This window comes from Pseudomonas sp. NPDC087615 (assembly GCF_044743445.1).
GTDB lineage: Bacteria > Pseudomonadota > Gammaproteobacteria > Pseudomonadales > Pseudomonadaceae > Aquipseudomonas > Aquipseudomonas baetica_A.
The window spans coordinates 1-57,671 of sequence record NZ_JBIUWM010000033.1 but is presented as its reverse complement, the minus strand read 5'-3'; the positions used below and the strand labels follow the sequence as shown (position 1 = coordinate 57,671).

At 59.4% G+C, this 57,671-nt stretch carries 40 protein-coding genes and 2 pseudogenes; 8 read left to right on the top strand and 34 right to left on the bottom strand.

Features of this window, described 5'->3' with window-relative positions:
- Positions 1–70: 70 nt before the first annotated feature.
- The gene (locus ACIOU6_RS17355) at positions 71–817 is read left to right on the top strand and encodes an SDR family oxidoreductase (protein ID WP_221734072.1); all 747 of its coding nucleotides are present in this window, start codon (positions 71–73) and stop codon (positions 815–817) included.
- A 77-nt stretch (positions 818–894) separates the two neighbouring features.
- On the opposite strand, the gene mapR is transcribed toward ACIOU6_RS17355, so the two are convergent.
- The 4 genes from mapR to ACIOU6_RS17335 all read right to left on the bottom strand — a co-directional run bounded on the left by mapR (position 895) and on the right by ACIOU6_RS17335 (position 4,629).
- Complete coding sequence (mapR, locus tag ACIOU6_RS17350; protein WP_401138203.1) at positions 895–2,304, bottom strand: GntR family transcriptional regulator MpaR; 1,410 nt, start codon at positions 2,302–2,304, stop codon at positions 895–897.
- 134 nt (positions 2,305–2,438) lie between these two features.
- Complete coding sequence (gene ccoG / locus ACIOU6_RS17345) at positions 2,439–3,872, bottom strand: cytochrome c oxidase accessory protein CcoG (RefSeq protein ID WP_401138201.1); 1,434 nt, start codon at positions 3,870–3,872, stop codon at positions 2,439–2,441.
- Between the two features lie 195 nt (positions 3,873–4,067).
- Entirely contained in the window at positions 4,068–4,301 is a 234-nt protein-coding gene (locus ACIOU6_RS17340) for a DUF3203 family protein (protein WP_221734069.1), read from the bottom strand.
- A 160-nt stretch (positions 4,302–4,461) separates the two neighbouring features.
- Positions 4,462–4,629: a hypothetical protein gene (locus tag ACIOU6_RS17335; protein WP_221734068.1), complete on the bottom strand. Its 168-nt coding sequence runs from the start codon at positions 4,627–4,629 to the stop codon at positions 4,462–4,464.
- A 217-nt stretch (positions 4,630–4,846) separates the two neighbouring features.
- On the opposite strand from ACIOU6_RS17335, the gene ACIOU6_RS17330 reads away from it, so the two are divergent.
- The 3 genes from ACIOU6_RS17330 to glgB all read left to right on the top strand — a co-directional run bounded on the left by ACIOU6_RS17330 (position 4,847) and on the right by glgB (position 12,579).
- Positions 4,847–6,844: an alpha-1,4-glucan--maltose-1-phosphate maltosyltransferase gene (locus ACIOU6_RS17330; RefSeq protein WP_401138197.1), complete on the top strand. Its 1,998-nt coding sequence runs from the start codon at positions 4,847–4,849 to the stop codon at positions 6,842–6,844.
- A 159-nt stretch (positions 6,845–7,003) separates the two neighbouring features.
- Entirely contained in the window at positions 7,004–10,345 is a 3,342-nt protein-coding gene (gene treS, locus ACIOU6_RS17325) for a maltose alpha-D-glucosyltransferase (protein WP_401138195.1), read from the top strand.
- 2 nt (positions 10,346–10,347) lie between these two features.
- A complete protein-coding gene (glgB, locus tag ACIOU6_RS17320) occupies positions 10,348–12,579 on the top strand; it encodes a 1,4-alpha-glucan branching protein GlgB (RefSeq protein WP_401138193.1) in 2,232 nt (743 codons plus the stop codon).
- A gap of 117 nt (positions 12,580–12,696) precedes the next feature.
- On the opposite strand, the gene ACIOU6_RS17315 is transcribed toward glgB, so the two are convergent.
- The 20 genes and pseudogenes from ACIOU6_RS17315 to ACIOU6_RS17220 form a co-directional block, all read right to left on the bottom strand.
- On the bottom strand, positions 12,697–13,767 hold the full coding sequence (locus ACIOU6_RS17315; RefSeq protein WP_401138190.1) for an autotransporter outer membrane beta-barrel domain-containing protein: 1,071 nt from the start codon (positions 13,765–13,767) through the stop codon (positions 12,697–12,699).
- A 322-nt stretch (positions 13,768–14,089) separates the two neighbouring features.
- Positions 14,090–16,600, bottom strand: coding sequence for an autotransporter outer membrane beta-barrel domain-containing protein (locus ACIOU6_RS17310; RefSeq protein WP_401138188.1), 2,511 nt, complete (start codon positions 16,598–16,600; stop codon positions 14,090–14,092).
- A gap of 195 nt (positions 16,601–16,795) precedes the next feature.
- A complete protein-coding gene (locus ACIOU6_RS17305) occupies positions 16,796–17,578 on the bottom strand; it encodes an endonuclease/exonuclease/phosphatase family protein (protein ID WP_401138185.1) in 783 nt (260 codons plus the stop codon).
- 136 nt (positions 17,579–17,714) lie between these two features.
- On the bottom strand, positions 17,715–18,473 hold the full coding sequence (locus tag ACIOU6_RS17300) for a PIG-L deacetylase family protein (RefSeq protein WP_401138183.1): 759 nt from the start codon (positions 18,471–18,473) through the stop codon (positions 17,715–17,717).
- 187 nt (positions 18,474–18,660) lie between these two features.
- Positions 18,661–19,317, bottom strand: coding sequence for a glycosyltransferase (locus ACIOU6_RS17295; RefSeq protein ID WP_401138180.1), 657 nt, complete (start codon positions 19,315–19,317; stop codon positions 18,661–18,663).
- The gene (locus ACIOU6_RS17290; RefSeq protein WP_401138177.1) at positions 19,314–19,913 is read right to left on the bottom strand and encodes an SAM-dependent methyltransferase; all 600 of its coding nucleotides are present in this window, start codon (positions 19,911–19,913) and stop codon (positions 19,314–19,316) included. The genes ACIOU6_RS17295 and ACIOU6_RS17290 overlap by 4 nt, the downstream gene beginning before the upstream one ends.
- Positions 19,910–20,668, bottom strand: coding sequence for a PIG-L deacetylase family protein (locus ACIOU6_RS17285; RefSeq protein ID WP_401138174.1), 759 nt, complete (start codon positions 20,666–20,668; stop codon positions 19,910–19,912). Before ACIOU6_RS17285 ends, ACIOU6_RS17290 begins: the two co-directional genes overlap by 4 nt.
- The gene (locus ACIOU6_RS17280) at positions 20,665–21,663 is read right to left on the bottom strand and encodes an acyl-CoA dehydrogenase (RefSeq protein ID WP_401138171.1); all 999 of its coding nucleotides are present in this window, start codon (positions 21,661–21,663) and stop codon (positions 20,665–20,667) included. The genes ACIOU6_RS17285 and ACIOU6_RS17280 overlap by 4 nt, the downstream gene beginning before the upstream one ends.
- Before the next feature lies 1 nt (position 21,664).
- Positions 21,665–23,824, bottom strand: coding sequence for a glycogen debranching protein GlgX (glgX, locus tag ACIOU6_RS17275; RefSeq protein WP_401138168.1), 2,160 nt, complete (start codon positions 23,822–23,824; stop codon positions 21,665–21,667).
- Positions 23,825–23,951: 127 nt separating this feature from the next.
- Positions 23,952–24,266, bottom strand: coding sequence for a DUF2934 domain-containing protein (locus ACIOU6_RS17270; RefSeq protein WP_221731614.1), 315 nt, complete (start codon positions 24,264–24,266; stop codon positions 23,952–23,954).
- Between the two features lie 27 nt (positions 24,267–24,293).
- Positions 24,294–27,062, bottom strand: a complete 2,769-nt coding sequence (locus ACIOU6_RS17265; RefSeq protein ID WP_401138165.1) for a malto-oligosyltrehalose synthase — start codon at positions 27,060–27,062, stop codon at positions 24,294–24,296.
- A complete protein-coding gene (gene malQ, locus ACIOU6_RS17260; protein ID WP_221731616.1) occupies positions 27,059–29,137 on the bottom strand; it encodes a 4-alpha-glucanotransferase in 2,079 nt (692 codons plus the stop codon). The genes ACIOU6_RS17265 and malQ overlap by 4 nt, the downstream gene beginning before the upstream one ends.
- Positions 29,134–30,936 (bottom strand): malto-oligosyltrehalose trehalohydrolase, encoded by a 1,803-nt coding sequence (treZ, locus tag ACIOU6_RS17255; RefSeq protein ID WP_401138162.1) that lies wholly within the window; start codon positions 30,934–30,936, stop codon positions 29,134–29,136. Before treZ ends, malQ begins: the two co-directional genes overlap by 4 nt.
- 16 nt (positions 30,937–30,952) lie before the next feature.
- Complete coding sequence (glgA, locus tag ACIOU6_RS17250; protein ID WP_221731618.1) at positions 30,953–32,539, bottom strand: glycogen synthase GlgA; 1,587 nt, start codon at positions 32,537–32,539, stop codon at positions 30,953–30,955.
- Positions 32,540–33,128: 589 nt separating this feature from the next.
- On the bottom strand, positions 33,129–34,082 hold the full coding sequence (locus ACIOU6_RS17245) for a D-2-hydroxyacid dehydrogenase family protein (RefSeq protein WP_401138159.1): 954 nt from the start codon (positions 34,080–34,082) through the stop codon (positions 33,129–33,131).
- Between the two features lie 13 nt (positions 34,083–34,095).
- On the bottom strand, positions 34,096–35,139 hold the full coding sequence (locus tag ACIOU6_RS17240) for an alpha/beta fold hydrolase (RefSeq protein WP_401138157.1): 1,044 nt from the start codon (positions 35,137–35,139) through the stop codon (positions 34,096–34,098).
- 87 nt (positions 35,140–35,226) lie between these two features.
- Positions 35,227–35,661 (bottom strand): YqaA family protein, encoded by a 435-nt coding sequence (locus ACIOU6_RS17235; RefSeq protein WP_401138154.1) that lies wholly within the window; start codon positions 35,659–35,661, stop codon positions 35,227–35,229.
- Positions 35,661–36,107: a DUF411 domain-containing protein gene (locus ACIOU6_RS17230; protein WP_221731622.1), complete on the bottom strand. Its 447-nt coding sequence runs from the start codon at positions 36,105–36,107 to the stop codon at positions 35,661–35,663. The genes ACIOU6_RS17235 and ACIOU6_RS17230 overlap by 1 nt, the downstream gene beginning before the upstream one ends.
- A 231-nt stretch (positions 36,108–36,338) precedes the next feature.
- A pseudogene (locus tag ACIOU6_RS17225) lies at positions 36,339–36,866 on the bottom strand (methyl-accepting chemotaxis protein); the annotation flags it as partial.
- 333 nt (positions 36,867–37,199) lie between these two features.
- Positions 37,200–38,276 (bottom strand): annotated as a pseudogene (locus ACIOU6_RS17220) (cache and HAMP domain-containing protein); the annotation flags it as partial.
- Positions 38,277–38,714: 438 nt separating this feature from the next.
- On the opposite strand from ACIOU6_RS17220, the gene ACIOU6_RS17215 reads away from it, so the two are divergent.
- On the top strand, positions 38,715–39,248 hold the full coding sequence (locus tag ACIOU6_RS17215) for a hypothetical protein (protein WP_221731624.1): 534 nt from the start codon (positions 38,715–38,717) through the stop codon (positions 39,246–39,248).
- A gap of 45 nt (positions 39,249–39,293) precedes the next feature.
- Here the strand turns inward: ACIOU6_RS17215 and ACIOU6_RS17210 are convergent, their stop codons facing one another.
- From ACIOU6_RS17210 to ACIOU6_RS17185, 6 genes are all read right to left on the bottom strand, one after another.
- Positions 39,294–40,217: a GNAT family N-acetyltransferase gene (locus ACIOU6_RS17210; protein WP_221731625.1), complete on the bottom strand. Its 924-nt coding sequence runs from the start codon at positions 40,215–40,217 to the stop codon at positions 39,294–39,296.
- On the bottom strand, positions 40,195–41,505 hold the full coding sequence (locus ACIOU6_RS17205; RefSeq protein ID WP_401138150.1) for a phenylacetate--CoA ligase family protein: 1,311 nt from the start codon (positions 41,503–41,505) through the stop codon (positions 40,195–40,197). Before ACIOU6_RS17205 ends, ACIOU6_RS17210 begins: the two co-directional genes overlap by 23 nt.
- A 43-nt stretch (positions 41,506–41,548) precedes the next feature.
- Entirely contained in the window at positions 41,549–43,954 is a 2,406-nt protein-coding gene (locus ACIOU6_RS17200; protein WP_401138148.1) for an aldehyde dehydrogenase family protein, read from the bottom strand.
- Between the two features lies 1 nt (position 43,955).
- The gene (locus tag ACIOU6_RS17195; protein WP_401138146.1) at positions 43,956–45,086 is read right to left on the bottom strand and encodes an acyl-protein synthase; all 1,131 of its coding nucleotides are present in this window, start codon (positions 45,084–45,086) and stop codon (positions 43,956–43,958) included.
- A gap of 10 nt (positions 45,087–45,096) precedes the next feature.
- On the bottom strand, positions 45,097–46,344 hold the full coding sequence (locus ACIOU6_RS17190) for an MFS transporter (protein ID WP_221731629.1): 1,248 nt from the start codon (positions 46,342–46,344) through the stop codon (positions 45,097–45,099).
- 261 nt (positions 46,345–46,605) lie between these two features.
- Positions 46,606–46,746, bottom strand: coding sequence for a hypothetical protein (locus ACIOU6_RS17185; protein WP_221731630.1), 141 nt, complete (start codon positions 46,744–46,746; stop codon positions 46,606–46,608).
- 157 nt (positions 46,747–46,903) lie between these two features.
- Here ACIOU6_RS17185 and ACIOU6_RS17180 point away from each other — a divergent pair, with 157 nt between their 5' ends.
- Positions 46,904–47,092: a hypothetical protein gene (locus ACIOU6_RS17180; protein ID WP_221731631.1), complete on the top strand. Its 189-nt coding sequence runs from the start codon at positions 46,904–46,906 to the stop codon at positions 47,090–47,092.
- A gap of 18 nt (positions 47,093–47,110) precedes the next feature.
- On the opposite strand, the gene ACIOU6_RS17175 is transcribed toward ACIOU6_RS17180, so the two are convergent.
- Positions 47,111–47,488 carry a fe2+ zn2+ uptake regulation protein gene (locus tag ACIOU6_RS17175; RefSeq protein WP_221731632.1) on the bottom strand — a complete coding sequence of 126 codons (378 nt, stop codon included), beginning with the start codon at positions 47,486–47,488 and terminating at the stop codon, positions 47,111–47,113.
- Between the two features lie 301 nt (positions 47,489–47,789).
- Between ACIOU6_RS17175 and ACIOU6_RS17170 the strand changes: the two genes are divergently transcribed.
- Complete coding sequence (locus ACIOU6_RS17170; RefSeq protein WP_401138141.1) at positions 47,790–50,135, top strand: acylase; 2,346 nt, start codon at positions 47,790–47,792, stop codon at positions 50,133–50,135.
- Between the two features lie 53 nt (positions 50,136–50,188).
- Here the strand turns inward: ACIOU6_RS17170 and ACIOU6_RS17165 are convergent, their stop codons facing one another.
- Complete coding sequence (locus ACIOU6_RS17165; protein WP_401138139.1) at positions 50,189–51,190, bottom strand: FecR family protein; 1,002 nt, start codon at positions 51,188–51,190, stop codon at positions 50,189–50,191.
- A gap of 190 nt (positions 51,191–51,380) precedes the next feature.
- The gene (locus ACIOU6_RS17160) at positions 51,381–56,234 is read right to left on the bottom strand and encodes a dermonecrotic toxin domain-containing protein (RefSeq protein WP_401138136.1); all 4,854 of its coding nucleotides are present in this window, start codon (positions 56,232–56,234) and stop codon (positions 51,381–51,383) included.
- A 214-nt stretch (positions 56,235–56,448) separates the two neighbouring features.
- On the opposite strand from ACIOU6_RS17160, the gene ACIOU6_RS17155 reads away from it, so the two are divergent.
- Positions 56,449–57,489, top strand: a complete 1,041-nt coding sequence (locus ACIOU6_RS17155) for an Ldh family oxidoreductase (protein ID WP_401138133.1) — start codon at positions 56,449–56,451, stop codon at positions 57,487–57,489.
- Between the two features lie 41 nt (positions 57,490–57,530).
- On the opposite strand, the gene ACIOU6_RS17150 is transcribed toward ACIOU6_RS17155, so the two are convergent.
- The coding region (locus ACIOU6_RS17150; protein WP_401138219.1) for an integrase core domain-containing protein at positions 57,531–57,671 on the bottom strand (141 nt) is incomplete at its 5' end.

Genomic DNA, 57,671 nt, shown 5'->3' with positions numbered 1-57,671 from the left:
CATGCAAAACCTGCCAATGGCGGTTATTCTTCTCCCCGACTGTTACGTGTGAATGAGGGGAAAGGCCAGCATGGATAAAGTCATTGTGATCACCGGTGGCGGGCGCGGGATTGGCGCCGCTACGGCTTTGTTGGCTGCCGAGAAGGGCTATCGGATCTGCATCAACTACCAGTCAGACGAACAGGCCGCGCAAAGCGTGCTGGAGCAAGTCAGAGCGCTTGGCGCAACAGCCATCGCAGTACGCGCCGACGTCAGCATTGAAGACGAAGTGGTCGCGCTGTTTCATCGGGTCGATACCGAACTGGGACGGGTCACCGCACTGGTGAACAATGCCGGCACCGTCGGGCATAAATCGCGGGTCGACGAGATGTCCGAATTCCGCATTCTCAAAACCATGAAAACCAATGTCCTGGCGCCGATCCTCTGTGCCAAGCACGCGATCCTGCGCATGTCGCCCAAACACGGCGGGCAGGGCGGCAGTATCGTCAACGTGTCGTCGGTCGCATCGCGCCTGGGGTCGCCTAATGAATACGTGGATTACGCCGCGTCCAAAGGCGCGCTTGACTCGTTCACCATCGGTTTGTCCAAGGAAGTGGCGGGCGAGGGGATTCGGGTCAACGCGGTGCGTCCGGGCTTCATCTACACCGATTTCCATGCGCTGAGCGGCGATCCGGACCGGGTCAGCAAGCTTGAGTCGGCTATCCCGATGGCCCGAGGCGGGCGGCCGGACGAAGTGGCGGAGGCAATTGTCTGGTTGCTGTCGGACAAAGCTTCTTATGCCACCGGGACCTTTGTTGATCTCGGCGGCGGGCGTTGAATTCAGAAATTCAAGCGTCAGGTCTGGCCCCATCGCTGGCGAACCTGCGATGGGGCCCGTTCGATCAACATAAAACCTCAGAACGACCGCACAATCCGCCCCAACGTCTCCATCGCCTTCTCCGAGTGCTCAGTCCACGGGCTGCCGTAATTCAAGCGAATGCAGTTCCGGAACCGCTGGGTCGGTGAAAAAATCGGCCCTGGCGCGATGCTGATGCCTTGCGCCAGCGCCATCTGAAACAACTTCAACGAATCCATCTGCGGTGGCAATTCCAGCCATAGGAAATAACCGCCGGCCGGCTGGCTGACCCGTGTTTGTGCCGGGAAATAACGGGCAATCGCCGCGAGCATCGCACTTTGCTGTTCCTCCAGTGCATACCGCAGTTTGCGCAGATGCCGGTCGTAGCCGCCATGTTGAAGATAGTCGGCAATCGCTGCCTGCGCCGGCATCGAGGCGCACAGTGACGTCATCAGTTTCAGTCGTTCGATCTTTTGCGCGTAGCGTCCGGCGGCGACCCAGCCGATGCGGTAGCCGGGGGCCAGGCTTTTGGCGAACGAACCGCAATGCATCACCAACCCTTCGGTGTCGAAGGCCTTGGCCGGTTTCGGCGCTTGTTGGCCGTAATAAAGTTCGGCGTAGACGTCGTCCTCGATCAGCGGCACTTGATGGCGGCGCAGCAGTTCGACCAGTTCCTGTTTCTTCGCTTCGGGCATGGTCGCGCCCATCGGGTTCTGGAAACTGGTCATGCACCAGCAGGCTTTGATCGGGTGGCGTTCGAGGGTCTGCGCAAGTACACCGAGGTCGATGCCGTCACGCGGATGCACGGGGATTTCCACGGCTTTGAGTTTCAGGCGCTCCAGCACTTGCAGGCTGGCATAAAACGCCGGGGCTTCGATGGCCACCAGATCACCCGGTTCGGTGACAGCTTGCAGGCACAGGTTCAGCGCTTCGAGGGCGCCGTTGGTGATCAGCAGTTCTTCCATCGGCAGCATCAACCCGCCGACCATATAGCGCAGGGCGATCTGCCGACGCAGTTGCGGGTTGCCCGGTGACATGTCGGTGACGACCATGCGCGGGTCCATCTCCCGCGCCGCACTGGCCAGGGAACGCGACAGGCGTTGCAGCGGGAACAACGTCGGGCTGGGGAACGCTGAGCCGAAGGGGACGGTGCTAGGGTCCTTGATCGAGTCCAGCACCGAGAACACCAGTTCGCTGACGTCGACCTCGGTGGAATCGTTGACGTGGCTGCTGATCACCGGCTCCGAGAACGGACTCGGCGCGTGGGTATTGACGAAGTAGCCGGAACGCGGGCGGGCGCGGATCAGACCACGGCGTTCGAGCAGGTAATAGGCTTGAAACACAGTGGACGGGCTGACGCCGTAAGTCTGGCTGGCGTAGCGCACCGAAGGCACGCGCTGACCGGGGCCAAGGACGCCGGAGCGGATCAGTTCAGCGATGTCGTCGGCGAATTTTTCGTAGCGTTTCATCTTGGGTCCGGATTGATTTCATTCTGGAAGACCGCGTTGCCTACATTGGCGAGCAAGCCCGCCCCCCACAGAGGAATGCATTCCAAATGTGGGGGCGGGCTTGCTCGCCAATGGCCGCGCCGCAGTTTAAGGGATCAGCGATTCATCGGCGCCACAAACCTGCTCTTCGACACGCTGTAAACCTCAGGTTCATCGCGGTCGGCAATCTTGAAACTCAGGGTCTGTGAACTGCTGCTCGGGCGTTCCGTGGTCATGGCCACCGACACTGGCACATCGACAATCTCGCCGGGGGCCAGGCTCAGTTCGGTCTTGCCTTGCAGTCGGAAACCGTCGCCGTCGACCAGGCTCAAGTTGTAGTCCTGGCGCTGTTGGGTCTTGTTGATGACTTTGAGGGTATAGATGTTCTCGATCTGGCCCAGACCGTTTTCGCGGAACAGGCCGCGATCCTTGGTCACGTCCAGCGACACCATCGGCCGCTCGACCAGCGCCAGGGCCAGCGCCCCGATCATCAGCAGCAGCACGAGGGTGTAGCCGATCAGCCTTGGCCGCAGCAGGTGGGTCTTGCCACCCTGCAATTCGCGCTCGGAACTGTAACGGATCAAACCGCGTGGGTAGTTCATTTTGTCCATGATCGAATCACAGGCGTCGATACACGCCGCGCAACCGATGCATTCCATCTGTAAACCGTCGCGAATGTCGATGCCGGTCGGGCAGACCTGCACGCACAACTGGCAGTCGATGCAATCGCCCAGCCCGGCCTCGGCCGGTTTCACGTCGCGTTTGCGCGGGCCACGGTTCTCACCACGGGCCACGTCGTAGGAAATGGCCAGGGTGTCCTTGTCGAACATCACGCTCTGGAACCGCGCATAAGGGCACATGTGCATGCACACCGCCTCGCGCAGCCAGCCGGCATTGATGTAGGTGGCCGCCGTGAAAAACAACACCCAGAACAGACTGACGCCGCCGATTTGCAGGGTCAGTAGCTCCTCGGCCAACGGCCGGATCGGGGTGAAGTAGCCGACGAAGGTCAGGCCGGTCATCACGCTGATCGCTAGCCACAACGTGTGCTTGGCGGCGCGGCGGGCGAGTTTGTTCAACCCCCACGGCGCGGCTTGCAATTTGATCCGCTGGTTACGTTCGCCTTCGGTGATCTTCTCGCACCACATGAAGATCCAGGTCCACGAGCTTTGCGGGCAGGTGTAACCGCACCAGACGCGCCCGGCAAACACCGTGATGGCGAACAGGCCGAACGCGGCAATGATCAGCAGAGCAGACAGCAGGATGAAATCCTGCGGCCAAAAAGTTGCGCCAAAGATGTGGAACTTACTTTCGGAAAGGTCCCAGAGAACGGCCTGACGCCCGCCCCAGTTCAGCCACACGGTGCCGAAAAACAGCAAAAACAAGAACCCCGCGCCACTCATGCGCAGGGTTCGAAACAGGCCGGTAAAGCTGCGGGTGTGAATCTGGTTATCGCTGGACGCGTTCTTCGCCTTCATTGGGCGACCCGGCACACTTTTTATGTGGGGTGGTTCAACTTCTACGGTTCGGACGGGGATTTGTTCGCTCATGGTCGTTCGCTCATCAGCCTCCATCAGGCCGATGCACTATGAGCGCCGATCTGTTTGCATAACAGGCTCAGCTATTTCAATAAAAAGCGTATCAGATGGCGTTTGTCGGCCTGCCTGCGACAACTTGAAGCAGCCCGTAGGCACAGGCGCAAACCCCTATCTCAGGCGTTTGCGCGCTGTGTTGATCAAGGTCAGTCAAATCACCGAATCACCCTCGTCAGCCTTCAAATGCTTACGCCCATCCTTGGCGCCTGCAACGGTCAATGCGTCGGCTTCTGCTTCGGTGATGTAAATGCGCTGGCCTTCGATCTCCACGGCCGACATGGCTTTCTCGCTGTCGGTGATCACGGTCAAGTCGCCGCACAGGCGGATTTCTTCGCCGTTTTCAGTGCTGAAAAAACAGGTCTGGTTTTCGATTCGAACGGGCATGGGACGGTCCTTTTTCAGAGGTGACTGAAAGGCTAGGGGGCAGGCTTTGCTGGTCGTTCTGTGCAACCGATTAATGGTCGCCTGCTCATGGCGGCGGTCTTCAACGTGATGCCACGCATCGCAAAACCCTTTGATAGGGATCACCGATGACGGACCGTCATCAATCAGGCGCAACAATCACCGGCGGCATGGTCGTTGGCGGTTCTTCCTTGGCCGGTGGCGTGGTGCCCGGCGGCTCCTGCTCGGGAATCGGCTGGGGCTCGGTCTCGGGCAAAGTGGGTTTGTCAATGTTCGGATCAGGCGTTTCGGCCGGAATCGGGATACTCATCTGATGACCTCCGTGTGGCACATGGCGTGAGAAGTGCTTAAGTGGATTGACCACCTCGCAGCGAATTCGATCCGCTTTTTTGTGCAGGCAAATCCCTGTGAACTTTTCCCGGCGCCGGTCGCTCGGAACTTAAGTGCGTTCATGTTGGGGCAGGTGCCTCGTTGTGAACACTGATCCGGCACAAGAGCGTCCTTGGGGCGTTAAGGAGAGATGCTCGATGACTGCTGAAAAACCTTCTGAACTGAACTACAACCCGCACATGCCGCTGTCGCAAGCTTTGCTGCTGCCGCGCATCGTCATTGAAAACACCATGCCGACCCTCGATGGCGGTCAGTTTGCCGTCAAATCCATTGTCGGGCGCGATGTGGTGGTCACCAGCAAGGTATTCGCCGACGGTCACGACAAGTTGGCGGTGCGCATTCGCTGGCGCGAGGAAGGCAAAGAGACGTGGCAAAGCGAGGTCATGTCGGAGCTGGGCAACAACGGCTGGCAAGGCAGCTTCCGCCCGGAAGATCAGGGCCGTTATCTGTATTGCATCGAAGCGTGGATCGACCATTTCGCCAGTTTTCAGTATGAATTAGAGAAGAAGCACAACGCGGCGGTGCCGGTCTCGCTTGAGCTGCAAGAAGGCCGCAGCATGGTGCAACAGGCTGCCGAACGCAGTGAAGGTGCGCTCAGCGAACAACTCGCGGCGCTGCACCATGAACTGTCCGGCCTGCTCGAAACCGAGCAGGTGGCGCTGTTTCTGCACTCACGCAGTGCGCATTTGATGACCCAGGCCGATCACCGCGCCTATTTAAGCGTGAGCGCCGAATTTCCCATGGATGTCGAGCGCGAACTGGCCGAGTTTGCCAGTTGGTATGAGTTGTTTCCGCGCTCGATCACCGATGACCCCAACCGTCATGGCACCTTTAATGACGTGCACGCGCGGTTGCCGATGATTCAGGACATGGGCTTCGACGTCCTGTATTTCACGCCGATCCATCCGATCGGTCGCGCCCATCGCAAGGGCCGCAACAATTCCCTGAGCGCTGGGCCGCAGGATCCTGGCAGTCCTTACGCGATTGGCAGCGAAGAGGGGGGGCACGAGGCCATTCACTCGCAACTCGGCACCCGCGAAGACTTCCGTCGGCTGGTGGTGGCTGCCGCCGATCATGGGCTGGAGATCGCCCTCGACTTCGCCATCCAGTGCTCCCAGGATCACCCGTGGCTCAAACAGCATCCGGGCTGGTTCAACTGGCGGCCGGACGGCTCGATCAAATACGCGGAAAACCCGCCAAAGAAATATCAAGACATTGTCAACGTTGATTTTTACGCGCCCGACGCGATACCGAGTCTCTGGGTTGAGCTGCGTGACATCATCGTCGGTTGGGTCGAGGAGGGCGTGAAGATCTTCCGTGTCGACAACCCGCACACCAAGCCGCTGCCGTTCTGGCAATGGCTGATTGCCGATGTGCGAGCGCAGCATCCGGAGGTGATCTTCCTCGCGGAAGCGTTCACCACGCCGGCGATGATGGCGCGATTGGGCAAGGTCGGTTACACCCAGAGCTACACCTATTTCACTTGGCGCAACACCAAGGCGGAACTGGCGGCTTACTTCACCGAACTCAATGAATCGCCGTGGCGCGAATGTTACCGGCCGAACTTTTTCGTCAACACGCCGGACATCAACCCAGCGTTCCTGCATGACTCGGGGCGTCCAGGGTTCTTGATTCGTGCCGCGCTGGCGACCATGGGCTCGGGCCTTTGGGGCATGTATTCGGGGTACGAGCTGTGTGAAGCGGCGCCGGTGCCGGGCAAAGAGGAGTATCTGGATTCGGAGAAATACGAGATCCGCGTCCGCGATTTCAACGCCCCCGGCAACATTATTGCCGAGATCGCCCAGCTCAACCGCATCCGCCGGCAAAACCCGGCGTTGCACACCCACCTGGGCCTGAAGGTCTACAACGCCTGGAACGACAACATCCTGTATTTCGGCAAACGCAGCGCTGACGGCCGCAACTTCATTCTGGTAGCGGTCAGCCTTGACCCGCACAACGTGCAGGAAGCGAATTTCGAGCTGCCGTTGTGGGAAATGGGCCTGCCTGATGATGCCACCACCCATGGCGAGGACTTGATGAACGGGCATCGTTGGGATTGGCACGGCAAATATCAGTTCATGCGCTTAGACCCGGCTTACCAGCCGTTCGGCATTTGGCGGATTACTGCTTCATAAGGCTCGCAATGATTCAAATGTGGGAGCTGGCTTGCCAGCGATTGAGGTCTGTCTGCTTGCATCTTCATTGCTGAACCACCGCTATCGCTGGCAAGCCAGCTCCCACAGTGACCGTATTTCTTCAGTTAAGACATCTTCAGAATTTTTCAGGAGTTTCACATGGCGAAGAAACCCAAGGCTGCCACCTTTATCAAAGATCCGCTCTGGTACAAGGATGCGGTGATTTATCAAGTTCACGTCAAATCATTTTTCGACTCCAACAATGACGGTATCGGCGACTTTCCCGGCCTGATCGCCAAACTCGATTACATCGCCGAGCTCGGCGTCAATACCATCTGGCTGTTGCCGTTCTATCCATCGCCGCGTCGCGATGACGGCTACGACATCGCCGAATACCGTGGCGTGCACAGCGATTACGGGACCATGGCCGACGCCAAACGCTTTATCGCCGAGGCGCACAAACGTGGTTTGCGGGTGATCACCGAGCTGGTCATCAACCACACCTCCGACCAGCACCCGTGGTTTCAACGGGCGCGCAAAGCCAAACCGGGCTCGGCCGCACGTGACTTTTACGTGTGGTCGGATGACGACCAGAAATACGACGGCACGCGGATCATCTTTCTCGACACCGAAAAGTCCAACTGGACCTGGGATCCGGTCGCCGGCCAATACTTCTGGCACCGTTTTTATTCCCATCAGCCGGATTTGAACTTCGATAATCCGCAAGTGATGAAGGCCGTGCTGTCGGTGATGCGTTACTGGCTGGACATGGGCATCGACGGTCTGCGCCTCGACGCGATCCCGTACTTGATCGAACGCGACGGCACCAACAACGAAAACCTTCCGGAAACCCACGACGTCCTCAAGCAGATCCGTGCCGAGATCGATGCCAATTACCCCGACCGCATGTTGCTGGCCGAAGCCAACCAATGGCCGGAAGACACCCAGTTGTATTTTGGCGATACCGACGCGCACGGCTTGAATGGCGACGAATGCCACATGGCCTTTCACTTCCCGCTGATGCCGCGCATGTACATGGCGCTGGCTCAGGAAGATCGCTTCCCGATCACCGATATTTTGCGCCAAACCCCGGAAATCCCTGCCAACTGCCAATGGGCGATTTTCCTGCGCAACCACGATGAGCTGACGCTGGAGATGGTCACCGACAAGGAGCGCGATTACCTGTGGAACTACTACGCCGCTGATCGCCGGGCGCGGATCAACCTCGGCATTCGTCGGCGTCTGGCGCCGTTGATGGAGCGTGATCGCCGCCGGGTCGAGTTGCTCAACAGCCTGCTGCTGTCGATGCCGGGCACGCCGACCCTGTATTACGGCGATGAAATTGGCATGGGCGACAACATCTATCTTGGCGACCGCGACGGTGTGCGAACGCCCATGCAGTGGTCCATCGACCGCAACGGCGGATTCTCCCGCGCCGACCCGGCTAGCCTGGTGTTGCCGCCGATCATGGACCCGCAATACGGCTATCTGTCGGTCAACGTCGAAACCCAGGCCGGCGACCCGCATTCGTTGCTCAACTGGACGCGGCGCATGCTCGCCGTACGCAAGCAATCCAAAGCGTTTGGCCGTGGCACGTTGAAAATGCTCTCGCCGAGCAACCGACGGATTCTGGCTTATACCCGCGAGTTCACCGACGCCGATGGCAAACACGAAATCATTCTCTGCGTGGCCAACGTGTCGCGCAGCGCCCAAGCGGCGGAGCTCGATCTGTCGGCCTACGTCGGCATGGTCCCGGTGGAGATGCTCGGCGGTAACGCCTTCCCACCCATCGGTCAGTTGAATTTCCTCCTGACCTTGGCACCGTACGGTTTCTACTGGTTCGCCCTCGCGGCGGAAAACCAGATGCCGAGCTGGCATGTGGAACCGGCGCAGAGCCTGCCGGACTTCACCACCCTGGTGCTGAAAAAACGCATGGAGGAACTGCTCGAGGCGCCAGCCCGCGCGACCCTGGAGCAAGGCATTCTGCCGAGCTGGCTGCAAAACCGCCGTTGGTTCGCCGGCAAGGATGCTGCCATCGACAAGGTGCATCTGGCCTACGGCGTGCGGTTCGGCGACGCCGAGCATCCGGTGCTGCTCAGCGAGATCGAAGTCACCAGCGGCGGCCAGACCCACCGTTATCAACTGCCGTTTGGCTTTATCTCAGAGGATCAGGTCGGCGCGGCGCTGCCTCAGCAACTGGCATTGGCCCGCGTGCGTCGGGTGCGTCAGGTCGGTTTGATTACAGACGCATTCAGTCTCGAAGCGTTTATCCGCGCCGTATTGCAGGGCATGCAGAACAACGCAGTGCTCGAATCGGCTGATGGCGAAATCCGCTTCGCCCCGACACCGCTGTTGGAAACACTGGCGCTGGGCAGTGAATCCGAGGTGCGTTATCTGTCGGCCGAGCAATCGAACAGTTCGGTGGTCATCGGCAACAGCGTAGTCCTTAAGCTGATCCGCAAAGTCGCTTCTGGCGTACACCCGGAACTGGAGATGAGCGCTTACCTGACCGCTGCCGGATTTGCCAATATCTCCCCGCTGCTGGGTTCGGTGATCCGCCGCGATGCGAAGGGCGAAGACAATCTGTTGATGATCGCCCAAGGCTATCTGAGCAATCAGGGCGATGCGTGGGAATGGACGCAAAACAACCTCGAACGGGCATTACGCGATGAGCTGGCCGATGCCATGTCCGAGCAGGAACAGCATTACAACGCCTTGGGTGAGTTGAAGGATTTTGCCGGGATGCTCGGTCAGCGCCTGGGCGAAATGCATCAGGTGCTGGCGGCGCCGACCGACAATCCCGACTTTGCACCGCAAATCAGTACGGCCAAGGACATGCAGGCCACCGGTAAGGACGTCGCCGCTCAGGTCGAACAGGCTCTGAAACTGCTCAAGCAGCATCAGGGCGAACTCAGCGCGGCGGATCAGAAGCTGGTTAAACGACTGATCGACGAGAAAAAAACCATCCTTGCCCATGTGCAGGATCTGGCGAAAAAAGCTGTCGGCGGTTTGCGGATCCGTGTCCACGGTGACCTGCATTTGGGTCAGGTGCTGGTGATCAAGGGCGATGCCTTTCTGATCGATTTCGAGGGCGAACCTGCACGGCCATTGAGCGAACGTCGCGGCAAACACAGCCCGTACAAGGATGTCAGTGGTGTGCTGCGTTCTTTCGATTACGCGGCAGCCATGACCATCAACGTGCACAACGTCGACCACAGCCCCGAATCCGAAGCATCACGTCATCGTGTGGCGGATCGCTATTTGCAGGAGGCGCGAGAGGCATTTGTTCAGGCATATCGCCGGGCGGCAGCTAGTCTTGATCATGCTTGGCAAGATCCTGAAGGCGCCGACGCCGCATTGGCGTTGTTCGGCCTGGAGAAGGCGGCCTATGAAGTGGCCTATGAAGCCGAAAATCGCCCCGCGTGGCTGCCCGTGCCGTTGCACGGTTTGTATGGGTTATTGACGGGGCTTAAACCCTTTTCCGATCTTGGTGGAGAGTAGTCATGAGTTTCTCGAACAAGGAACAGGGTCAAGTCAAAGAAGCATTGCTGCCCACGGCGAAGGATATCGACGCCTTGGTCCGTGCTGAGCATCACGATCCGTTTTCCATTCTTGGCCCGCACGGCGATGGCGCCGGCGGACAATTCATTCGGGCTTTTCTGCCCGGCGCGTTGAATGTTTCGGTGCTGGACAAAGAGACCGGGCAAGAGCGCGGCGCGCTTGAGCAGACTGAAACGCCGGGGCTGTTTGTTGGCCACTTCGATCAGACACGGCCGTATCAATTGCGTACCCGTTGGGCCGGTGGCGAGCAGGTGGCGGAAGACCCTTACAGCTTCGGTCAGTTGCTGGGCGAGATGGATTTGTATCTGTTTGCCGAAGGCAATCACCGCGACCTCAGTTCGTGCCTCGGCGCGCAACTGACCACCGTGGATGGCGTTGAAGGCGTGCGGTTTGCCGTGTGGGCACCGAATGCCCAACGGGTCTCGGTGGTGGGTGACTTCAACGTCTGGGATGGGCGCCGGCACCCGATGCGCCTGCGTCATCCGTCCGGGGTATGGGAGTTATTCATCCCGCGCCTGCAAGCGGGGGAGTTGTACAAATACGAAATTCTTGGCGCTCACGGGATTCTGCCGCTCAAGGCTGACCCGATGGCGCTGGCCACCAGCCTGCCGCCGGACACCGCATCGAAAGTCGCTGCGCCGCTGCAAGTCGACTGGCAGGATCACGACTGGATGAGCGGCCGTCGCGAGCGGCAGCAACATTCGGCGCCGCTGTCTATTTATGAACTGCACGCCGGTTCCTGGCAGTGTGAGTTGGATGATCTGGGTGAAGTGGCGCGCCAGTACACCTGGCCGGAATTGGCAGAGCGATTGATTCCGTATGTGAAGGAACTGGGTTTCACCCACATTGAGTTGATGCCGATCATGGAGCACCCGTTCGGTGGTTCCTGGGGTTATCAGTTGTTGTCGCAATTTGCGCCGAGTGCCCGTTACGGCACGCCGGAGCAATTCGCCGAGTTCATCAACGCCTGCCACCAAGCGGATATCGGCGTGATTCTCGATTGGGTACCGGCGCATTTCCCCACTGATACCCACGGCCTGGCGCAATTCGACGGCACCGCGCTGTACGAGTACGGCAATCCGCTGGAGGGTTTCCATCAGGATTGGGACACGTTGATCTACAACCTCGGGCGCACCGAAGTACACGGTTACATGCTGGCGTCGGCGCTGCATTGGTTGAAGCATTTCCACATCGATGGCCTGCGAGTCGATGCGGTGGCTTCGATGCTCTATCGCGACTATTCGCGCAAGGCTGGCGAATGGGTACCGAACCGGCATGGCGGGCGTGAAAACCTCGAAGCCATCGACTTTCTGCGGCACTTGAACGACGTGGTCGACCTGGAGGCCCCGGGTGCACTGGTAATCGCCGAGGAATCCACGGCGTGGCCGGGCGTCAGTCAGAGCACGCAGCAGGGCGGTCTGGGCTTTGCCTACAAATGGAACATGGGCTGGATGCACGATTCGCTGCATTACATTCAGCAGGACCCGGTGTACCGCGCCCATCACCACAATGAGTTGAGTTTCGGCCTGGTCTACGCCTGGTCCGAGCGTTTCATTCTGCCGATCTCCCACGATGAAGTGGTCCACGGCAAACACTCGTTGATCGACAAGATGCCCGGCGATCGCTGGCAGAAATTCGCCAACCTGCGGGCTTATCTGAGTTTCATGTGGACCCATCCTGGCAAGAAGTTGCTGTTCATGGGCTGCGAGTTCGGTCAGTGGCGCGAGTGGAATCACGACCAACAGCTTGATTGGTATCTGTTGCAGTATTCCGAGCACAAAGGCGTGCAGAAACTGGTGGGCGACCTCAACCGTCTCTATCGCGAAGAGCCAGCATTGCACGATCAGGATGACGCGCCGCAGGGTTTCCAGTGGTTGATTGGCGACGATGCGATCAACAGCGTTTATGCCTGGCTGCGTTGGAGCAAGGACGGTAAGCCCGTGCTGGTGGTGGCCAACTTCACCCCCGTGCCGCGTCATTCCTATCGTGTGGGTGTGCCGTTCGCCGGGCGTTGGAGCGAGTTGCTCAACAGCGACGCTGATACCTATGCCGGTTCCAACTATGGCAACGGTGGCGGGGCGTTTACCGAAGAAGTACCGAGCCATGGCCAGGCGTTGTCGCTGGAGCTGAATTTGCCGCCGCTGGCGGTGTTGATCCTCAAGCCTGAGGGTTGAGCCCACACCGAGTCGCTGCCTTCGCGAGCAAGCCCGCTCCCACAGAGGAATGCATTCCAGATGTGGGAGCGGGCTTGCTCGCGAAGGTGTCAGCTCAGACGCCGGGAAACCGAAGCCTCACCAACGCATCCGTACGCCGAGACTGCCAATCAAGCCATTCAAATCATTGTCATCGACATCACTGCTGTAATCGGCACTCACATACAGGCTCACCGCCGGCGTCACCCGAGCCACCAGCCCCAGTCCCAACTCGACGGTCGATGATTTGCGGCTGCTGCTGATCTTGTCGACCTTATCCAGAGTCACCGTGCTGCCGGTATAGACCGTGTGCCAGAGATTGGTGCGCAGGTACGGCTCGACCGGCAGACCACTCAAGTCATAGCTACCTTTCAAGCGTGCTCCGACGCGGCCACTCCAGGCTGAGAGGTCTTTGGATGTTGCGTGGCCTGAGCCAGCGTTGGGGGTGTCGAGGGTGATGCGCTGATTGACCAATTGCGCCTGGGGTTCGATCACCCAGTTTTCACTCAAACCAATCGGGAAACCGCCTTCGACCGAGAACGTCATGGCGCTGCCTTCTGTGGCCTGCCGCGCACCTCGTTCATCGCGGCTGAATCCGCTGACTCGTCCACCGCTGGCCGACAAGTCGACGTGCCATCCCCGCGCACCGATCAGGCTGTAATAGGCGCCCAGGCGCTGGCCTTGCAGGTTGAGGGTGTCGGTGGTCGGGTCGGCCAGGGCGCGGCTGATGATTTGCCCGTTGCCATTGGCTTGAATCTGGTTCGGGCCGCCCATCAGGCCGATTTTCTGCGTAGGGCCGCCGCCGCTTTGCAGAATCAGTACGGCGGGGCCCTTCCAGTCAGAGCCTCCGGGCATCGCGAAACCCGAAGACAACACATCGGTTTGCGCCTTTCGGGCACTTTGTCCGTAGAGCAGGTCCCAAGCGCCTGGCGCGAGTTCTTCGGTGATCAGCCTCGCAATTTGCCGATCAGATAGGGGATTGAACCGTTGCCGGTCCGGGGTGATGACCGTCGCAGGCAATGTGATGACGGGTACGTTCTCTCGATACCACGGTGTCGCTTCATCCGCCGCAGGGGTTGCCTGTGCCTCCATGGATGAGCACAGCAAGAGAAAACTCGAGACTGTGCAGAAGGTGATTTTGATCTCGCGTGGGGTGATTGAAGTTCTCATGGAGGCCTACCTTGCAAGCGCATGCGGCATCTCGATGTGGCGTCTCTCCTACCCCGAACGAGGGGCGACCGAATGGAGCGGGCAGATCCATGGCCGCTCGATTTCGCGAGTGTCCGATGGTTCGGCCCGGAGGGTTATTCCGGGGGTAGTAAGGTAGAGATAAGAAGAACCACAAGCATGCGTCAAGAAATTGATCGATGAGTGGTCGGTGTTATTTGGGTTGCGCAACTATTTGTTTATTTGAAAATAACCAAGTAGTTGTTTGTAGGAGAGAACGAGGAATACCCCCCGATGCATAGACATTTTATTACCGACGGAAGGTTTACCAACTGATCCGAATCCCGACATTTCCAGACAAGCCGCGCAGGTCGTTGCTGTCAATATTGCGACTGTAGTCAGTGCTGGCGTAGACACTTATGGCGCGATCAAGGGTCAATACCACCCCCAAGCCGACATCCGCCGTCGAGGTCTTTTGCTCGGTGGTAATGACGTCACTGTCGCCAAACTTCACCGAGTCGGTACCGGAAAATGTGTGCCACAGATTAGCGCGCACATACGGTTCGACCGGCAGGCCGCTGACTTGATATTGCCCTTTGATACGAGCGCCGAGCCGACCGGTCCATGATCCATCGGAGTCGAACGATACCCGCGAAACCCCATCATTCTGGCTGTCCAGGGAGATTTTCTGGTGGATGATCTGGGCTTCTGGCTCCACCACCCAAGAGTCGTTGATCGGGAACGGATACCCAGCCTCTGCCGAGACGGTCAGGGCGTGCCCGCGATTGTCCAGCTTCAGTCCACGATCAGAGTGGTTGTCACCCTCGAAACGAGTGCCCATCAGCACGGTATCGATATACCAGCCGTAAGGGTCGGTCAGCGTCCAGTAGAGGCCGTAACTATCACCCGCGAGTTTGATTTCGCCGGCGCTGTTGTTCTGGAAACCTTCGTTGAAACCATCGACATCGCCTTGTAAACGACTATGGCCAACGAAGAAACCAATGCGCTGGGTCTGACCTCCAGGTGTCAGCGAACTGTAGAGGTCATTGCCAACCTGAAAGCCGCTGAGCGAAGCGTCCAGACGAGGAGTGACTGTACCGGCCCAGGTCTGATCGAGGTTTTTGCCATAGACCCGACCCCAACCCGCGCCGAATGCGCCGGTCTCGGTGAGCAGGCGTTGATCGCCCTGGCGGTCATGAAACGTTCCGAGCGCGTTGAGGGTCAGTTGCGTCGCTGCGGGTGGCAGCACCGACCAAGTCGGAACTTCCGGGCGGTACAAGGGAATCGGTGCGGCACCCGCCACCGCTGCGGGCAGTACTGGGAGCGGCGGGCTGCCTGCCGGAGCCACGGCCGCGACCGGCGCCGCAACGACGGGCACGAGAATCGGCGGCAACGTCGGGTCGGGATTGGGCACGCTCATTATTTGCGGTGCGACCACGGCAGAGCGCAGGTACCAACTGTTCTCGGTCCCGGCGGTGACACCGCCCTTGAACAGGTAGTAATCATAGGCCCCGGCCGACACCGGCCCGTTCAGGGTAAACGCGTTGTCGGTGCTGACCGTACTGCCCTGAGCCTGTACCAATTGAATGCCGTTGAGTTGGGTCAGCGCACCCATGCCGCCAAGGTTGCTGACGCTGATCACTGTTGCACCGCTGAGGCTACCGTTGTTGACTACTAGCTTGTCGCTGGTCGAGTCATCACCGCCGATGACACTTTGCAGCAATAACTGGCCACTGTTGCCGACGTAGTTGCCTTGCACGGTCAGCGTGTCGTTAGTACGGCTGTTGTTGCGGGTCAAATCGATGATGCCCGAGTTGTTCAGTGTCACCGCTTGCCCGGCCGTTGCTGAAGACACCGCGCCTTGGGTCGAAAGCAACGTGCTGCTGGCCTCGATGTTCAAAACACCCGTGCCGGTGCCAGTGTCACCAAGCACCAGAGCGCTTGAGCCCAGATCCAGTTGTGAAGTGTTGCTCAGGTTCACCGTTTCCCAATTGATGAATCGCGCCGGCAGGGCGGTACGGGTGTTATCCAAGCTCAGCGCATCATTGCCAGTGCCGCCATCGACGCTCGGCGTGAGCGCGAGAATGCTGTCGTCAAGATTGCGCAAAGTGGCGGTGTCATTGCCGACATCCATCAGGATTGCCGAGCGGATAATGCCGCCACTGTCCCATAGCAAGCGGTCATCACCGACACTGGCGCGGATCTCTCCGCCGACTTCGCCTCCAGTAATGGTGATGCTGTCATTGCCACCGCTGACACTGATATTGCCGCCGATGCGACCTCCGGACACGATGATCGTGTCTGTGCCGAAACCGGCGACCAGATTGCCCATGATCTGCCCGCCTGACAGGTCAAAAATATTGTTGTCGAGCTTCATATCGACCCGGCCGATGGAGCCGCCGCTCATGCGCGCGACATCTCCGTCCTCGAACGCACCGACGATGGTGCCGCCGGTCATCAGGAACGTGTCGCGCCCATCTCCTTGTGCGAGAGAGCCGATCGAGCCGCCGTTCATGACGAAGTCATCAATGCCGTTGCCTTGGCTGACGGCACCGGTGATGACGCCTGAATTTATTTCGACGCGGTCAGCACCCGCGCCCAAGGTCACGCTGCCGTTGATCTGGCCAGTGCCGTTGGTCGGCAGGGTCAGGCTGTTGTTTCCCGAGAGGTCGGTCAATGAACCACTGGTACCGCTGTCACATGTGAAGTTGTCGTCGCCGAGGCCGGGGATCAGCGTACAGGCGGCCGAAGCGGGAGGGCTGGTGAGTAACAACAGAGAGGCAGGCAGGAGAAAAACGTGCGGCAGAGTTCGCAACTGTCGGATGTAGCGCGTCATGGTCATTCCCTACGTCAAAATTCGGGGAATCCATCCTTGAGCAAGCCTTGGATCGGTACTTCCTGTGCAACTGATGCACTACGTGAGATCCATGCTCTAACAAATTGAAAGCGCTACTCCTTGAGCTCATTTATGTTTAGAAGATTTCCCCCGAGGTTCAAGCAGGCCTGACAAACGGTCTTGTTCGTTCGGCGACTACAGATGCACTTCAACGGCCAGCGGCAAGTGATCCGACAGGTGCGTCCACGGCTTGTTGCCGAGGATCTGCGGGTCATGACTGCTGGCGTTGCGCAGGTAGATCCGATCCAGTCGCAGCAATGGAAAACGCGCCGGATAGGTCTTGGCAGGGCGGCCATGATGGCGCTCGAATGCTTCGTGCAAATAGTCGCGCCTGGCGAGGGCGACGTTGCCGTGAAGCTGCCAGTCGTTGAAGTCTCCGGCGATGATCACCGGCGCGTCATCAGGCAAGGATTCAAGCAACTGGCAGAGCAGTTGCAACTGCAATTGGCGATGGCTTTCCAGGAGACTCAAATGCACGCAGATCGCATGGACTTCGGCATGCCCCGGCACATCCAGCACGCAGTGCAACAAGCCACGGCGCTCGGGGCCGGTGATCGACACGTCGAGGTTGCGGTACTCGCGGATCGGGTATTTGGACAGCAGCGCATTGCCGTGATGGCCATCGGGATAAACCGCGTTGCGCCCATAGGCGAAATCGCTCCACATGCTGTCGGCGAGAAATTCGTATTGCGAGGTTTGCGGCCATTCGTTGTAGCGGTTCGAATGCCGTTCGTGTTCACCCACCACTTCCTGCAAAAACACCAGATCGGCCGAAGTGCTGCGCACTGCTTCGCGCAACTCCGGAAGAATGAAGCGCCGATTGAGCGCAGTGAAGCCCTTGTGGGTGTTGACCGTCAGCACGCGCAGGCGATGAATGACTGAATCGTCGACGACGTGACGCTTGGGGTCGCTGGACACGGTTACTCCTATCAATCCTGAGTGCGTATTCATGCGACTGGTGGGCGGGGCTGGCAGTTCCTTCTGAATGTCGCTGTACCCTGTGGCTGGCAAGCCCGCCCACGAGAGATGTTGGCGAAGGTGCTACCTGTGGCCTTCAGACGAAAACGATCTCGTAGGGCAATCGCATCCGTTCCAGAATCACCGGTGGCAGCATTGGCGCTATGCCAATCGCCGGTTCGCCTTTGAGCTGGCTGGCGTAGGCGTGGGTGGCGTGGCTTTTGCGCGCCACGGTCCAGGTGTCGAGGCGCAGCTTGCGTGCGCGATCCCAAGGGATCCGCTTCTGATCACGCTCCGGCCAGTGCCACGCCCAGACCGGTACATCGTGGAAGCTCGCCCCGGCCAGTTCGGCGGCCGCTGCGGCGGCACGTCCGACTGCCTCATGATCGTCGTTGCCATCGCCGCGCCAGGTACTGAACACCACGTCGCCGGGGCGCAGGTAACGGCCGATGAACTCCGCCAATTGGCTGTGCTGATCGCTCAGTGCGTTGTCGGTGAAACCGCCGCGTACCCATTTCAGGCTGTGCATCGGTAAACCGAGGCGGCGCAATGCTTCAACGCTTTCCTGCGGGCGGAACACGCTCAGGCGTTTTTCCGACCATTGTCGTGAACCGGGATGGCTGGCGCTGCCGTCGGTGATCGAGAGCAGTTGCAGCGGATGACCGAGGCTTGAGAGTAATTGCAGCAGGCCACCGCACGTCACCACCTCATCGCCGGGATGCGGGGCGATCACCACGGCGCGGGCACCAGGTGGCACCAGGCTGCGGGTGTTGATGACGGGAATGTTGTGCAGTTGCGGGGCGCTGTTCCAGATTTGCGCCGACGGGCTGTTTTCGATGAGCGATAACGGTTTCATGGGTACGACGTCCTTGTGTTGTTTCGCCCTCAATCGTGCCCACAGCCATAAACCTGTGACGCGGCCGACCCGTGAAGGCTGGTTGATTGCCATGCGACGCTCCGAACCCTGGATTGCCGCGCAGCAGAGTATTGCTCATGAAGTGACGTTCGTCGCGTCACAGATCAATCTGATACGGTTTTTTTTATTACATCTGTGCCAGGTTTCGCAAGTAGTCGCCAAATCCACCCCGGGCCCGGCTGTCGAAACGAGCGCTGGTGTGGACTTGCGGACGATGGCTCCAGGCGATGTTCGCACCGGCCAGTTCCAGATCCCGCACCAGGTGCACATCTTCGTCGCACGCCAGCGGTTTAAAGCCTCCGGCCCACCGATAGGCATCAGCGCTGACGCCCAGATTGGCGCCGTGAATATGCCGATGGCCCTCACTGGCCCGATAGTGGCGGTGATAGCGAATTTGCGCCGCCTCATCGAACGATTCATGCCAGTGCTCGACGGTGACTGTGCCGCACACCGCATCTGCGCCCAGCCCGATTTGCGCCACCAGCCAGTCATCGGCGACGCGGCTGTCGGCGTCCGAGCAGGAGATCCAGCGTGCCCCGCGCTCCAGCAGCACCTGAGCGCCGACGGCGCGGGCCCGACCGACATTGCGCGCCTCGATATTCAGGCTCAGCACCGGATAACCGCTGACAATCTGCGCCGAGCGGTCGGTGCAACTGTCGAGCACCACCAACACTTCGACCCGCTCACCGGCCAGCAACCCGTGCCGGCTGGCGCGCATGGCCGCGCTCAGGCATTCATCGAGCAGGTCTTCTTCGTTGTGCGCCGGGATCAAAATGCCAATCATCGCAAACCCTCCAGCGCCGCCACCGAGCGCGGTTCGCGGCTCCACACTTCAAGAATGAAATCAGCCTCCTGATGCAGCACCAAGCGCGGCCAATGCAATTGTTCGTGGATCAGGTCGTGAACCTGTCGGGCGTTCAGCGGGCAGCCCTCGATGGGCGGGCGCCAGTGACAAGCGAGGAGTTGGCCGTCGGCGGTCAGGGATTCACTGATCTGGCGAATCACTTCTGTCAGATCCTTGGCGTCGAAGTAGTAGCCGATTTCGCTAAATACAATCAGGTCGAATTTTTCCTGGGGCCAGTCACCGGGCAGACGGTTTTGACGCACTTGGGCGTGGTCAAAAAGGCTTAAACGGGTTCGTGCCAGTTTCACTGCCGCGCTGGCGGTGTCGCAACACAACAGTCGGTCACAGCGCGCCGCCAGTTCGGCGCTCAGTTCGCCATTGGCGCAGCCCGGTTCGAAGATCGCCCGATAGTGCGCACGAGGCAGCGCGGCGAGGGTAATCGCCCGTTTGCGCTGTTCGTACCAGCGCTGACGAAATGCCCATGGGTCATCGTTGCCGGCGAACAGCCCTTCGAAATAGCGATCTTCGACGCTCATAGGAATACCACCTCGAAAGGTTGCAGTAAGCGGTCAAGCACATAGGGCGCCAGTACCGGCGCGAGCCCTGCCTCGGGATCACCCTCCAACTGGCTGGCAAAGGCATGGACGGCGTGGCGTTTTCGAGCGATTTGAGCCGGTGAAAGGAGAATTTTGCGCGCCCGTTGCCAGGGCACCAGAGCGTCTTCAGGCGTTGCCCAGTGCCACGTCCATACGGGCAGTTCGTGGCACGTCGCGCCGACTCTGCGCGCCGCTTCAGCGCTGGCGCGGCCGACGGCTTCGTGGTCGCGATGACCGTCCTCGCTCCAAGTGGTGAAGAGCACATCGGTGGGATGTAGATGGCGTTCGATAAAGCCGCTCAGCTCGGATTCTCGCGCCGCCACCTGCGTGTCGCTGAAACCGCCGCGCAGCCATTTCAAACGATGCATCGGCAGGCCGAGGCGCCGCAGCGCTTCGGCGGACTCCTGTGGCCGGATCACAGTCAGGCGCTCCACCGGCCAGCGCGTGGAGCCAGGGTGGCTGGCGCTGCCGTCTGTGACCGAGATCAGTTGTAACGAGCGGCCGGCAGCGGCGAGCACTTGCAGCAGGCCGCCGCAGCCCAGCACTTCATCGTCCGGGTGCGGCGCGACAATCACCGCGCGAGCACCCGGAGGCACCAGACTGAGGATGTTGATGCTTTCCATATCGGCCAGATGCTGTGAACTCTGCCATTGCTGCAACGACGTGCCTTGGCCGACGATGGGATTGGTTTTCATAGCGCCCATGCTCCGTCAGGTAGCGCGGCAACCATGTGGCCGAGGGCGGCGAGGTCCCGTTCGGCGTGGCTTTGGCGCAGGAACACCGGCAAGTCGGCGATCAGTCGGGCGAAGTGCCGATCCTTGCAATATGGCCCGGCCCCCAAGGCACGGCCGACTTCGCGGACCACCTGCTCGACCGACTGTTCAACCACGGCCCGGGCACGCCGGGCCAGCAGTTGGGTATCGGCTTGCGGATGCGCGTCGATGTGCAGGGCGCTGAAACGCAAGACATCGGCGGCTGCTTGCAAGGCGCTATCGACCGCGCCCAGGTGGGCAAGGGCATGCGGCTCCTGCCGTTGCGCACATGCCTGGCGCAGGCGTTCGGCAATCTGCCGCCCGGCGCCGTACCAGCAGGCAGCAATGCCGATCCCGCCTTGCCAGAAACCTGGCCGTTGCAGGTAATCGCCGGGATTGCCGATGGCTTGAGCTTCGGCGCCGTCGAACAGCACCTCGACACTGCCCGTGGCGCCCATGCCCACAGCCTGCCAACCTTGATCGGTGATGGTCACGCCGGGTTGATCGAGGGCCACGGCAACCAGTTGCTGCTGATCATCAGCGTCCCACGCGGTGAGCAGCGCATGGCTGAGTACCGCCGCGCCGGAACACCAGGCCTTGCGGCCGTTGAGCTCCACCATATGCCCGGCGGGTCGCACCTGCACCCGCGCTTGCGGCGGTTCTGCCGCCCACATGCCCCACGTGCTGCCGGGCGTTGGCGCGCCTCCCAGTTGCTCGATGATCGCTAACGCGTCGGTGTGGCCCTCGTAAAGTTTGCACAAACCCAGATCATGCCCACCAACATCGGCCAGACGCTGAAATCGCTCCAGCGTGCTGCCGCTGCCGGGTAACGGCAATCGGTCCAGCCCGGCCTCTACCATCGCCCGCAGGCACAGGCCGAGCGAGACAGTGTCTGCGTAGTCTGGCGGACGGCGAGCGAGATAGCGTTGCAAGTCCATGTCAGTCTTCTTCTTCGCGTTGCAATTCAAACAGCAGCAGTGAACGGCCAGTGACCGAGTATTCATGACCGAACTCGAAGCGTTCCTGGCCACGAATCGACGGTTGATTGGTATCGACCATGCACGTCCAGAAACTGCCCTCAGGAACCTCCGGCAAGGTGAAGTTGACGATGTCGTGGTGCGCGTTGACCACCAATAGCAGCGTCGCATCGGCACCTTTGCGACGGATGCCGGTTTCCTGTGCGCGGCCATCGAGCAGCATGCCCAGGCAGCGGTTGTGTGCGTCGTGCCAATGCTCGGTGGTCATCTCGGTGGCGTCCGGCGCGAGCCAGGTCACGTCTTTGACGCCGATGTCCTCGTTGTACTCGCCGACCAGAAAACGTCCACGGCGCAGGATCGGATACGCCAGACGCAGCTTGATCAGACGTTTGACGAATTTGAGCAGCGCTTGCCCGTCTTCGCTCAGGTCCCAGTTGACCCAGCCGATCTCGCTGTCCTGGCAATAGGCGTTGTTATTGCCGTCCTGGGTTCGGGCGAATTCGTCACCGGCAACGATCATCGGCGTGCCTTGGGCCAGCAGCAGGGTGGCGAAGAAGTTGCGCATCTGCCGGTGGCGCAGGGCGTTGATGTCAGGGTCGTCAGTCGGGCCTTCGACGCCGTGGTTCCACGACAGATTATTGTTGCTGCCGTCCTGATTATTTTCGTCGTTCGCTTCGTTGTGTTTGTCGTTGTACGACACCAGATCGTTGAGGGTGAAACCGTCGTGAGCGGTGATGAAGTTCACCGACGAATACGGCCGTCGTCCGCGCTGGTTGAACATCTCGCCCGAAGCGGTCATGCGGCTGGCGAAGTCGGCCACCTGGCCGTCGTCACCTTTCCAGAATGCACGCACGGTGTCGCGGAACTTGTCGTTCCACTCGACCCAGCCCGGCGGGAATTTGCCGACCTGATAGCCTCCGGGGCCACAATCCCAGGGCTCGGCGATCATTTTTACCTGACGCAGCACCGGGTCCTGGCGGCAGGCAACAAGGAAGCTGTGACGCTCGTCGAAACCGTCGTGGTAACGGCCGAGAATGGTCGCCAGATCGAAGCGGAAACCGTCGACATGCATTTCGCTGGCCCAGTAGCGCAGCGAGTCGGTGACCATTTGCAGCACGCACGGGTGGCTCAGATCCAGCGTGTTGCCGGTGCCGGAATCGTTGATGTAGAAGCGTTTGTCATCCGGCATCAAGCGGTAGTAGGAGGCGTTGTCGATGCCGCGCATCGACAGGGTCGGGCCTTGTTCGTTGCCCTCGGCGGTGTGGTTGTAGACCACGTCAAGGATCACTTCGAGATTGGCTTCGTGCAGGTGCGCGACCATCTCCTTGAATTCGGCGATCTTGCCGCTGGCCAGATAGCGCGGGTCGGGAGCGAAAAACGCGATGCTGTTGTAGCCCCAGTAATTGGTCATGCCCTTGTGCAGCAGGTGCTGGTCATTGACGAACGCGTGGATCGGCAAAAGCTCAACGGTCGAAACCCCGACACTGCGAATGTGCTTGAGCACATCGTCGTTCATCAGTCCGGCGAAAGTGCCGCGTACGTTTTCCGGAACCGAGGGGTGCCGCATGCTGATGCCGCGCACGTGGGTCTCATAAATAATGGTCTTGTCCCACGGCACGCTGACGCGCTGGTCGTTGCCCCAGGTGTGCGCCGGGTCGATGACTTTGCACTTGGGCACGAAGGGGGCGCTGTCGCGTTCATCGAAGCTGAGGTCGGCGTCGGGGTGGCCGATGGTGTAGCCAAATAGCGCCTCCGACCACTTGAGTTCACCGACCAGCTGTTTGGCGTACGGGTCGATGAGCAACTTGTTGTGGTTGAAGCGGTGGCCGTTGGCCGGGTCATATGCGCCGTAGACACGGTAGCCGTAGATCAGTCCCGGATGTGCGTCGGGCAAGTAGCCGTGGTAGATCTCGTCGGTGTATTCCGGCAGTTCGATGCGTTCGAGCTCGACTTCACCGGCATCATCGAAAATGCACAGTTCAACTTTGGTGGCGTTGGCGGAGAACAGGGCAAAGTTCACCCCCAAACCATCCCAGGTCGCGCCGAGCGGGAAGGGCAGGCCTTCGCGGATTCTCGAGGGTTCGGCGTGCTGTGCGGGCTCGGCTTTCTTTGGATGGGTCATGATTGCTCCTGCAAAACGGATGAATTCTGGGCTGAAACAGGGGGGGGCTTGTTTCTTGAGGGCGAACGCCCCCTCGGTGGCGAGCAAGCCCGCCACACGTTCATTCAGTTCAATAATCGGGAGAGCGTCAGTTCGCCGGAGGCTTGCGCGGTGCGCGCGGCTTTTTCTCAGCGGTTTTTTCGCCCGGCGGGACGACTTTTGCGGCGCTCGATGGCTTGGCTTTGGCCGGCGCTTTGGGCTTGGCTGCCGGAGCTTTCACCTCAGCGGTCTTGGTAGCAGTCTTGCTGCCGGCAGCTTTCGGCGATTTCTTCGGTGCCAGCGCTTCAGCCTCGGCCAATTTACGCGCCATCTCCCAGTGACGCGCTTCATGACCTTCGGGTTTACCTTCGGATTCCCAGATTTGATAGGCGAATTCGCGGATGCGTTTATCGTCGGTGCTCATCGTAATGCTCCTGAACTGAACTCGTGCTTACGTTAAGTGTTGGATAAAGAGATTCACCGGGACATCCCCCAGCGCGTCGCTGACATTCAGCTCCCTGTTTTTTGTGACTGCGCTGCTTGAAAAAAGTCCCTTCAGGTTTGCGTCAGAGGCGGCGAACGGTAAAACCACCCGAGTGTCGCCCCAGCGCAGCGCATCGACCTGAGGTACAGCACTGTTTCCCAGCAGTGTTGCGCAACGGATCGGCACGATCACGATGGCCTGCCTGTCCTCATGCTCGCGGGCAAACGCGAGTACGTTGTGCGCCTGGCTGCCCAGTACCTCAAGGGCCTGGTACGAGCCACGCCGAAACAGCTCAGCGTGTTCAGCGCGCAGGTTCAGCACTTGAGCGATCAAGGCTTGCTTGATGCGCCCGTCACGCCAGTTCGCTAGGCATTGCGATGTCGGCACTTGTGCCTGCAAGGCGTGCTCGCGAGCGGCGTAATCCACCGGCCGACGGTTATCCGGATCAACCAGGCTGAAGTCCCAGAACTCGTTGCCTTGATACAGATCCGGCACTCCCGGTACCGTCATGTGCAGCAAGGTTTGCGCCAAGCCGTTGAGCGCGCCGGCAGCAGCGATGCTGTTGACGGTCTTGCTCAGTGCAGCGCGCAGCCACTCACCTTCATCGCCGGTCAGCAGTTTTTCGGTGAACGCCTGCGTGGCGTTTTCATAGGCTTCGTTGGGCGCGCTCCAACTGCTTTGCAGCTTGGCCTCGCGCAGAGCTTTCTGTTGCCACTGCCAGATGCGTTTGGCGTAGTCGGCGAAACCGGCCTGATCGTCATCCTGTAAATCCAGCGGCCAACTACCGATCAGCGCCTGGTAGAGGATCAGTTCGTCGCCGGTCGACGGCATTTGATCATCAAGGCGCACCGGGCGGGCGAGGGCGCGCCACAACTCGATCTGTTCGGCGTACCAGTGGCTGCGCTCGCTCAGCACCGCGAGGCGTGCGCGGGTGTCTTCGCCGCGTTTGTGATCGTGGGTGGCGGTGGCCAGCAGGTTGTCGGGAAACTCGGTCAGGCGTTGCTGATTGATTGCATGGAAATCGCAGACCGGCGCGCTGAACTGTTCGGTGTTGTAGCCAACGTCATTGCGCGACAGCAGCACGGCGGAGCGGTACAGCGCAGTGTCTTCCACGGCTTTGGCCGCTGCCGGTGACGTCAGTTGTTGAAAGCGTACGCAGGCATGCTTGAGGATTTTGCGCGAGCGCCCGCGGGGTTTGCGTCGCCACGGCGTGCCACCGAGCCATGCCGCCACGCAGTCGAGCACCGGCCAGTCGCCTTCGCCCAGTGTCTGCCGGGCACCGTCCATGGCGTGCTGGAAAATTTCATCGTCTTGCGCCGAACGACCCATCGCGCTGATGTAGGTGCGATACACCGGGAAATGCACGATCAACGCCTGCAAGACCCGGCGGATTGCGCCGAGGGTCAAGTCGCGGGTCATCAGGTCATCCCGGGCTACTTGCAGCAACGCCTGAGCGACGCTTTCGCAATCGCTGGCCAGCGAACCGTTGAGGATCTGCTGACGGGCCAGCTGCGCTTCTTCGATAAACTCCGCCGGGCGTTCAGTACGCCGCTGCCACAGCTCACCGAGCACATGTTCGCCATCCGGATCGTGTTGCAGCAGGGACAACTGATTCATGAACTCATAACCGGTGGTGCCGTCCACTGCCCAGTCGCGGCGCAGGGTCTCGCCGGCACCCAGGATTTTCTCGACGTAGATTGGCAAATGCCTTCCCGGCGCCAACCGATCCAGACGTCGGCGCAGCTTGCGGCAATAACCGCGTGGGTCGGCGAGGCCGTCGATGTGGTCGATGCGCAAGCCGTCGACCAACCCCTCGGCGACCAACTGGAAGATTTTGCCGTGGGTGGCCTCGAACACGGCCGGCCGTTCGACACGCAAACCACCGAGCTCGTTGATGTCGAAAAAACGCCGCCAGTTGATGTCATCCGCGGCGGTGCGCCAACTGGCCAGGCGATAACTCTGGCGTTCCAGCAACTCATGCAGCTTGTGAAAGCCTTCTTCGGTGGTGGAATCGTAATGCGCCAGATGGCTGTGGATGGCTGCCAGTATCCGCGGATCACCCGCTCGCCGTTGCAACTCTTCCTTGAGTGGAGCCGCCAGCGAATGGGCGTCGGTTTGATAGCTGAGGGCACTGAAACGATCCGCGAGGGTTTTCAGTGTTTCATCAGGCTTGAGCAACTCGCCGTAATCATTCGGGCAGATCGGGAAGTGATGGTCGTAATGCTCAACGTGGAAGCTGCCGGTTTGTGCGTTGAAATGCAGCTTCAGGGTGCCTTCCTGCAACGCGACGCCGTAATCGCTGCCCAGAAACGGCAGCAGCAACTGGCCTTCCATCAACGGGTCAGGCGAGTGCCATTGAATGTCGAAAAATTCTCCATAGGGACTCAACCGTCCCCATTCCAGCAGGTCCAGCCACCACGGGTTGTCGCTGCCACCGACGGCCATGTGATTGGACACGATGTCGAGGATCAACCCCATCTTGTGTTCACGCAAGGTGCTGACCAGGTGCCGCAGGGCTGGTTCGCCGCCCAGTTCCGGGTTCACTTGCGTCGGGTCGACCACGTCGTAACCGTGCATGGAGCCTGCCCGCGCGGCGAGCAGCGGAGAAGCGTAAATATGGCTGATGCCGAGCCGGGCGAAATACGGCACCAAGGGCACCGCGTGTTCAAGGGTAAAACCTTTGTGAAATTGCAGTCGCAGGGTGGCGCGTAGCGGTTGGATGAGCGTTTGATTCATTGGTCACGCTCGGCAGCCTGAAGACGTGCACACGCCAGGAGTTCCAGACGTCGCGCGGCATCTGCGCCATCGAGCAACGTTTCGCTGTTGCCCGGCAAGCGCCGCGACCAGTTGGGGTGGGTATCGATCGTGCCGGGCAAGTTCGCCTGCTCATTGATGCCCAGCGCATCTTCCAGAGGCAGCAACACCAGCGGTGCGCGGGTATGGCCGAGGAAACGCACACTGGCATCGATCACTTGGTCGGCCTCGTGGGATTCCTCTCGAAAATTCTGCGGGTCTTGGCTCAACGCGCTGCGCAGGCCTTCGCGCTCACGTTGACGGTGATGACGCCATTCGATTTCGCCATTGGCATCGACAAAGCCCAATCGCGCATTCCAGTCGATATCGCGGCCATGCCACCAGCCGTTGAGTGTCGGCAGGTCATGGGTGCTGGTAGTGGCCAGCGCATTGTCCGGCCAGTCGAGGATCGGTTTGAAACGCGTGTTGTCCTGTTCGAACAGCAGCACGCGCATGCCCAGTATCGAGCGGGCGATGAGTTTTTCCTGGAGCCCCTCCGGCACGGTGCCGAGGTCTTCACCGAGCACGATGGCTTGATGGCGATGGGATTCGAGGGTCAGCAGGCGCAGCAGGTCGTCGACTGGGTAATACAGGTACGCGCCGTCGGCCGGCGCCGCGCCGTTGGGGATGACCCAAAGACGTTGCAGGCCCATGACATGATCGATGCGCAGGCCGCCAGCATGGGCGAAATTGGCGCGCAGCATCTCGATGAATGCACGAAAGCCATTGCGGATCAGGCCTTCGGGGGAAAACGCTGAAATCCCCCAGCCTTGTCCGGCGCGATTGAGGATATCGGGCGGCGCACCCACGGTCAGTGAAGCGAGCAGTTCATCCTGAAAACTCCAGGCTTGGCTGCCGGCGCCATCGGCACCCACCGCAAGGTCAGCGATCAGGCCGATGCCCATGCCGGCGCTGCGGGCGGCGGTTTGCGCACGCTGCAGGCAGCGATGAATCAGCCATTGGCAGAACGCGAAGTAAGCGATGCGTTCGGCGTATTCCTCGGCAAAGGCTTCCAGGGCAGCGCCGCGCGGGTCGTGCCAATGCTCGGGCCATTCGCGCCAGTCGAGGCTTTCGCCACGGGCGGCGCGCATTTCCTGGATCGCTTCAAAGCGGCAGTGGTTTTCCAGCGCTTCGCCACCGGCATGACGGAAACTGGTGAAGTCCGGATGCAGCGGGTGATCACCGGCAACGAAGCCTTCGTACAGCGCTTGCAGCAATTGCAGTTTGGCGTCGGCGGCGGTTGGCCAGTCGATCAGTTTCAGGTCTTGCAGTTGCGTAAATTGCTCTGCCAGGCCCGCGGCGTCGATGGCATCACGCAAGGCGCGTTCGCCCAGAATCGCTCCCGGCGCGGCGTATAGGGCGTTGAGAAACAGACGACTGGACGGCGAGTAAGGACTGTAACGACCGGTGTCGGCGCTGAACATCGCGTGCAGCGGGCTGATCGCCAAGGCCTCGGCACCGCGTTCGCCTGCCACTCGAGCGAGGTCTTCCAAGGCTTGAGTGTCGCCGAAGCCGCCGTCACCGGGGCGGCGCAACGAATACAGCTGCACGCTCAGGCCCCACACACGCGGGATCGGGTTGTCCACCGCATCGCCGACGCTGAAGCAGCGTTCAGGCGCCACGGCCAGCGTGAAGTATTGATCGCCGATGTGCACTTGCTGATAACCAACCGGAATCAGCCCGGGCAGTATCGCTTGCGCATCCAGTTTCAGGTTCAGTCGCGAACCGTCTTCGAGGTGAATCTCACAAGGGGTTTGAGGTGCAAAATAGCGCGCCAGATCAACGCCAGCGCCGACATCGGCGGTCAGCAGCGGTGGCAGGTGGCGGTCTTGCTGGACTTGTTGCAGTTCAAGCAGGCTGGCGTCGATTTCCTGCGTCGTACTGGCAGGGTGGCCGAGCCCGATCAGGACATTGCGCAACACCGCCGGAGCCACTTTTTGCGGGCGGCCGTTGGCGTCGATCCAGTCGACGGCAAGGCCGGCGCGGCTTGCAAGAATTTCCAGTTGCGCATCGCTCATAGGCGCTCTCCATCCAGAGGTTGCAAAGGGGTTGCGGCCGTGAGGCTGACGAGCGCGCAATACGGGGGCAGCAGGCCCTCATCCGATAACCCGACGGCACTTGGCTGTTGAAACAGCCACACCGCGTCGGTTCGTGGAGGGTTGACCACCGCCGTATTGCTGAGGTTCAGGTCAATTCGCAGTTCGCTGCCATTGCCCAAGCGCCAGCGTGCGCTGACGGCGCCGTGGCCGAGCATGTGCGCGCCCAGCGCTTGCGTGCCGGGAAGGTTGGGAATGATGGACTGATGGCGCAATTGCAGGAGTTGCCGATACAGCGCGAGGGTTTCCTGCTGTTTGGCAGTACCGTTGCCTGTCAAGCGTGGCTGTGAAGCGTGGAAGGTTTGCAAGGCGTTGGGATCGGGGATTTGCTCGCGCTTGTGTGGGTCGGTGAAGGCGCTGAACGCGGCAAACTCGTTGCGTCGCCCTTCGCGCACCAACTGCGCGAGTTCGTCGTGATGGCTGGTAAAGAACAGGAACGGCTGCTCAGCGGCAAACTCGTCGCCCATGAACATCAGTGGAATCATCGGTGACAACAGCAGCAACACCGTTGCCGCTTGCAGCGCGCGCGGATCAGCAAGCTGATGCAGACGTTCGCCGAAGGCGCGGTTGCCGATCTGGTCGTGGTTCTGCAAAAACAACACGAACGCGGTGGAGGGCAAATGCTCGCTCGGCTCACCCCGGGGTTCGCCGTGGCGAGTGATATGCCCCTGGAACACGAAACCCTGGCTTAGACAGCGCACCAGTTGCTCGGTGGGTTGCTGGGCATAGTCGGCGTAATAGGCGTCGGTTTCGCCGGTCAGCAGCACATGCAAGGCGTTATGGCCGTCGTCATTCCACTGCGCGTCGTAATTTTCTTCCAGCAGACTCGACTGGTTCAGCTCGTTTTCGACGGTCAGCCAGACATGGCGAGTCGGGTCGATTTGCTGGCGTACCCGTTGGGCCAGTTCGGGGAGGAAATCCGGACTGTCTATGGCGTGTACCGCGTCCAGGCGCAAGCCGTCGAAACGGTACTCGAGCAGCCACATCAACGCATTTTCGATGAAGAAATCACGTACCTCGGTACGGCGGAAGTCGATCGCTGCGCCCCACGGCGTGTGTTTGTCTTCGCGAAAGAATCCTTTGGCGTAGCGGTGCAGGTAATTGCCGTCAGGGCCGAAGTGGTTGTAGACCACATCCAGAATCACTGCCAAGCCATGGCCGTGGGCGCTGTCGATCAAATGTTTGAGTTGTTCCGGGGTGCCGTAGGAGGCTTGCGGCGCGTAGGGCAGGGCACCGTCATACCCCCAGTTTCGTGCACCCGGAAATTGCGCCAGCGGCATCAGTTCAATGGCCGTGATGCCCAGTGCGGCGAGCCGTTCCAGATGTTGCTCGACTTCAGCGAAACCGCCGAGCGCACCAACGTGCAACTCGTAGATCACCGCCTCGCTCCAGGGCCGGCCGTGCCAGGTACTGTGCTGCCAAGGGTAGGCGAGGGGGTCGACAACCACGCTTTGACGGTCGAGGTCGCCATCCTGCGCTCTGGAGGCCGGGTCCGGCACCTCCAGTTCGCCATCGATGTTGTAGCGGTAACGGCTGCCTGCCGGGCAGCGTGTCTGGATCACAAACCAGCCATCAGCCTGAGGCAGCATCGGCACAGAACGTCCGTCTTCGAGTTCGACACTGACGTAAAACGCATCCGGCGCCCATAGCGCGAACTGCGTGTGTTCGGCATCCAGCATGATTGCGCCGTGGGGCCAGGTCTCTTGGGTCCGTAACGGCATCGTTGAAACTCCCTGATTATTTGTGGACGGCTTTACCCAGCGCCTTGGCGACCAGTTGTTCATACAGTTCAGCGTAGGGTTCAACCGCTTTGCACCAGTTGAAAGGCGCGGCCATGGCTCGGCAACGCATGGCGTTGAGCAGTTCCGGAAAGGCGAACACCTTGAATGCGCGGCTCAGGGCCTCGCGATAGCTGTCTGCCGTGGATTCGTCGAAGAGGAAACCGGTGACGCCGTTCTCAATGGTGTCGGCCAGACCGCCAGTGTTGCGCGCCACCGGCAGCGAGCCGAAGCGCTGGGCGTACATCTGGCTCAGGCCGCACGGCTCGTAACGCGATGGCATTAGCAGGAAATCACTGCCGGCAAACATCCGGCGGGCGTCGGTTTCGTTGAAGCCGATACGCACGCCGATCTGGCCGGGAAAGCGCAGCGCCAGTTCGCGCATGGCTTGTTCTTCCTCCGGCTCGCCACGACCGATGATTGCGATCTGGCCGCCGTTCTGCACGATGAACTCCGAGACGGCTTCGGTCAGATCCAGACCTTTCTGGTAAACCAGGCGCGATACAACTGCGAACAGCGGCCCTTCGCAGTCATCCAGACCAAACAGCTCGCGAACATGCGCGGCATTGACCGCTTTGCCTTCCCAATCGCCAATGGCGAAAGGTGCGAACAGGTGCGGATCGGTGGCCGCATCCCAGCTTTCATCGATACCGTTGGGGATGCCGCTGAGCAAACCTTGTTGGGTCTTGGCGGCAAGAAAACCGTCGAGGCCGCAACCGAAGTCCGGGGTGGTGATTTCCTGCGCGTAAGTGGCGCTGACCGTGGTGATGTGGCTCGAATACGCCATACCGGCCTTGAGGAACGACATCTTGCCGTAGAACTCCATGCCTTCCTGTTGCAGGGCATGGTTGGGAATGCCCAGTTCCGGGCAGGAACCCAGACTGGTTACGCCTTGGTAGGCAAGGTTGTGAATGGTGAAAAGGGTCGGCGTGCGTTGCCCGCGCCAATGCATATAAGCGGGCGCCAGGCCGGCCGGCCAGTCATGGGCATGCACCAGATCCGGGCGCCAGTGGATCTGCGCAAGGTTGGCGGCGATATCCGCAGCGGCCAGACCTAAGCGGGCGAAGCGAATGTGGTTGTCCGGCCAGTCGCGACCATTGTTGGCGCCGTAAGGCGAACCTTCGCGCTCGTAAAGTTCGGGGCAGATCAACACGTAAATCACTAGCCCGTCGGGCATGTCCATGCGACCGATCTTGCACGGTGGCAGCGCGGCATGGCCGCCGAGTTCACCGATGATGTGAATCGGGTTCTCGCTGTGCATCACTTGCGGGTAGCCGGGGATCAGCACGCGCACATCGTGCAGATGTGCCATGGCGCGGGGCAGGGCGGCGGAAACGTCACCCAAGCCGCCGGTCTTCACCAGGTCGGCGATTTCCGAGGTCACGAACAACACTTTTTTCTTGTTGGGATTCTGACTCGCTACCGGAGCCAGCGTCTTGGTGCCGGGGGCGTTGATCGATCGGCTGCCGGGAACGCTGACGGTGCTCGATTCACCTACCGATTGCTGAGCACGTTCTCCCTGAATATCCAATGCCGCACTGATCATATGAATCTCCCGTTTTGTTGATCTGATTCTTGTCTTTAGCAAGCGATGTCCATGGCCAAAGTCCTGTGGCCGGGCGCAAACACGCCACGCATCGCTGAGCAAACGCTACCCGACACGCGCAAGCAGAATGGGTGAAGAGGCCACTGCAAGGAATGAACCAGCCGCGTTCCCCCGCCTTTCAGATGACCCACCGCCAACAGCAAAAGTTTCGATTATTTTGCGGGTTTGTGACCGGCAGGTTTTGCCCCGCGAAAACCAGTCTAGGCCAGATCCTAGAGCGGGCCAGAGCAAATGGGTAAATTGTTCGACAATCGGTTTCCTTTGATGAAAACCGTGATCAAGCAGGGCAAACGCACCGACGAAGTGCAGGTTTTTTTGCGAGGAAGGGCTAAAACAGTGACTGATCGGTCACGAATGTGTGCTAGCGGAAAGGAAAGGTGCACTGTTGTGGTGCGGGCAATTTGTCGCAGGGAGCTTTCAGGACTCCTTGGCGAGCATCCGCGCTCCACAGGTGATCAGTCGGACACCCATCATTGTGCGCGCAGGCTTGTTCGCGAAGAGGCAGGCAGGAGCACCGCCGCCCTCGGACTCAATTCAGCAATCGAACCGGTACTCCCGCCGACCAGCCCTGAATATCCTCGATCATTTGCGAAAAGAACCGCTCATAGTTCTGCCAACTGACATACCCCACATGGGGTGTGGCAAGCACATTGTCCAGCGTGCGAAACGGGTGCAGCGCCGGTAACGGCTCCTGCTCGAACACATCAAGCGCGGCCCCGGCGATCTGTCGCTTGTGCAAGGCTTTGATCAACGCTGATTCGTCAACGATCGGCCCGCGTGCGGTGTTCACCAGCAGTGCCGTCGCTTTCATCCAGGCTAACGCTTGCGCATCGACCAGCCCGCGACTGCGGTCGCTGAGCACCAGGTGCACCGACAGCACATCGGCCTGTTCGAAAAGTTGCTGCTTGCTGACATACGTCACTCCCGCCTGTTCGGCGCGCTCAGCGGTGAGGTTTTCGCTCCAGGCAATTACCCGCATGCCAAACACCTGGCCGAACTGCGCCACACGCAAGCCGATGCTGCCCAGGCCGAGAATGCCCAGGGTCTTGCCGTGCAGATCGCCACCCAGCCCTTTTTGCCAGGTGCCGGCGCGCAACGAGTTCGCCTCGTTCAGCAGGTTACGGGTCGCCGCCATGATCAGCGCCCAGGTCAGTTCCGGTGCCGCGTGTTTATAGCTGTCGGTGCCACAAACCTTGATGCCCAGTTCTGCTGCCGCCTGCATGTCCAGCGCCGCGTTGCGCATGCCGCCGGTGACCAGCAACTTGAGATTGGGCAATCGCTTGAGCAAGTCTTCGTCGAACCGGGTGCGTTCGCGCATCACGCAAATCACTTGGTACTTGCCCAGACGCTCGGCCAGCGTGGCGTTGTCCGCCGGATACTCATGCTCGAACGTCACCTCGCCGACGCTATCGAGGGCGGACCAGTCAACCACGTCACGGGCCACGTCCTGCCAGTCATCGATCACTGCAATCTGCACCGCCATCAGCTTTACCTCTTCAAAGAACGGGATTGGTTTTGCTCAGCCAGCTCAACAGTGCCTTGTGAAACTGCTCGGGTTCTTCCATTTGCGGCGCGTGGCCCATGCCGGGAAATTCCACCAGTGTCGACTGCGGGATCAGCTTGGCCACCTGTTTGCCGAGCACCTCGTAGTGGCCGATTTTCGCTTTTACTTCTGGCGGCGCGATGTCCTTGCCGATGGCGGTGGTGTCGCTGGTACCGATCAGCAACAGGGTCGGCATCTTGAGGTTTTTGAATTCGTAGTACACCGGCTGGGTGAAAATCATGTCGTAGATCAGCGCCGAGTTCCACGCCACTTGGGTTTTGCCCGGGCCTTTGTTCAGGCCGGCGAGCATGTCGACCCAACGGTCGAATTCGGGTTTCCAGCGACCATCGTAATAGGTCTTGCGTTCGTACTCGCGGATGCCTTGGGCACTGACGTTCAGTTCGCGCTGGTACCACTGATCTACAGTGCGATAGGGCACGCCGAGGGCTTTCCAGTCTTCCAGGCCAATCGGGTTGACCAGTGCCAGTTGATCGACTTGTTCCGGGAATTGCAGCGCATAACGGGTGGCGAGCATGCCGCCGGTGGAATGGCCAAGCAGGGTGGCTTTCTGGATGCCCAGCGCTTTGAGCAATTGGTGAGTGTTGGTCGCCAGTTGCTGGAAACTGTACTGATAGTTGTCGGGTTTGCTGGACGTGCAGAAACCGATCTGATCCGGCGCGACCACCCGATAACCCGCCTCGCTCAAAGCCTTGATCGAGCTATCCCAGGTGGCGCCGCAAAAATTCTTGCCGTGCATCAACACCACAGTGCGACCGTTGGCTTTGCCGTGGGCGGCGACGTCCATGTATCCCATCTGCAGGGATTTACCTTGGGACTGGAAGGCGAAGTGTTTAAGCGTGTAAGGGTATTCGAAGCCTTCCAGTTGCGAGCCGTATTCGGGGCCTTCGGGCGCAAGTGCTGTTTCTGCCTGGGCGAGCAGTGGCAGCGCAGAGCTCAAAAGCAGGCTAGGCAGCCAGCGGGAAAACGTAACGGGCATGGGTGCAAACTCCAGTGAAAATCGGCTGATGCTGGAACGACCGGATTAGGGCGATGTTAAACACAGGCAATGCCCAGGCCCGAACGTTCAACCGAGCCAGCCCAGTGTCAGCATTGCCAGCACGGCATAGCGGGCGCCCTTGGCCAGGGTGACAATCACCAGAAACCGCCCGAGGGGCTCGCGCATCACGCCGGCAATCAGGGTCAGCGGATCACCGATGATCGGCAGCCAACTGAGCAACAGCGACCAATGCCCGTAACGCTCGTAGTGCTTGCGCGCCGTGGCCATGTGTTTGGGACTGACCGGAAACCAGCGCCGATGCTGAAACCGTTCGAGTCGACGTCCCAACCACCAGTTGACCAGTGAACCGAGGACGTTGCCCAGCGTGGCGACCGCTAGCAACCCCCAGAGCCAATAACGATCACTGACGATCAGGCCAACCAGCAACGCCTCTGACTGCAACGGCAGCAGTGTCGCGGCGCCGAATGCGGCGAAAAACAGCCCGATATACGCGGCACCCATCAATGGGCCGGGTAATCCGCCACCACCACGTCAGCGCCGTCCTTACTCAGGCCGATGATTTGATAAGCATCGCTCATGCCGTCCATTTCCATGCCCGGCGAGCCCATCGGCATGCCCGGCGCAGCGACACCGAGCAAGTCGTCACGCTTGCTCAGAGCCAGCACTTGTTCGGCCGGCACATGGCCCTCGACGAACTTGCCGTTGATGATTGCGGTGTGACATGCCGCCAGACGCGGCGGCACGCCATGCTGTTGCTTGAAACTGCTCATGTCGCTTTCGACGTGATCTTCGACCTTGAAGCCGTTGGCTTCCAGGTGGCTGATCCATTTTTTGCAGCAGCCACAGTTGGCGTCGCGATGGACTTCGATCGGGATCAGGTCGGCAGCCTGGGCGAGGGAGGAGAGGAACAGGGCGCTCAGGGCGACCAGACGCAAAGGGGTTCGCATGACGGGTTCTCGACTCGGATTGGCGGTCAAAAAGAACGCATTTTGACCGGTTTTTCCTGGCAGGCATCAACGGATTGTTTCCAGTTGCTACGAGGCAGGCTGTCGGGATCATCGTAGATCAAGGCTGACAGCCCGATGAGCGAGAGATTACAAATCTGTCAGTTGAACCGCCGGGCAACGGCGGTAGAAACCCGTTGTGGCGAGGGCGCAATCGCCCTCGCCACAGGCCTGTCAACGCACTTTGAACCGGCCCATGATCGCGCTCACCTGGCTGTTGGCTTCGAGTAACTGACGGGTGTTGAGTTCGCTGGCCTGGCCGCTTTTCACCAGTTCATCGACCATGTGACGGATCTGCACCATGCTGCGGTTGATCTCTTCGGTCACTGCGCTTTGCTGTTCGGCGGCAGTGGCGATTTGGGTGCTGAGGCTGTTGATGTGGCTGACCGAGCCAGCCATTTCGTCCAGCCCCGAGTTGACCCGCGCCGTAGCGTCAGCGGCGGACTGGCAACTGGCCTGAGTGTTTTCCATCGCGCTGACCGATGAGCTCACCCCTTGGGTCAGGCGGGTCAACATTTCGTTGATTTCCGAGGTACTGGCTTGGGTACGGGCGGCGAGGGCGCGTACCTCGTCAGCGACCACTGCAAAACCACGACCCTGCTCGCCGGCGCGGGCCGCTTCAATCGCGGCGTTTAGGGCCAGCAGGTTGGTCTGACCGGCAATCGCTCCGATGACCCCGAGAATCTCGGTGATGCGTTGAGCATCCTGCTGCATGTTTTCAACTTTGTGTGTGGCACTGGCCACTTCGTCAATCAGCGCAACCACGCTGTTGGTCGCTTCGCCCACCACTACGCGCGATCGATCGGCGTTTTCGTTGGCACGCTGTGTAAACGCGGCGGTTTCGGCAGCATTCTGCGCCACGCTTTCCGCGGTGGAACTCATCTCGGTGATAGCGGTGACGGTTTGATCGGTTTCCGAGGCATGGCGCAGCAGGATCTGGCTGGTATGCGCCGAGGTACGTTGCAGGTTGTCGAGGCTTGAGGCCATGGCCCCTGTGGCCTGCGTGACTTCCCCGATCATGTTTTGCAGATAGGCAATGAAGGTGTTGACCGAGTGGCCGATGGCACCCAGTTCGTCTTCGGCGCGGATGGTGATGCGGCGAGTCAGGTCGGCATCGCCGCTGGACAGCAAGTCGATGTTGGCTTTCAACGCCTTCAAGCGCGACACCAGTTGGCGGATGGCATAAACCTGCAATAGCACCAGCAACAGCACCAACGGAATCTGCAACAGGCTAAGCGTGCTGAGTACGTCATCACGCTGGGCGGTCAGCATTTTGGTCGGCAGGGCGGTGGCGAGGAACCAGGGAGTGCCTTCGATCGGCCGCATGAAGAACGTGCTGTCTTGACCGTTGTTGTCGAACTCGACGCGCTGCGCCTGATCGCGGTTCTGCAGGCCAGCCTTGACCTGGCTGGCGAAGGTCGAGCTGGCGGCCAGTTCATTGATGTTTTTCAGCACGATCGGCCCACTGATGCGCGAACTGTTGCTGATGATCTTGCCGTCGGCCTCGACGATGAGCATCTCGGCGTTGAGGTCTTTTTCCTTGCGGGCGACCAGATCATTGAAGAAACCGAGGGTCACGTCGATGGTCGACACGCCCCAGGCGCTACCGTTTTTCTGGATGGCCATGGCGCAGTTGGTGCGCGGTTCGGCGCTGGCATCGTCTTTATAGGCAGCGGCCCAGGCGCACTGACCGCGCGGGGTCTGCATGCCGCCCTTGTACCAGCTCTGGTCGTAATAGTTGGGCGCGGCGTCGCTGTTCCAGAAGGTGTTGACCGCCAGTTTGCCCGAGGCATCGCGATGCCAGAAAGTGCTGAACTTGTTGCGCCCAGCCTCACGCTGCCCCGGCAGCGGCCAGATCCCGCCGCCGAAGACTTTCGGCTCGCCGTATTGATCGACCAAGCCCGGCAATACCGTATCGATGGCAGCGCTGTCGAGCAACGGGATGGTTTGGGTGATGCTGCGCTGTTGCGCCTGAACCTTGTTCAATTCGCCCTGAATCTGCTCGGCGACTTCGGCGATACGGTTGAGCACAACCTGTTCTTCGGTATGACGCAGTTTGGGGGCGACCAGTTGACTGATGCCAACCACGGTCAGCACCGACAACAACAGCATGAACAGAACCAGAAACAGCGTGTAGCGAGCCTGAATAGTGCGCAATGCGGGCATGGAGACCGGTCCTTTAGCTACGTTTTTTATTATGGGTTCAGGGGGAAAACATCACGGGTATCCATGGGTATCGTCGGGATGGGAAGAAGCTTTAGGTACTTTCGTACAAGAACGTGCAGTGTATGGCCGAACGGTAGGTATCGTCTTTGATACAACAAAGCGGTTTGCCTGGTTGATCAGTGCAAAAAACGCAACCCGTGACAATTTCAGATGAGTCACGCGGTTCCATCTTTTGGGGTGTTTTGAGAATTTCTACCTGAATGTACGAGAATTGTAAGCAAACGGATAAAAAGGTTGGTGCCACTAGTTGGCCCGCCGATACTTACGAGCACCAAAGTAGGTCAACAAGGACATTTTCATGCTCGTTCTTCAAGGAACTCACTCATGACTATCGGCTATACCGGTGCTTGGCAGAGTAAGGCGGGTTTGCTGGTGCAGGACACCGGCAGTAGAGGCAAACAGGTGTCGCAAAGCACCAAGGTGAGGCAGATGCTGACCTTGGTCGGCAACGATCCGAATGCGCTGAACATCGCTGAGATGGACAAGCAAAAGCTGCACAAGAACATCAAGGGTTTCGACCCGGATAACGTGTCGGCGAAGCAGTTGGGCAACCTCAGTACATTCTTGCGCAGCAAAGGCCTGATTTCCGATCTGACGGCAATGACCCTGCTCAACGCCGGTGACAAGTTCGATCGTTTCGGGGTGCAGAAAGATCCGGATGCAAAGTTCAGTGCGCTGGAGTACTTCGCCACGCAACTCGATACCATTCAGACCAACGCGATCAAGGGCGACAAATACGCCAACGGTTTGATCCCCGAGTACAAGAAAGCCATTTACGTGCTGCAGAACCTCAAGACCTATGGCAAGGGTAACGGCACGACGCCGCCAACCGACAAAGGCGTCAGCTCCAAGGCGTGAGCGTCAGAAGAAGATGGCCCGTTCCAATCGCGACGGGCCAATGTGTTAATTCCAGCCTCCCCTGATATTGCGCTGAACCTCATCATGCAGGACCTGCATGCGCGGGCAATGTAGCTTTAGCGCGCATTGTCGGACGCCGCGATGAAAGAGCGCGAGCCAGCTCCCTTCCGTGTCGTCGCCGGGTGCCAGGCCGGTAAATACAAAGCCGATGGCCGTTAGCCTGTTCAGATCGCTGGCGAAATGGCGCGACAGTCTCAGGCGTATCGAAATCAGCCAATGTTGCGGTAATGCCTGTAACTGCTTGAGTAGGCTCGGACTCAGCTCCTTTAGCCGCATGTCATGCCGATCAGCGTGTTGTTCAAGTTGAACCGGTGCGCCACGCCAGGGAAGTGCATGCGTTCGCGTGCCGAATACACGACAAAGGTGCTGCATGAAAACCCGACAACTGGCTGGCCATGTCTGTCTGGGCAATGGGCGTTGATACCCGTCGATGACGCGACAACCCAGGACGATCGATTCAGGCGTTGGGCAGCCGAAGGGTGAAGGGACGTAATCCGGCAGCAGTCCGGTGTTGTGAAAACCGATATTGATTGCCATGCGTTGCGTGTACGGATGATGGGTCACTTGCTTGATTGAAACGTCGTGACAGCCAAGCGCTTGTGCGTGAATCAACAGTTGCTGGCCTAGACGCGTCGCGATGTTTTGTCCGCGGGTGTCAGGGTGAACGACGCTCAAGGCCAGTTCGGCACTGTGTGAGCCGTTGTCCCTGAACAGGGTCGCGTGCCCCAGGATCTGCTGTCCGACCACGGCGACCAGCGAGTGCCAGCGCTTGTCGCCGTGGTTTTGGCTGATCATGTGCGGCAGGTAGACATGGGGTTGCACGTAATGGTCGCCGTACACTTGCCGGAACAGTTGACTGACTGCCGCCGCATCGGTGTCGCGATAGTTACGCAGGATCAACGTTTCCATCAGGCGCCTCCTTGTCGTTGTGTTCGTAGCGGCGCCGATCCAGCACTCGCAGGCATTTGCCCGAACGCGGATGGCGTGGCAGATCTTCAAGCGTGCAGCTTTGGGTATGCAAATCCAGAAGTTGGTTTGCCTGCAGTTGCGTAATCAACGGGTACCGTTCGATCAGCCCGGCCTTCAGGCTTCGGTTGACTTCATCCAGGTCGGGGGATCGAGTGCTTGGCACCCATTTCAGGCTCAACACATCCTTGTGCGCACTCTGTTCGATCACCAGTTGCCAGTCGTCACTGGCCGCGGTGCGCCGGACCAAATCGCCGATTTCATGAGGGATCAGTGACAAAATACCCAGCCGAACCCGTTGGCTGTTCGCACTGCGGCCCCTGAGCGCGAATTTGCGCTGCGCCGCGCCAACGGGCTCTCGCCAACAGGCGCGGTCGCCCACCGGGTAACGAATCAGTGGCATCAATCGACGTTTGAGGTGGGTGAGTACCAGTACACCGATCTGGTCACAGGCATCGATCACTTCACCGGACTGTTCGTCGATGATCTCCAGGATGATGTGGTCGTCACGCATTCGATGCTCGCCTTCGACACAGTCGTGGTGGCTGGCCCCGATGAAACCGGCATCGACGCTGGCGTAGCCAATCGAGCTGATGCGTGCGCTGGGAAACGCCAGATGGAGGCGTTGACGTTGCGAAGCGAACAGGCTTTCTCCGCCATAAAGCAGGGTGTCGACGCCGGGCAGTGTCTGCCCCCGACGATTGAGCCAACTGGCGAAGGTCAGCAGGTGCGCGGGTAGACCCGCCAGCACATTGATCGAGTGCTGCACCACGGCTTCGGCCAGAACGTCTGAGCCGACGTCGCCGGTGAACGGGAACTCGGTGATGTCTTGTGCGACGTGCGCCAATGAATCATGGATGAACAGGAAGCTGGCGTAGAGGTCGCCGGCAAAGAACAGGTTGGCTACCCGGTCACCGGATTTGAACTGCCCATTCAGGCTGTCGCCGAAGTCACTCACCAGTTGTCGCCATTCATCCTGGGTATAAACCGAGAGTTTGCCGGCGCTGGTGGAACCGCCGGTTTTAAAAACCAGCGCGTGTTCCACGGGCCCAGTCAACACTGGCCAAGCGTTGAGGGTCTGACTGTTGCTCCAGTAGGCAACAGGATCAATCAACGGCAGTTGCGCGAGTGATGTTTTTTTCTCGGGAATATCCGCGAAGTGTTTCCCGTAAAAGTGTGAGTGCTGACGAACGAACGTAATCAACTCGTTCACAGGATCGGTTGTTTCCATAGTGTTCTCTTTTATATAAAGGCCTGATCGAGTTAGCCGGTTTTTATTTTCGTCTTGAGTCAATCAGTAGCGGCGTCTTGCCGCTGTGTTTGTTTCGAGTGAAGTGTTCAGTCGGACAGACTTCAACTTTCAGTATTAAGAGTCCGGCTTCATAAACGGTCATCAGGGTCGAGTAGTTTGATAACCGGGTGTGTACCTGTGCCGCTTCGAGTTCACTGCGCACCAGGATTCGCTCGATGCCGTCGGGGGCATGATCCAGCAGCAGTTGGAACGGGACCTGCAAGTGCAACGCTAATTCGCTCAGTGAGATGAAGTCGGTGCCGAGGCGGATCAGCGTGCCATGCCGTTGCAGCAGTTCGAAGCGTGGCGACGTGAGCCCGCATTGGCACAGGCCGGGCACCCAGCGTCCGGTGTCGCCAACGTCATAACGCTGTACGGTCTGCCCTTGCCGAGCGATAGAGGTAAACAGCAGTCGACCCACCTGATTGCCAACGACGGGAAGATCGTCGTCAAGTGCGACGATTTCCAGCTGTTGGGTGTCATTCATCAGGTGGAACACACCGTCGCCCGTGGCTTGGCAAGCGTGACCGAGGGGGCCTGCGTCGACGCTGCCGTAAATCGCCGAGCGAATGCTGGAAACACCGCAATCGCTCAGTAGCGCCCGGTTCTGTTCGCTCAGGTGCTCGCCGCCAAGGAAAACCTTTTTGACTGCGCCATAGGCCTGCAACCTTTCGCGTTCGTTGAGGAACAGGCGATGCACGGTGCTGGGCATGCCCATCAGGACCGTCACACGCTGGTCGATGATCAGTTGGGCAATCTCGCGGTAATCGTCATCAGCCGGGGCTCCCATCGGCAAGTGCGTGATGTCCAGCAGTTCGAGCACTTTGGCAAAGCTGAGGAACCCCCCGTAGAGCCCGCCGCAGAAAAACAGATTCATCACCCGGTCTCGCGATGGGTCGAGACCGGCGGCAAACAAACCGTCAGCGGTTGCACGCATCTGCCGATGAAAGTCGCGGTAGCTGTAGCCGGACAGCGCCGGCGTGCCGCTGCTGCCTCCAGAGCGGAAGTACAACTGCGCCATTGGGTTGAACGGCTGGTGGGTGAAGGCGTGTTTGTCCATGATCGGCTGGCCGGACAGCGGCGCGTTGAGCGGCGTGCGGTCGAGGGTGGCGTGGGTTGGCAGGACGGCGCAAGGCACGCTGACCGATACCCGTCGGCTGAGGCGTTGTAACGCGTAAACGCCATCATGCGGTTCGCCGTCGTAGCCGTCGTGGATGCCATCCACTGGCGCGATACGCGTCACACCAGCGCCGATCAGTGTTCGCGCCAATTCGCCGATATGCGGTTCGGCACACAGCAGCGCGCAGCTTTGCAGGACATTGCGCCAAGGCAACAGGGTGGCGGTGATCAGCGCGCGGGGCACAGGGTGCAAGAGCACGCTGCGAAACAGTGGCGACGGACTGAGTTGGCGGTCATGCGCCCAGATCACTCGCCAGCCCGACGCACTGAACACGCGACCGGTTTGCCGGGCGAAACTCTGCGCCAGGCGTGCCATGTGCGTGTGTGTGATGATTTGTGAGGCTTCTTCGGGCGTGGGCGACAGCGCCGGCCACTGCCCGCTGCGTCGTTCGAAAGCTTCAGCCAGGCGCTCGCCGATATCTTGCAACACCACCGGATCGTCACTGTCCACCAGCAACCATTGCGGGCTGGAGCAGGCCTGTTGATCCAGCCGGCAGACCTCATCGGCGACGGCATCCAGCGCCTGCGACGTGGCGGCATCGGGTGTCAGATAAACGAAGCTGATGCGGTGTCCCCAATCGATCCAGCGACAGCCAGCCGGGATCTGCTGGCGAATCGCGTGCAGGGCCGATTCGCCGCCCCAGGCCGCGACACCGTTGGCGCGTTTGCACAATGCCCCTATGTGTTCAGTTTTGACCGGCAAGACCGCCACGTAATTCGCGAGTTGACCGGTAAGATCGCATTGCACGAATGCACCGAGCAGTTGCGCGGTCAGGTTCCGATCGCTGCTGCTGGGGCGCAACCAGTTGACGTTGCCAGCCAGCAGGCTTTCCAGTACGGCGCAGAATGCCAGTAATGGCGCGTTGCCCGGGGTGATGTGCACGACCAGTCCGAGCGGGCTCCAACACTCGAAACACGCTTGCCGATAATTGATTCGGCGCAATGATTCAGGTTGCGTGCCGAGTTCGCGTTGCAATTTGACTTGCAACGCTTGCGGGTCGCAGAAAGCGATCAGGCTTTGTCGTTGCCCTGCATCGAGTACCGACGTGTAATCGGGGCTGCGCAATTGCTCGGCAAACCGTGCGGCAGCCGCCATCACGGTGTCGCTTTCAAGCGGCGTGCTCAGGTGTTGCACCAGGTCATGGTCGAGGTGTTCAAGCGCCTGGTCGAGCGTGAAATCGTTATGCAAATGGCCGTTGATCAAATACATATCAGTGCCTCCCCAATAACTCGGACGCCGCCATCGCGCAGCTTCTGCCTGCCGTAGTGCCAGCGCGGCCATGCAGTTCGAACCAGTCGCCGGCGAGTGAGCAGCCACAACTCGCGCCAGGGTGCAGTGTGGCCAGATCGCTCATCACCACGGCGTGCGCGGGGCTGGACGAGATATAGGGCGAGACAAATCCCAGCAAGCCTTGCTGGCCATAGGGCTGAACAGAGAAGTCCTGGGGATTGCGCACGAACACCTTCGAATAGACCGGGACATGGAAATGATGGTGCTCGCATTCGATGTAAGGCACGGCGTGTTCGACTGCGCCGTAACCATCGCGACAGCGCGACGTTTCGATGCCCAATTGCCGGTGGATGCGCGCATATAACTGCTGTCTGGGTATCTCTTGGGCCGCTTGGGTTTTCCAGCCGCCACCGAAGAACGCCAACGAACCCGCGGGCAGTTGCAGATCGGGCACGCCGCTATCTTCCATCCGTTGCAGGGTTTGCCACAAAAATGCCGGAAAGCCGAGAATGCGCACCGCAAGACCTTCTTCGGCAAACGCCTGCAACGCGGCAATGACACCAAACAGGTCGAACTGATGACCGTCACCGCTGCTGCGCAGGGCGTAGACCACACGATTGGCTGGAGCGAAACGGCATAGAAACTGATCAGTGAATGAGGTGCCCAGTGTGATGCGACCTTGCGGCTCATAACTGAGCAGCAGGTAGTTGCACGGCGTGTCCGGGGTATCCCAGCCGTAATGACGAAAGATCTGCGCGACCATGAATTGGGCCGCAGACAGGCTACGTTCGTCATAGCGCATGCGACTTTTCTGGCCGCTGGTGCCGGACGATGTCAGTTCCAGAGCCTGCTCCCCAGCGTTGCTGAGCAGCAGTTGTTGTTTGAAGAAGTTGGCAAAGATCGGCGGCAGTCGTGACCAGTCATCCAGGCTGTCCAGATCGCTGGCGTCGATCCCGTTGGCGTTCAACCAGTGTTCGTAGCCCGGCGTCTGCTGGCAGTGATACCGGCTGATTTCGGCCATGGCCCGGTCAAACAGCCCCGAGGGCACTGAATCCGGGCAATAAGGCTGTGTCAACGCGCAGAGCGCGTCGCTTGAGGGTAAGTGGATCATCAATATTCCTTTATCGAGGAGGGGCGAAACAGTTTTTTGCTGCTCGCAAGAACCCGTGAAGCAAGGGCAGGCACATCAGGCCACTGAGCGCGGCGCAAATGGCGAAGAGTTCGAGACGTGTGCCGCCACCCATCGCCGCAATGATCGAGCCGCCGACACCCATCACGGCAATGGAAAGCATGCCGATCATGGCTGAGACAAGACCTTTGCTGTCGTCAGTACTGAATAGCGCCAGGCGATACAGCGCGGCATTGCTGATACCCAGTCCAACGGCGTACAGCGACAGACCGGCCACCACTGGCCCCACACCTGCGCCAGACAGTGCGCAACCTATCAGTGTCAGCAGGCCCAGGCAGAACGGCCAAAGCGCCAGACGAATCAACTGTGGTAACGCGTGAGTGACCAGCAAGCGGTCGAGAATCAGGTTGCCAACGATCACGGCAGAGAAAATCGGGATTTGCCATAGTCCGTACTCAAGCGGCGTCAGGCCCTGCAACTGGATCAGCAGCAACGGTGCCAGGCCGATCCAGGCGATCAAGGGCAGACTCATCAACCCTAGTGCGAGGCTTGCGCCGAGGAACCTTCGGTTGCCGAGCAGGGTAAGGTAGCGCCGGCGGATCTGGCGCAAGGAGAAGGGCACCGGCGCTTGCAGGCTGCCATCTCGGCGCACAACGCCGACGGTCTCCGGCATGTAGGCATAGAGCCCCAGCCACACGGCGGCGGCTGCCAGACCCAGGCCCAGAAACAGATCGCGCCAAGTCAGCCATTCCAGCAACAGACTGCCAAGTATCGGCCCCAGCAGCGGCGACAACAGCGCAACGTTGCCGAGCAGCGCCATCAAGCGCACAGCATCGGCCTCGCTGAACACTTCCTGAAGCGCCGGATAACTGACCGCCACAACAAAACCCACGCCCATGCCTTGCACCAGTCGCAGCACATTGAACGCTTCTATGCTGTGGATGGTGAAAGCGGCTGTGCAGGCGGCGGCGAACAGCGCGCAGCCGATCAACAATACGCGCCGTCGTCCCCAGTGATCGGATAGCGCTCCGATCAACCACTGCAGGCAAACACCCCCCAGTAGATAAAGGTTGAAAGCATTGGGTACATGACGGGCATCTGCCTGTAGTTGCGCGGTAACGTTCAACATGGCCGGCATGATCAAGTCACTGGCCATATAAGTCAGTAACTCAAAAGCCGTAAGGGCCAGACAGAATCCGACAACTTGTCGTGGGGCGATTTTAATCAATGTTCTCTGCATAGACTTCCTTGTTTATAGTCGCGGAAAAGTTTGCAGAGACTAGGCGTAGGTGCTCTTGTCACCTAACGCTTTGCTGAGACATTAAATTTCAAATGCTTGCAGGTTATTTAATGGATCAGAAAAGTTGTGAGGCGCACTAAGTTGTCGGCGAGTGGTGATAAAACAATGCCCGCTGAATGGCGGGCATTGTTTATAGGGCCGGTTTTGTGTGCCTCCACCTGCCGCAATTATTGGTAAACGGGCAGGGTGAGCGACTTTCTTCTAACGATGTTGATAATAGCCAGGGCCTCCCTGGTAATGGCGATGGTGATCACCATGCCAGCCGCCGTGGGGGAAAATGATGCAACCACTCAGGGTCAGCAGGGCAAGAACGGGAATCAGCCAGGTGATTCGACGCAGCATTTCAAAAATCCTCATGGTTACGCCGTCATGAAGCCAAAACTCTTCAGCGGCTGTAATATGAGACCCCGTTTGCAGCGGCGCATCCCCGTAAAACGGTAAGCGCATGGCATGCAAACAGATACAAACCGGATACATTCCAAAGTTTCAGGAAGCCGCAATGACCCAGAAGCAACGCTTGATTTTTTCGATTGTGATCGCCGTGTCCGTGCTGGCAATCATGCTCGGCCTGTCCTGGCTGCAAAACGCCGGCATGATCAGTGAGAAGACATTCCAGTACATCGCCATTGGCGTGGCGGTGGTCGTGGTAGTGATCAACGGCGTGATGCGCCGCAAGGTCAAACCCTGACGGCGCTCGCAGCACGCATCAATCGTTGTTGAGAACGGCAGCAGCCTGCGGATGCAGGCTGTAGCTCTTGTCTGCATTGAAGGTGATCACACCCTCGGCGCACAGACGCTTGAGGACTTCGCGCACACTGAGAAACGACAGCGGAATACCCAGATCCAGCAATTGGCTGTGGACGCCGCGCACGCCCAGATGCCGATCACTTTGTGCCGCAACCAGTAGGGCGTCGATGACTTTCAGACGGATCAGGCTGGTGCGCAGGCCGAAACTTTTCAGCAGCAACCGGATACGTTCATTGCCGTGACGGTCGACGCGTTGCCCGAAATCGCTCGCGTGGGGGCTCATGGAAGCTCCTTGTGAGGCCTGGCTACCGTCCGTTGGTAGTTGCGAGTTGTACATGCGATTACTCCTTTTCAGAGCCTGATCGGGAAAGGTTTTTGACGGTCTTTCAAACAAGACGTATCAACGCGACAAATCATGAAAGAAAAAATGTAGAAATTTTGTCGGAAATTCGTCCTCTCTGTGTAATCACGGCACATAACCGCTGTTGCGAGGGCTAAATTTTTTTCTACAGGTTCGTCTCCATCACAGGCTCATTGCGCGTGGACGCATGGGTGTTTCCAGAGCGGACCCGCGGCCCCTCACAGGCTTGGCGCAGCAACGCCGGGTACGCTCTTCGGTATTTCGATCAGGAGCGAGCGTGATTATTTCCAGGCACTTAACCAGACTGACCTCTGCCGGTATGTTTCTTGGGCTGAGCCTGTCGGCCCATGCGTTCAGCCCGGCCCTCGATACCAGCGCTGAAATCCGGCGCACCGGTTTTGGCGTACCGCATATCCGTGCGCAAGACGAACGTGGTCTCGGTTTCGGGATCGGATACGCCTATGCGCAGGACAACCTGTGTCTTTTGGCCAACGAGATCGTAACGGTCAATGGTCAGCGTTCACGCTATTTCGGGCCGGAGCAGTTCACCGTCGAACAGCGCGAAAACCGTGTCAGCGATGTGTTTTTCACCTGGCTCAATACACCTGAAGCGGTCAACGAATTCTGGCGGGCGCAACCTGCTCAGGTGCGGGATCTGGTGCAGGGTTATGCCGCCGGCTATAACCGCTATCTAGCCCAGCGCCGTGAGCAGGGCCTGCCGCAACAATGTCAGGGCGAGTGGGTGCGCGATATTTCGCCTCAAGACCTGGTGAAACTGACGCGTCGCCTGTTGGTCGAGGGGGGTGTCGGCCAGTTCGCCGAAGCCCTGGCGGGCGCCACGCCGCCTCATGCCACGGCTCGGGTTGAACACGTCAGTCACGCCTACGCGTTGGCCGACGCCCGCCTGCAGCGCTTCGCACTGGACCGTGGCAGCAATGCCGTGGCGGTGGGCAGTGAACGCTCCTTCAACGGTCGCGGGATGCTGTTGGCCAACCCTCACTTTCCCTGGGTTGGCGGTATGCGTTTCTATCAAATGCACCTGACCATTCCTGGCAAGCTCGATGTCATGGGCGCGGCCTTGCCGGGATTGCCGATGATCAACATTGGCTTCAACCAGCACCTGGCCTGGACTCACACAGTCGACTCTTCCAAGCACTTCACCCTGTATCGGCTGCAACTCGATCCGAAAGACCCGACGCACTATTTGCTCGATGGTCAATCAGTGCCGATGAGCAAGCAGACGGTAACCGTGCAGATCAAACAGGCTGATGGGCAGGTAGTGCCGGTCGTACGTGACGTCTATAGCTCGAAGTTCGGGCCGATCGTGCAGTGGCCGGGCAAGCTCGACTGGGATAATCAGTTTGCCTACAGCCTGCGTGATGCCAACCTCGATAACGATCGTGTGCTCAAGCAATGGTATGCAATGAACCAGGCTTCCTCGCTCGAGCAATTGCAGAACTCGGTGCACAAGATCCAGGGAATCCCGTGGGTCAATACGCTCGCAGCGGATGACAAGGGGCAAACGCTGTACATGAACCTGTCCGTGGTGCCGAACGTCAGCCGTGAAAAACTGGCCAGGTGCAGCGACCCGCGAGCCGGTACCAAGATGATCGTGCTGGATGGCTCCAACAGCGATTGCGCCTGGGACATTGATCCGAAAGCAGCGCAAAAGGGTATTTATGCGTCCAGCCAATTGCCGCAATTGCTGCGCAAGGACTTCGTCCAGCACTCCAACGATTCCGCTTGGCTGGCCAACCCGGCGCAACCGCTCACCGGTTTCTCGCCGCTGATCAGTCAGGAAGGCCAGCCGTTGGGCTTGCGCTCCCGGTTTGCGCTGGAGCGTCTGGCTGGCCTGAGTAAAAAAAGGTCGGTGGCGGTGCAGGATCTGCAGCAAATGGTGATGGATGATCAGGTCTATCTGGCGAGCCAGGTTGCACCCGATCTGTTGGCGTTCTGCGCCACCGACCTTGGTGCCGATGCGCAAACACTGAAACCGCTGTGTGCCAGCCTCAAGGCGTGGGACGGTCGGGCCAATCTGGATGCGGGCCTGGGTCTGGTGCATTTCCAGAACATCATGCAAGCGTTGCAGACGTCAGGGGATATCTGGCGCGTGGCCTTCGATCCGAAAGACGCACAACACACACCGCGCGGTCTGGCTGTCGAGCAGCCAGCGGTGGCCAAGGCACTGCGTGAAGCGATGCTGGCGTCGGTCGCGTCGGTCGACAAGATGGGCCTCACGCCGCAAACCCGTTGGGGTGATATTCAAGTGGCCAGCAGTGGTGGGCAGCAGACGCCGATTCATGGCGGACCGGGTACGCTGGGGATCTACAATGCCATCCAGAGCGTGCCCCGCGAAGACGGCAAACTTGAAGTGGTCAGCGGCACCAGTTATCTGCAAGTCGTGACCTTCGATGAGAAAGGTCCGCACGCGCAGGGACTGTTGGCGTTCTCGCTGTCCAGCGACCCGGCATCGAAGTATTCGCGGGACCAGACCGAGGCGTTCTCTAAGAAACGGTGGAGTGTGCTGCCGTTTACTGAACAACAGATCCTGGCGGATCCGCAGTATCAGGTGCAAACCATTGGTGGTTCGCTGGGCAAGGCAGCAGAAGTGGCTGCGCAATAAGCACAGCGTTAATTGAGCCAGGCATGAAGGCCGCACCCGCAAGGGCGCGGCCTTCAGTTTTTTGGCGGTTGCTTGGGCATCGAATTGATTACCGGGTTGCCTTCCTTGTTGCGCGTCAGATAGACGGGCAAGACTTTGGGCAGAGAGTTGGCGAGGTTGTTGAGTTCTTTGATGTTGTAGATGCCGCCTACCCGAATCGAACCGGTGTGGGTGTCGGCGAGCATCAACGGCTTGGCCAGGTAACGGTTGATCAGCGGCAACGCGTCATCGAGTGCCATGTTGTCCAGCACCAGTTTGCCGCTGCGCCAGGCCAGTGATGTGTCGTTGGGGTATGTCTGGCTGACCTGCGGCGTGTAGTCGCCGTGTCTGTAGCGTGCCTGCATGGACGGTCCGAGACGCAAACCATCGCCCGGTAATGCGGTGTTGCTGGTCACCCGCACCGAACCTTCGATCAGGTTGACCCGCACTTGATCCTCATACTTCCAGACGTTGAAACGCGTACCGGTTACCCGAATCCGGCCCTCGCCAGCACGTACGATGAACGGGCGAGACAGGTCGTGACTGACCGCAAAGTACGCCTCACCTTTTTTCAGGGTGACGCGCCGTTCGTTTTTGTAATTGCTGAAGGTCAGATCAGTGTTCAGGTTCAGTTCGAGCTGACTGCCGTCACTGAGCGTGACCTGGCGGACATTGTCGGTGGCTGAGAGATGCTGATAGCTGTTGGGCAACCAGCCAAGATTCCATCCGGTGTAGGCCGCCAGCGGTAGCGCGAGCGCGCAGACCGTCGCCGCTATAACGTATTGACGCCACGAGCGGGCAGGCTGGGGAATCGGCGAAGCAACGGCAGGTTCGGGGCGTGGCAGGTGTCCGGCAACGTCCCAAATCTCCAGCATGGCCTCATACTCGAACGCATGCAGCGGATGCGCGGCGTGCCAATGCTCGAAAGCGCGACGCTCTTCATCTGTGCAGTCAGCGGCGTGCAGACGCATGCACCAGTGCGCAGCGGCATCGGTGACGGCATCGTATTCGGCTTCCGAGAGAGTGTCTTGGGTCATTGAGTCGTCCTGATTTCGCACATTCTAACCTTGACGGGAAGTTGCCGAGAACATCCGTCATGGCATTTGCCCATCAAAACGGAACTTATTTTTTCTCAGCTACCCAACCTGAAGGACTGATTCGCGTACCCGAGTGATGGGTGTGAAGGCGTGCGCAGGTTTCGAGCCCTGCGCATTTTTTTGCGCTTTTTCAGGGAAGCGGCACCGGATCCAGTTGCCGACCCATCTCGCAAACGAGGCGGGCGATGGAGTCGGCGTTGCGCAAAATCACATCGATGCGCACATCCGCTGAGTGCCTATCAAGAAACGCATTGCGGGCCTCGTCCATGGTCGGGGTGAGGGTCAGATCGAGAATGTCTTTGCTGATGTCTTCAGCCCCCGGGATTTTATCCAGACTGACAAATGAACCTTTTTTCTTGCTCCAGCGTGCAAACAGGGCTTCTCGGGGGGTAGTGAGCGACAACGCCTGAGTCTGGAGGTCTACCAACTCCTGCTGGATAGTCTGGCCGTACACCGTGAGGGTTTCGATCAAGTCGTGAAACGGGCGCCGTGCCTCCAGGGTGGCAATATCCTTGGCCTTCGAATACTGGTGGGCAAACTCGTGGATCAGTGTCGCTGCTTGAGCGTGGCAATCAATGTCGAAAGGCTCGATGAGGGAGGGTGCGTACCAGCTCAACTGCGGGTTGAAAAAGTTTTCGGTGAAGTGAACCATTTTGCGATGGTCGTTGTTCAGCACAAACGCAATGACGCAGGACTGGAAGGCATTGGAACCCACAACGAAGCGATCAGTGTTCAACAGGTCATCGTCGGGATCCACCAACGCCTGGCAAATGGGCACGATCGCCTTGTTGAGTTTGCTCAATAAACCGCTATCGACTTGGGCCACGCCGAAAAACACTTTGAGAAATCCATCCAGACGGGTGCCAGGAACGTTGGCTTTCAACTGGACCAGATTGTGCAGGCTGTTGAATGCATATACACGGGCAAGATCAACAGCGTGTTGCAGTATTTGCGCTTTCTGGGGATGGTTGCGGCGTATTTCCTTCATACCGATGGCTTCGATGTTCAGCATGACCCTGCGATCCAACTCCAGGGTATATCGCTTGTGCAGTCTGGAGATTGCTTTGCCGTAGTGCACCGCATGGCGATCGGGCGCCAGCAAGAGTCGCGAGCCGGTCAATCGTAATGACGGACCGGGCTTTTCATCGTTAAGAATCTGCCAGACCGCCCCCGGTTGGTCGACACGATGAACCTTGCCGGCGATAGCGGTATACGTACGCTTGCTGATCGGATCCTCATAGGTGCCGTTTTTAGCGTCACGCTTGAGGTCCTCAAGCGCCACTGCCGTGGTTTCAAACGCCTGTAACTCGGTGCGCCTGGGTGACGTTAAACGGATCTGCGACCACGCCGGGGCCACCAGGGCGGGCGAGTTCGACAATGCGTCAACGTTACCGGCGGTGCTCTCTGTTTTGGCTGAAGAAAGAATGGAGAGAGCGGATTCTGCCGAGGCGGCGCCTTCGCTCGTCAGGCGGCCCAGACTGATCATCTGCACCGCGCCGTCGATAAATGATTTCAGGGCTTGCGTCCAATGATGATCCTGCAGGTTTTCAGCCGAATTCTTGAAATCCTTGTACGCCTGCCAAAGGAATGTCACGTACGAGAGTTTGCCCGGCAGCAACCCCGAGATCGGATGGGGGCCATGACTGAACAGGTTTTTCGCCGCTTCCCAATCGTCTTGAGCATGGCTGAGCGCCTGGCAACTCAACAATTGCGGCAGCAGCTTGAGGTTGTCACTGAAGAGCCTGTGCAACAGGTTGCCGGTAATGGCGCGGCCCGACAGTGCCATTTCACTGGTTTCGCCGACGTTCGCCTGCAAAAGCCCCCGAAATATTGATTGCTGTGCTATCGGCAGACGGCGAATCACCAGATCCTGAAAACTGCCCGGCGTGTTCACGGCCGCGATCAGGCTCTGCTCATTGGCGAATTCGCGAAAAAGCGGTTGCGCATAGGGCGCATAAAGGACCAGTGGCCCGGGCTGACCGCCGCCCGGGCCAATGATGTAAAGGCCAAGCGTTTCGACAGCGCTTGCGCCTGCTGTTTTGACCAGCGACAACGGATACGCCATGGCATGAGCTCCCTCAACGGTTGCCCGTGCTATGCCGTCCGGTATGTCGAGCACTTGGCAAAGGCAATCGAAGGCGCTGGCGGACAATTGCTGTTGCAGTTTCAATCCATGTGCATGTTGCAACAGTTGCCAGGGCGTCTGCCGAATGAAGCGTTCTTTGCGTGCTTGGGACTGAGCAGCGTCGTCGGAGAGCGCATCGGTAATTTTTCTGGCGAAAACCGTCGGAATCGCCAGCGACAACAACAGTTGCCGGACAGTATTTTGATCCAGGCCTGCGGGGAGTGGCTTTTTCGTCCTCGCGGCGACTTTGAAGCCGGTACCCTGGGCGATGTTGATATGGTTCAACGCAAAATCGGTGAGCGCGAGGGCAGGGCCCGCCAAGGCCAGATTGGGGATGATCTGGATGTCTTGCGGCTCGAGCGGGTTGCCTTTGAATCGAGCGTCGAGCAATGACTTCAACGTCTGACTGACGTAATCGGCCAGAGAGGGCAGGCCGCTGAGGTAGTCCTTGTGATCGACCACGCTACGGCGCCATTGCTCAAGCAGTTCGAGATGCAACTGCTGCTCGTCCACTGGCGCCATGCCCAGCCAGGCGGGTAGCGATTGTTGCTGGTTGATGGCCGTTGCCAGGTGAATCGTTCGCAGCAGGTTGGTATCGATTGCCGTTCTTTTGAGCGTGGCCAGGGCTGGCGCGAGTCCGGCGCGGTCCTTCAGGCGTTCGCGTACCGCGTCGCAACGTGCAAGGAAGTGCTCAATGCCAGATTGTGCGCGGTTGTGCAGAATATTGTCCTCGATCAACCGTAAGGGACCCAGGGTGTACGCCTGATGGCACTGGCGTGCTTGGGGAGCAAGGTTTTCCAGAAAAGCCAGACGCGCCACGCTGTCCTTCAACCGTTGGTTCAGCGCCTGCCGCGCAACAGTAATATTGGCCAATACTTCCAGCCCCAGCGCGGGCGTCCACACAATTACCCTTCCCGAGTGCAGGTCGTCGAGCCCGCCACGTTCTGTCAGCAAAACGCAGTGAGCCAAAGACAAGGGCTCTTTCGCACCGCGACTTTCCAGGGTAAGTGACCAGGCGTCGGGGCGAAATCCATTGAGTGAACGTCTGTTGTCGCGGCTGGGCTGATCGGGATGGAACACGGTATCGACAATCGCCTGTTCGGCCGTTTTAAGCGAGCCACTGAGCACCCGCAACGCCGCTTCACCGGTTACCCCGACAAACAGCGAGTGAGCCAACTGTGATCTCATTTTCTCAAGGTAACTGCGCTGCTCCTTCGCGGTGGCGGTGGGCTGCCCCCTGAATGAGCCAGTGAGCAAGGCATCGATGCCATCGCATGATCTCGCGATCTCCCGGACCCTGTGTGCCAGCACCCTGGAAGGTTGTTGTACGCCGGCCAGCACCGGCCTTGTCGACCACCGTTTACCGGCATCCACTTCCAGCAACCGCTCGTTGATCATCGAGCGGATATCCAGGGACTTATCGAACATGGCATGGATATCAACGCAGCCATCGCTGTGGCGATATACCTGCAAGGCAAATTCGATGCTTTGCCTCTGTTTGGTGATGATGGCCTCGAACAGCACGTTGAAAATCTCGCCGCCGATGCTTTCGCCGCTCACCTGAGGCCGGTCGAAGCCGATAAAGCGTTGACGCTCTTCAAGGTTCAACAAGCCGTAGAATTCGTCCTCGTGCCCAGGCGCGCGCAGCTTGCTCAACACGGTATCTTTCAGGTCGTTGTAATCCTCAAGCACCTGCAAACCCATGGTCGGTGTGTAAAGGCAGGCATCTGTGTGACTGATGATCAAAGAGCCCGCCAGCTCGACATAATTGGGCTCGTACTCCCACAGGCGCACTTTCTCGAGGGTTGGGCGATGGAGCGACAAGGCGTCCGGCTGAATCATCTGGTGCAGTGTGGCGAACTGACTGGCGTCGAGGGTGCCGGTTTCGCGCTTGATCAGCAGTTCGGCGCGTGCCTGTTCTTTCAGTGCTTCACCGAAGAAGACGCGCCGTGTTGATCCCTCCGTGGCGGGAGCGTTCCAATAGCGTTCCATTTCGTGAAACAGCAGCATCTGCAACTTGCCCGACGCCTGTTGCAGCGCCTCTTCCCAAATCGCCTGATCGCCTTCGACCGGTGCATGCCCGGGATTGGAGAACTCATGCAATGGGTCCGGCGGCCAGCTTCGATGCCGGTAAAGCATCAGCACGGCTTCGCTCAGGCTTGTTGAGTCATGCCAGTGCCGGGCCGGTTCCGAACCTGAGGCGGTGTCAGGGTTGGTGACGGCGGCGTCCGTGTAAAAATTGACCCGGGTTTGCCTCTGCTTCAGGTTGGGGAAACCGTCTTTCAACAGATCATCGAGGATCGTTTCTATCAGGGAGGTGAGCGAGGGCAAACGCTTCAATTCGCCAAGCATGGCCGCCGCGTTCAATTTCTGGCACGCCAGAATGGCGCTCTTCTGGCTATCGAAAATATCCCCCTCGATTGTTTCGTAGCTCAGCGTAAGGCTGCTCTGTTCGACCACTTCTCTGCGCTGGGATAAAGCGAGAAAAGCCAGCAACTGATCCTCTTCTTTGGCTTCCTCCAAGCGTTTTTCGAGTAACGCCTCTAGGGTCGCAAGGCTGTCGTATTTCTTGATGCCATCGTAAGGGGTGTAGAGGATTACGCCTTTGTCGTCGGGGGTTTCGCTGAATATGAAACTGCCGGCCAGCGTGATGGGCGGTGCCGTGCCGGCGCTGATGCGAATGTTCCGGGCAAGCATGGGCGGCGATTGCTCGCTGCGTAGCGCGTGTGTGGCCAGTTTTACATGGGCCAGCCAGTTGAAGTCCTTGCTGTTGAGGTTGTGGGACTTGCCTGTTTGTTCCCAAAGACCGGGGAAATTCAGGGTTTCGGGGAACAGCAGTGGGGAGGCTGTCTCAGGCATCATCGAGTCTCGGTAGGGCGCGCTGGGCGCAAAAAATGAGGCCAGAGACTAAGCGGTGTGCTGCGGGCAAAGGTGGTAGATAGTTATCGCATTGCGAGCGCGAGCGCGGGTCATGCTGTTGCAGGGTTGACAGGGGGGCGCTTGGGTGTGGTTAATCGGTTCGCAAGTTCTCGGTACGCTGTTGTTCCCTCCAATAATCATTCTGGAGCTTCAGATGTCTGCGCCACTCAATCCTGTGTCTTCTGCTGCCTCGTCCTCGTTAACCTTCGAAGCGCTGACGCAATTGCTTGAAACGATTTTTCTGCGCCACGGCACGTCGACGGAGGTCGCCAAGGTGCTGGCCGCCAACTGCGCCGGGGCCGAACGTGATGGTGCCCACAGCCACGGCGTGTTCAGGATTGCGGGCTATGTCTCGACCCTGAAAAGCGGCTGGGTCAACGGACATGCCATACCGCAGGTCGAAGACGTCGCCTCGGGTTTCGTGCGCGTCGATGCCGGCAACGGTTTTGCCCAGCCAGCGCTGGCAGCCGCCCGGCCGTTGCTGGTGGAGAAGGCGCGTAGTGCAGGGATCGCGGTGTTGGCGATTCGCAACTCGCATCACTTTGCAGCCCTGTGGCCGGATGTCGAGCCTTTCGCTGAAGAGGGTCTGGTAGCACTCAGTGTGGTCAACAGCATGACCTGTGTGGTGCCGCACGGCGCTGATCGGCCATTGTTCGGCACCAACCCGATTGCCTTTGCCGCGCCACGGGCCGGCGCTGCACCGATTGTCTTCGACCTGGCCACCAGCGCAATTGCTCATGGCGACGTGCAGATCGCTGCGCGCAAAGGCGAACGGCTACCGGCAGGCATGGGCGTGGACAGCCTCGGCCAGCCAACTCAGGACCCCAGGGCGATTCTCGAAGGCGGGGCGTTGTTGCCGTTTGGCGGCCACAAGGGTTCGGCGTTGTCGATGATGGTGGAGCTACTGGCGGCAGCGCTGACCGGCGGTAATTTCTCATTCGAGTTCGACTGGTCGAACCACCCCGGCGCGAAAACACCGTGGACCGGGCAGTTGCTGATCGTGATTGACCCGAGCAAAGCGGCCGGACAAGGATTTGCCGAACGCAGCGAAGAACTGGTGCGCCAGATGCACGGTGTCGGGCTGAAACGATTGCCGGGTGATCGTCGGCATTTGCAGCGTGCCAGATCGCAGGTCGAGGGCATTGTGCTGGATGAGCACACCCACGCGCAGTTGCGGGAACTGGCCGGTTATTGAGTGTTGCGGCTGTCTAGTCCTGAAATAGGTTTACACCTGTTTCACCCCAACGCCCGATGCACTGCATCGGGCGTTTTGTATTTTAAGGACAGGTGCGGGCGTTCCTGGTTGTAGATCAGGATCGCTTCTCGCACCATTTGCTCCGCTTGCGCCAAGTCTTTCGGCCGATGGAGTAATAGTTC

Coding starts and splice junctions, on each gene's coding strand:
- ACIOU6_RS17355 (WP_221734072.1), top strand. CDS start 71: ATGGATAAAGTCATTGTGATCACCGGTGGCGGGCGCGGGATTGGCGCC.
- mapR (WP_401138203.1), bottom strand. CDS start 2,304: ATGAAACGCTACGAAAAATTCGCCGACGACATCGCTGAACTGATCCGC.
- ccoG (WP_401138201.1), bottom strand. CDS start 3,872: ATGAGCGAACAAATCCCCGTCCGAACCGTAGAAGTTGAACCACCCCAC.
- ACIOU6_RS17340 (WP_221734069.1), bottom strand. CDS start 4,301: ATGCCCGTTCGAATCGAAAACCAGACCTGTTTTTTCAGCACTGAAAAC.
- ACIOU6_RS17335 (WP_221734068.1), bottom strand. CDS start 4,629: ATGAGTATCCCGATTCCGGCCGAAACGCCTGATCCGAACATTGACAAA.
- ACIOU6_RS17330 (WP_401138197.1), top strand. CDS start 4,847: ATGACTGCTGAAAAACCTTCTGAACTGAACTACAACCCGCACATGCCG.
- treS (WP_401138195.1), top strand. CDS start 7,004: ATGGCGAAGAAACCCAAGGCTGCCACCTTTATCAAAGATCCGCTCTGG.
- glgB (WP_401138193.1), top strand. CDS start 10,348: ATGAGTTTCTCGAACAAGGAACAGGGTCAAGTCAAAGAAGCATTGCTG.
- ACIOU6_RS17315 (WP_401138190.1), bottom strand. CDS start 13,767: ATGAGAACTTCAATCACCCCACGCGAGATCAAAATCACCTTCTGCACA.
- ACIOU6_RS17310 (WP_401138188.1), bottom strand. CDS start 16,600: ATGACGCGCTACATCCGACAGTTGCGAACTCTGCCGCACGTTTTTCTC.
- ACIOU6_RS17300 (WP_401138183.1), bottom strand. CDS start 18,473: ATGAAACCGTTATCGCTCATCGAAAACAGCCCGTCGGCGCAAATCTGG.
- ACIOU6_RS17295 (WP_401138180.1), bottom strand. CDS start 19,317: ATGATTGGCATTTTGATCCCGGCGCACAACGAAGAAGACCTGCTCGAT.
- ACIOU6_RS17290 (WP_401138177.1), bottom strand. CDS start 19,913: ATGAGCGTCGAAGATCGCTATTTCGAAGGGCTGTTCGCCGGCAACGAT.
- ACIOU6_RS17285 (WP_401138174.1), bottom strand. CDS start 20,668: ATGAAAACCAATCCCATCGTCGGCCAAGGCACGTCGTTGCAGCAATGG.
- ACIOU6_RS17280 (WP_401138171.1), bottom strand. CDS start 21,663: ATGGACTTGCAACGCTATCTCGCTCGCCGTCCGCCAGACTACGCAGAC.
- glgX (WP_401138168.1), bottom strand. CDS start 23,824: ATGACCCATCCAAAGAAAGCCGAGCCCGCACAGCACGCCGAACCCTCG.
- ACIOU6_RS17270 (WP_221731614.1), bottom strand. CDS start 24,266: ATGAGCACCGACGATAAACGCATCCGCGAATTCGCCTATCAAATCTGG.
- ACIOU6_RS17265 (WP_401138165.1), bottom strand. CDS start 27,062: ATGAATCAAACGCTCATCCAACCGCTACGCGCCACCCTGCGACTGCAA.
- malQ (WP_221731616.1), bottom strand. CDS start 29,137: ATGAGCGATGCGCAACTGGAAATTCTTGCAAGCCGCGCCGGCCTTGCC.
- treZ (WP_401138162.1), bottom strand. CDS start 30,936: ATGCCGTTACGGACCCAAGAGACCTGGCCCCACGGCGCAATCATGCTG.
- glgA (WP_221731618.1), bottom strand. CDS start 32,539: ATGATCAGTGCGGCATTGGATATTCAGGGAGAACGTGCTCAGCAATCG.
- ACIOU6_RS17245 (WP_401138159.1), bottom strand. CDS start 34,082: ATGGCGGTGCAGATTGCAGTGATCGATGACTGGCAGGACGTGGCCCGT.
- ACIOU6_RS17240 (WP_401138157.1), bottom strand. CDS start 35,139: ATGCCCGTTACGTTTTCCCGCTGGCTGCCTAGCCTGCTTTTGAGCTCT.
- ACIOU6_RS17235 (WP_401138154.1), bottom strand. CDS start 35,661: ATGGGTGCCGCGTATATCGGGCTGTTTTTCGCCGCATTCGGCGCCGCG.
- ACIOU6_RS17230 (WP_221731622.1), bottom strand. CDS start 36,107: ATGCGAACCCCTTTGCGTCTGGTCGCCCTGAGCGCCCTGTTCCTCTCC.
- ACIOU6_RS17215 (WP_221731624.1), top strand. CDS start 38,715: ATGACTATCGGCTATACCGGTGCTTGGCAGAGTAAGGCGGGTTTGCTG.
- ACIOU6_RS17210 (WP_221731625.1), bottom strand. CDS start 40,217: ATGGAAACGTTGATCCTGCGTAACTATCGCGACACCGATGCGGCGGCA.
- ACIOU6_RS17205 (WP_401138150.1), bottom strand. CDS start 41,505: ATGGAAACAACCGATCCTGTGAACGAGTTGATTACGTTCGTTCGTCAG.
- ACIOU6_RS17200 (WP_401138148.1), bottom strand. CDS start 43,954: ATGTATTTGATCAACGGCCATTTGCATAACGATTTCACGCTCGACCAG.
- ACIOU6_RS17195 (WP_401138146.1), bottom strand. CDS start 45,086: ATGATCCACTTACCCTCAAGCGACGCGCTCTGCGCGTTGACACAGCCT.
- ACIOU6_RS17190 (WP_221731629.1), bottom strand. CDS start 46,344: ATGCAGAGAACATTGATTAAAATCGCCCCACGACAAGTTGTCGGATTC.
- ACIOU6_RS17185 (WP_221731630.1), bottom strand. CDS start 46,746: ATGCTGCGTCGAATCACCTGGCTGATTCCCGTTCTTGCCCTGCTGACC.
- ACIOU6_RS17180 (WP_221731631.1), top strand. CDS start 46,904: ATGACCCAGAAGCAACGCTTGATTTTTTCGATTGTGATCGCCGTGTCC.
- ACIOU6_RS17175 (WP_221731632.1), bottom strand. CDS start 47,488: ATGTACAACTCGCAACTACCAACGGACGGTAGCCAGGCCTCACAAGGA.
- ACIOU6_RS17165 (WP_401138139.1), bottom strand. CDS start 51,190: ATGACCCAAGACACTCTCTCGGAAGCCGAATACGATGCCGTCACCGAT.
- ACIOU6_RS17160 (WP_401138136.1), bottom strand. CDS start 56,234: ATGCCTGAGACAGCCTCCCCACTGCTGTTCCCCGAAACCCTGAATTTC.
- ACIOU6_RS17155 (WP_401138133.1), top strand. CDS start 56,449: ATGTCTGCGCCACTCAATCCTGTGTCTTCTGCTGCCTCGTCCTCGTTA.